Below are 47,181 nucleotides of genomic sequence, written 5' to 3'. Positions count from 1 at the left end.
TCCCGAACTCAGAAGTGAAACGATGCATCGCCGATGGTAGTGTGGGGTTTCCCCATGTGAGAGTAGGTCATCGTCAAGATTAAATTCCGAAACCCCTATCTGCGTATGCAGGTAGGGGTTTTGTTTTGCCCGCAGGAAAGTTCGTACAGCACTACCGGACAGCTCTCGGCTGTCACCGTCTCCCGACAATGCTAAGGTTCGGCCCTAGCATTTGTATTTTCCAAGGAAGCCTTTATGCCGGACGCGACGTCCCTCAGTGCTGGTTTTATGGTGGTTCACGGCAACCGCCTGGACGAGTTGCGCAGCCTGGTGGTTAGCTGGATGCGGCGTTACCCGCTGGCTCCTCTGGAGAATGAAATCGCTCTGGTGCAGAGCAACGGCATTGCACAATGGCTCAAACTGGCACTGGCCGAAGACGCTGAAGAGGATGACATGGGGGGTTGCGGAATCGCCGCGGCCATCGACGTACAGTTGCCTGGTAGCTTCATGTGGCAGCTCTATCGCATGGTCCTGGGACGTGACGAGATCCCGGCCAAGTCGTTGCTCGACAAAGCCCCGCTGACCTGGCGCCTGATGCGCCTGCTTCCGCAGCTGATCAATCAGCCGCACTTCGAGCCCTTGCAACGCTTCCTTACCAATGACAGCGACCTGCGCAAACGCTATCAGCTCGCTGAACGGTTGGCGGATCTGTTCGACCAGTATCAGGTGTATCGGGCCGACTGGCTCGAAGATTGGGCAGACGGTCGTCACCAGTTACGCAACGCAAGAGGTGAAGCCAAAACGTTGCCGCCAGCGAATTGCTGGCAGGCAGAGTTGTGGCGTGCGCTGTTACTGGATGTCGGTGAAGAGGGTATGGCGCAAAGCCGCGCTGGTGTCCATCAACGTTTTATCGAACGTATCAACAGCCTCGAATTAGCACCCCGCGGATTGCCCTCCCGTGTGATCGTGTTCGGGATTTCCTCTCTGCCTGCTCAAGCCCTGGAAGCGCTGGCCGGGCTGGCTCGATTCAGCCAGGTGCTGCTGTGCGTGCATAACCCGTGTCGTCACCACTGGGCGGACATCGTCGCCGATAAAGACTTGTTGAGGCATCAATACAAACGACAGGCCCGCAAAAGCGGTATGCCAGTTGTACTCGACCCGCAGACCCTTCATCAGCACGCTCATCCATTGCTCGCAGCATGGGGCAAGCAGGGGCGCGACTACATCAACCTGCTCGACAGCTACGACGATCCGAACAGCTATCGCTCGGCGTTTCGCGACGGTCGAATCGACTTGTTCAGCGAGAGCGTGCCACTGAACATGCTCAATCAATTGCAGGATGACATCCTTGAGTTACGGCCACTGAACGAGACTCGCGAACGTTGGCCAGCCGTAGATCCGCAGAAGGATCAATCGATCCGTTTTCACGTCGCCCACAGTGCCCAGCGTGAAGTCGAGATCCTTCACGATCAGTTACTTGCGCGCTTCAGCGCCGATCCACAATTGCGTCCCCGCGATGTGATTGTGATGGTCCCGGACATCGACAGCTATGCACCGCATATACGGGCGGTGTTTGGTCAACTCGAACGTCTCGATCCGCGCTTCATCCCCTTCACCCTGGCTGACCAGGGGCAGCGGGGACGTGATCCATTGCTGATCGCCGTGGAGCATCTGCTCAAGCTACCCGACAGTCGTTTCCCCGTCAGTGAAATCCTCGATTTGCTGGACGTTCCGGCCCTACGTGCCCGCTTTGGTGTCGAGGAGCGTGACCTGCCGACCCTGCACCGCTGGATCGAAGGCGCCGGCATTCGCTGGGGGATGAATGCGGAACAACGTGCGGGCCTCGGGTTGCCCCAGGCGCTGGAACAAAACAGTTGGCGTTTTGGCCTGCGACGCATGTTGCTTGGTTATGCAGTTGGCAGTGCCGGCGCTTGTGGTGGAATCGAGCCTTACGACGAGATCGGTGGGCTGGGTGCTGCGCTCATTGGCCCGTTGGTTGCGCTGCTGGATGCTTTGGAGGTCGCACATCGCGAGCTCACGCAGCCGGCATCGCCCCAACAATGGAGTGTGCGCTTGCAGGCATTGGTGTCGCTGTTCTTCCAGGCCAGCAACGAACATGACGACTTCCTGCTGACTCAACTGGAAGATTTGCGGGAAACCTGGCTTGAGAATTGTGAGTCGGTAGGTCTGCAAGACGAACTACCGCTGACCGTCGTCCGTGAAGCCTGGCTTGCGGGTCTCGATCAGGGGCGTTTGTCCCAACGCTTTCTCGCCGGTGCGGTGAACTTCTGCACCTTGATGCCGATGCGGGCGATTCCCTTCAAGCTGGTGTGCCTGCTGGGAATGAACGATGGCGATTACCCGCGTGCGCAACCGCCGCTGGACTTCGACCTCATGGGCAGTGATTACCGCCCCGGCGATCGCTCACGACGTGAAGACGATCGCTACTTGTTACTGGAAGCCCTGTTGTCGGCACGAGACCAGCTATACATCAGCTGGGTCGGCCGTAGCATACGCGACAACAGTGAGCGCCCTGCGTCGGTGTTGATCGGTCAGCTCCGTGACCATCTGGCCAGTGGCTGGCGATTGAACGAAACCGACGAAGACTTGCTTGAGGCCATCACTCAGGAACATCCGCTGCAACCTTTCAGCGCCCGTTACTTCCATGAAGGCGATCACCTGTTCAGCTACGCCCATGAATGGCAGGTGCTTCACCAGGCAAGACAACAAGCGACGGATAGCCAGATCCTGGCCCCCCACGTACAGGAGGAACCGCTGAGTCTCGGTCAACTCCAGGATTTCCTGCGCAACCCGGTACGGCATTTTTTCAGCCAGCGGTTGAAGGTGTTTTTCGAGGCAGCCGAAGTGCCATTGGCGGACGAAGAACCCTTTGTACTCGATGCCCTTCAACGCTATAGCCTCAGCGACAGTTTGCTCGGAGCAGCGCTGGCTGATGCGCAAAACACTGACCAGGCGCTCGAGGCGCAAGCACGGCGCCTGCAAAACAGTGGTCTCTTACCCATGGCCGGATTTGGCGAATGCCTGCAGCGAGAGCTCATCGAGCCGTTGCCAGATCTGCTGAAGCGCTATCAGCAGCTTTTGACTCTGTGGCCAACGCCATTGGCCAGTGCGCTACCGGTGAGCCTGGAGGTGCATGGATTGCGGCTTGAAGGCTGGCTCAGTGGCCTGCATCAACGTGCGGATGGTGGTTTGCTGTCCATCACCACGATCCCCAACAGCATCGGTTCAATCAAATCGCGCAAATGGCATCGTCTGACGCGGCCCTGGGTCAATCATCTGGTCGCTTGTGCCAGCGATATGGCGATGACCACCGCGTTGGTGGCCAGTGACGACAGCCTGGTACTCGCGCCAATGGAGGCGGATTGCGCCCGACGAACTCTGGGTGATCTGCTGCTGGCCTGGCAATCGGGTATGCGCCAGCCCTTGCCGATCGCGGTCAAGACTGCCTTCGCCTGGCTGGGTCAAACCGACCCGGTCAAGGCCGAAGCGGCTGCCCGCAAAGCTTATGAAGGCGATGGATTGACCACTGAGGGTGAGCGACGGGAAAGCGGGGCGCTGGCTCGCCAATTTGCCGATTACGACGCGTTGATCGCCGACGAGACATTTGTCGATTGGTGCAATGCGCTGTACCGACCATTGATTGAAGCGCCCTGGCGTTCGATGTCCAGCGAGGAGCCGCGCCCATGACCAGCAAAACACCTTTGGCGCTGGCATTCCCGTTACGCGGCAGTCAGCTCATTGAAGCCAGCGCCGGGACCGGCAAGACCTTCACCATTTCTGCTCTGTACCTGCGCCTGGTTCTCGGCCATGGCACAGAGGACAGCGGCTTCGGGCGCGAGCTATTACCTCCGCAAATTCTTGTCGTGACCTTTACCGATGCCGCCACCAAGGAACTGCGCGAGCGCATTCGCACCCGTCTGGCCGAGGCCGCCCGATTTTTCCGTGAGGAAACACCGGCACCTGACGGCCTGATCGCCGAACTGCGTCAACAGTATTTGCCCGAGCAATGGTCCGGCTGTGCCAATCGCCTGGACATTGCCGCTCAATGGATGGACGAAGCCGCCGTTTCGACAATCCACAGTTGGTGCCAGCGCATGTTGCGCGAACACGCCTTCGACAGCGGCAGCCTGTTTACCCAGACGTTGGAAACCGATCACAGCGATTTGCTTGGTGAAGTCCTGCGCGACTACTGGCGACTGTTTTGTTATCCGATGCAAGGCGATGCGCTGAACTGGGTGCGAAACAATTGGGGCGGACCGGCGGCATTGTTGCCTCGGGTCCGCGGATTGTTTGCCAGCGAGCGGGATAACGTTGAAGGCAAAGAGCCTGCAGTGTTGATCACGGAGTGTTTGCATGAACGGCGTGCTGTGCTGCAGGAGCTCAAGATGCCCTGGCGGCAGTGGGCGGATGAATTGCTCGCCATCTGTCATGAAGGTGTCGCCAGCAAAAATGTCGACGGTCGCAAGATGCAGGCGCGTTACTTCGAACCGTGGTTCGAGAAGATCAAAGCCTGGGCCGAGGACGAATCTCTCGAGCAACTGGACATCGGTACCGGCTTCACACGCCTGACCCCCGACGGTATGGCTGAAGCCTGGAAGAAGGGCGATGTCCCCAACCACCCGGGCCTTGACGCAATGCCCGGTCTGAAAGCCTGCCTCGACGGATTGCCGACACCCGATGCTGCCGTTCTGCAACATGCCGCCCATTGGGTGGGCGCGCGCTTCGAGGAAGAAAAACGTCGTCGAGCAGAAATGGGCTTCGATGACATGTTGTTGCGCCTCGATGCAGCCCTGCAAACCGAAGGTGGCGAGCGTCTGGCAAGCTTGATCCGCGAGCAATTTCCGGTGGCGCTGATCGACGAGTTCCAGGACACCGACCCGGTGCAGTACAGGATCTTCGAGAGCATCTATCGCATCGAGGGCAATAATCCTGAAAGCGGCTTGTTCCTGATCGGCGACCCGAAGCAGGCGATCTATGCCTTCCGCGGTGCCGACATTTATACCTACCTCCGTGCCCGCCAGGCGACTGCTGGCCGCTTGCATACCCTGGGCACCAACTTCCGTTCGAGTCACGGCATGGTCAGTGCCGTGAACCATGTCTTCCAGCGCGCCGAGACTCGTGAGGCCGGACGCGGTGCCTTCCTGTTCCGTGAACGCAATGGCGATAACCCGGTACCGTTTTTGCCCGTCGAATCCCAGGGCCGCAAAGAGGTTCTGCGTATCGACGATCAAGTCGTGCCGGCGCTGAACATCTGGCATTTGCCTGCCGAGCAGCCGTTGTCCGGTGCGGTGTATCGGCAGCAACTGGCCGCCGCGTGTGCCAGTGAAATCACTGCACTGCTCAACGCTGGGCAACGAGGCCGAGCGGGGTTCGTGCAGGACGGCAAGGATTTCAAAGGCCTGCTGCCAGCGGATATCGCGATCCTGGTCCGCGATGGCAAGGAAGCGCAGGCCGTGCGGGCGGAACTCTCTGCCCGTGGAGTGCGCAGTGTTTATCTGTCGGACAAGGATTCAGTGTTCGCCGCCCAGGAAGCCCATGACGTGCTGACCTGGCTCAAGGCCTGCGCTGAGCCCGATGTCGAGCGACCGCTGCGGGCCGCTTTGGCCTGCGTCACACTGAACCTGTCGTTGGCGGAGCTGGAGCGGCTCAATCAGGACGAACTGGCCTGGGAAGCGCGGGTCATGCAGTTCCGCCATTATCGCGAGATCTGGCGCAAGCAAGGCGTGTTACCCATGTTGCGTTGCTTGCTGCATGACTTCCAACTGCCCCAGGCATTGATTGCACGCAGCGATGGCGAGCGAGTATTGACCAACCTGTTGCATCTCTGCGAGTTACTGCAACAGGCATCCGCCGAGCTGGATGGCGAGCAGGCCCTGATCCGTCATTTGTCCGAGCATCTGGCCCTGTCCGGTCAGGCCGGGGAAGAGCAGATCCTGCGTCTGGAGAGCGATGAACAACTGGTCAAGGTCGTGACCATCCACAAGTCCAAGGGGCTTGAGTATCCGTTAGTGTTCCTGCCGTTCATTTGCTCGGCGAAACCGGTGGATGGCAGCCGGTTGCCGCTGCATTACCACGATGCCTTGGGCAAGTCCCAGGTGAGCTTGAACCCGACCGCCGAGTTGATTGCCCTGGCCGACAACGAACGACTGGCAGAAGATCTGCGTCTGCTCTATGTGGCCCTGACCCGGGCGCAACACGCCTGCTGGCTGGGCGTGACGGACCTCAAACGCGGTAATAACAACAGCTCGGTGCTGCACCTGTCGGCACTCGGTTATTTGCTGGGAGGCGGTGCAGTATTGGCCGAGTCAGCGGGTTTAAAGCGTTGGCTTGAAGACTTGCAGCAGGACTGCACTGCACTGGGTTACGGCGAAATGCCGGAAGCCACTGTCGAGCACTATCATCCAGCGCAAAACGAAGCGGCGTTGCGCGCACCGTTGATTCCCAAGCGCAAGGCCAGCGAAAACTGGTGGATCGCTTCTTACAGCGCATTGCGCCTGAGCGATATTCTGAGCGTCGGCAGTGATGAGGCACCGGAAAGTCCGCAGGCACAGAAACTCTTTGACGATGAGCGTCTCGATCCGCAAGCCCCCCTGGAGATGGCTACGGGTGGTGCCGATATCCATCGATTCCCCCGTGGCCCGAACCCGGGCACCTTTCTCCATGGTTTGCTCGAGTGGGCGGGTGACGAAGGTTTTACCGTCACGCCTCAAGACGTGGAGGATGCCATCGCCCGTCGCTGCAATCGTCGTGGCTGGGAAGGCTGGATAACCACGTTGAGCGACTGGTTGCAGCATCTGCTCAAATCACCGTTGCCTGTGGGGGCCGGGCAGACCCCGGTGATTTTCGAGCGGCTGACCCAATACCAGGTCGAAATGGAGTTCTGGTTCGCCAGCCATAAGGTCGATGTGCTCAAGCTCGATGCACTGGTGCGTCAACATACGCACAACGGGGTGGCCCGGGTGGCCGCCGAGCCGGTGCTGCTCAACGGCATGTTCAAGGGCTTCATCGATCTGACGTTCGAACACGATGGCCGCTATTACGTCGCTGACTACAAATCCAACTGGCTGGGCACTGATGACTCGGCCTACACCGAGCAGGCCATGGAACAGTCGATCCTCGACAACCGTTATGACTTGCAATACGTCTTGTACCTCCTGGCCCTGCATCGCCAACTCAAGGCCCGGCTGGCGGATTACGACTACGACCGGCATGTCGGTGGTGCGCTGTACCTGTTCCTGCGCGGCACGCGCGCTTCCAGTCACGGCGTTTACTTTGCCCGTCCGCCAAGAGCACTGATCGAGCGACTGGACCGACTGTTTCAGGGCAAGGCGGAGCCGAAGGCCGAACCCGCGTGGGAACAGGGAGAATTGCTATGAACCGCACCTTTGCTGACTTGCTGCCCACCTCGTTGGCAGCAGAGAGCCTGGCGGCCCTCACCCCATTAAGCCGCGCCGACGATCTGCTGCTGTTGCTGACGCGCTGGGTCGAGCGTGGCTGGTTGCGTGCGCTGGACAAGGCCTTCGTTGCGTTCCTTCATGAGCTGGCACCGGACGATGATCCATTGGTGCTACTGGCAGCGGCGTTGACCAGTCACCAGTTAGGCCATGGGCATGTCTGCCTGGATCTGTTCGAAACCTTGAAGGAACCGGACTTCGCCCTGTCGCTGCCACCGGAAGGCGATCTGCACAGCGGTGCAATGCTGCTGCCGTCACAGTTGCTCGAGAGCCTGGACGGCGCCCATTGGTGCAAGGTGCTAGCCTCGGGCAGCCTGGTTGCATTGGCGGCAGACGGCCGTGAGTCCGTGCAGCAGCGACCACTGGTGTTGTCGGGCAAACGCCTGTACTTGCGCCGCTACTGGGCGTACGAGCGGCGAATCGATAACTCGCTGCGTCAGCGTCTGGCTGAATACGAAGCCACGCCAAGCGACTTGCCTCAACGCCTTACCGGCTTGTTCGGTGCGGCCAAGCCAGATGAGGTCATTGATTGGCAGAAACTCGCCTGTGCCCTGGCAACCCGCGGCGCTTTCAGCATCGTCACCGGTGGCCCCGGAACCGGCAAGACTACGACGGTCGTGCGCTTGCTGGCCTTGCTCCAGGCACCCGCGGTGGAGGCCGGCAAGCCGCTGCGCATTCGTCTGGCTGCACCGACCGGCAAAGCCGCGGCGCGATTGACCGAATCCATCAGTCAGCAAGTCCGAACGCTGAAAGTGACTGAAGACATTCGCAACAAGATCCCGTCGGAAGTCACCACCGTTCACCGCTTGCTCGGCAGCCGTCCCGGAACGCGACATTTCCGGCACCATGCGGGCAATCGCTTGCCGCTGGACGTGTTGGTGGTGGACGAAGCTTCGATGATCGACCTGGAAATGATGGCCAACCTGCTGGATGCGTTGCCTCCCCACGCTCGCCTGGTGTTGCTGGGAGACAAGGACCAGCTGGCATCGGTGGAGGCCGGTGCGGTGCTAGGCGATTTGTGCCGCGATGCCGAGGCCGGCTGGTACAGCCCGCAAACACGCCAGTGGCTGGAATCGGTCAGTGGCGAAAACCTGGCGCAGAGCGGGTTACAGGAAGACACCCAGGGCACTCATCCATTGGCCCAGCAAGTGGTGATGCTGCGCCACTCGCGACGGTTCGGCGAAGGCAGTGGAATCGGCCAGTTGGCCCGATGGGTCAATCAGCAGCAACCCGAAGAGGCGCGCAAGTTGCTGGCGGCTCGAAGCCACGACGACGTGTTTTTCCTGCCTCTCAAGAATGAACAGGATCGCGCACTGGAGCGCCTGCTGCTTGAAGGCCATGGCGAGGGGCCGCAGGGTTATCGGCATTACTTGAGCCTGCTGCGAAACCAGCGGCCTGGGCTCGACACGCCACTGGACGATTCGCGCTGGATGGATTGGGCACGACAAGTCTTGCAAGCCTTCGACGCCTTCCAATTGTTGTGCGCGGTCCGCAAAGGGCCGTGGGGTGTGGAGGGGCTGAATCAGCGAGTGACCGAGGCGTTGCTCAAGGCCCGGCTGATCGACAGCGATCAGCAGTGGTATGAAGGACGACCCGTGCTGATGACACGAAATGATTACGGCCTGGGGTTGATGAACGGCGATATCGGCATCGCGCTCAAGCTTCCCGAGCGTGATGGGCCTGAAGCGGGCAAGCAGGTGCTTCGAGTGGCATTCCCGCGTAATGACGGGCAGGGTGGGGTGCGTTTCGTTTTGCCGAGCAGGCTCAATGATGTCGAAACCGTTTATGCGATGACGGTGCATAAATCCCAGGGCTCGGAGTTTGCTCATACCGCATTGATCCTGCCGGATGCCTTGAACCCTGTGCTCACCAAGGAACTGATCTACACCGGGATTACCCGGGCCAAGAACTGGTTCACATTGATCGAGCCGCGCGCCGGCGTATTCGAAGAAGCGGTGAGGCGCAAGGTCAAGCGCTTGAGCGGGTTGATGCTGGAACTGAAAGAGGGCGTTGATACACCGGATTGAAAGAGCCGGTTCCAGGCGACGGGATCTGTCCGAAGTACCATGGTGCACGGTCTCGCTGGTGCTCCAACGCTATGCTATCGTGCGGCATCATTTGGCTATGATCGAAGAGAATCCCTGCATGAAGGTGGCTGTCTGGACGACAGAGCGTGTCGTTGGTTGCAAACAAGCACTGCTCGCCAGCCTTCTCTGTTTGTTGTCTGGCGTCGTCTGCGCTCAATCGCAAGCCCCGGTGAGCATGGCCGACCAACGTGCCGGGTCGGTCACTCAAGTGGTTCTCGGGATTCTCAGTTATGCCCGTTGGCCGGTTGAGCCGGCGCAACTTCGCCTGTGTGTGGTCGGCCCCACTGAATACACCGACGACCTTGTCAAAGGCACGACCCAAGAGACGGGGCGGCCCGTGACGGTGCAACGACTGTTGGCCGACAACCCGTCCATCGCTGGTGAGTGTGATGCGGTGTACATCGGCAAGCTGACCGGCGAAGAACGCAATCGGCTGTTTGCCTCGCTGACCGGGCGGCCTGTGTTGAGCATCAGCGAAAGCGACGATCCATGCACCGTAGGCAGTCTTTTTTGCCTGCGGGTCAGCGATGATCAGGTTTCATTCGAGGTCAACCTCGACTCCGTCGCCCGTAGCGGTGTGCGCATTCATCCAAGCGTGCTGCAACTGTCCCGTCGCAAACCGGCGGCGTCATGAATTTATTCAAACCGGGTAATCGCCCGACCTTGCGCTCGGTCATTGGCCGCGGTCATTTGATCGTCGCACTGGTGGGCGTGGCCATGGCCAGTGTTTCACTGACGCTGCTGGGCGTTCTGGCCTTGCGGGTTTATGCCGATCACAACTTGCATTTGATTGCCCGCTCGATCAATTACACCGTGGAAGCCGCCGTGGTGTTCAACGACAAGGCCGCTGCCACCGAGGCGCTGGCGTTGATCGCTTCCACCGAAGAAGTCGCCGATGCCAAGGTTCTGGATGTACGGGGCCAATTATTGGCACGTTGGCAGCGACCGGAAACCGGGTTGTTGACCGAACTTGAAATGCAGATGGCCAAGGCTTTTCTGGAAAAGCCCATCAGCATGCCAATCCTTCATCAGGGGCGGGAGATTGGCAGCATTTCGCTCACCGGACACGGTGGCAGCCTGATGCGCTTTTTGCTCAGTGGCCTGGTGGGCATTGTGCTGTGCACGGCGATCAGCGCCTGGGTGGCGCTCTACCTGGCTCGCCGGCAGTTGCGCGCAATCACAGGACCTTTGCGCAGCCTGGCCTCGGTGGCTCACGCCGCCCGCAGCGAGCGAGCCTTCGACCAACGTGTGCCTGCCGCTTCCATTGCCGAACTCGACAACCTGGGCAATGACTTCAATGCCCTGCTCGATGAACTCGAAGCCTGGCAGACCCACCTGCAAAACGAAAACGAAACCCTCGCCCATCAGGCCAGCCATGACAGCCTGACGGGGTTGCCGAATCGGGCATTGTTCGAAAATCGCCTGCTGCGTGCGTTGCGCAACGCCAACAAACAGAATGAGCGAGTGGCCGTGCTGTTCCTCGACAGCGACCGGTTCAAGGAAATCAACGATAGCTTCGGGCATGCAGCCGGTGATGCAGTGTTGGTGGCTGTGGCCAATCGGGTTCGAGCCCAATTGCGTGAAGAGGATCTGGTGGCTCGGTTGGGCGGTGATGAGTTTGCCGTACTGCTGACACCGCTGCACAAAACCGAAGATGCCGAACGCATCGCCGACAAAATCATCGCCAGCATGGAAGAGCCCATTGAGTTGCCAGGCACTAACGAGGTGCTGACCTCTCTCAGTATCGGCATCGCCGTGTACCCCGATCATGGGGCCACGCCGGGTACGCTGCTCGATGCTGCCGATGGGGCCATGTATCAAGCCAAGCGCCTGTCCCGAGGCGCGCAACACACGGCAGGGTCGGAGCACCCTGTCGCCGATGTTCAGCTCAGGAGCTAATGTCCGTGTCCTCACTCATCCAGCGTTCCCTGCGATTTGTCACGATCACCCTGATGATGGCTGTGTTGGCCCTGTCCGGTTGCCAGTCGGTGCCGCAAAAAGGCCTGACTCCAGCGCAAATCGCCGTGCTGAAGCAGCAAGGTTTCGAGTTGACCGATGAGGGCTGGGCATTTGGTCTGTCCGGGAAAGTACTGTTTGGCAGTGACGTGGATAGCTTGAATGTGCAAAGCACCGAAATTGTCGAGCGCATCGGCAAGTCGTTGCTGGGCGTCGGGATCGAGCGAGTGAGGGTCGATGGCCACACCGATGCATCGGGTAAAGGGTCCTACAACGAACAACTTTCCCTGCGCCGGGCAAAAAGCGTCGGCAGCGTTCTGGCCGCTGCCGGGATGAAACAAGAAAATATCCAATTGCGGGGGCTTGGTAGCAACGAGCCCGTGGCCTCCAACGACACGGCTTCCGGGCGCACCGAAAACCGCCGGGTCTCGATCGTCGTGAGCGCCGACTGATCCGGAATGTCAGTTCGTATTAACCATTTCAAGTTTCGGGCGTACGCGCCATTGCAGATACGCGGAAGGCGACCATTTTCCAGATGAAAAAAATAATAAAATTTCTTCGAAACCATTTCTGGAAAAAATGGCTTCGCAAGCACAAATGCAAGATGGCAGGTGGTGTGTCGTCCCTTGGCGCAAAAACCACACTGATACTCGAAGAGCATGTAGCGCTCGGCAATGTAGTCATCAATGCCAAACAGCTGAGTATTGGCGCACACACGTACATTCGAAGTGATTGTGTGCTATCGGCTGTTTCTTCAATAGGACGATTCTGTTCCATCGGCAGCAACTGCTACATCGGCCAGGATAAGAACACCCATCCTTCGGATTGGGTGAGTTCGCATCCCTTTCAGTTTACAAAGACATCGTTAACCTTCGAGCCGGAAATCGTTGATGTAACCATTGGCGATGATGTGTGGATCGGGCATGACGCGATGATCATGGAAGGGGTCACGGTGGGCACGGGAGCCATTATCGCCACGCGTGCCGTGGTACTTCACGATGTTCCGCCCTATGCCATCGTCGCTGGGTTTCCGGCGAAAGTGATCAAGTACCGTCACCCTCCGGAACTCGCCTCGCAGTTGTTGAGCAGTAAGTGGTGGGAATGTAATGTCGATTTTCTTCTGACCCTGCGCCTGGACGAACCCGAGACTGCATTGCCTCAACTGATGGATGCTCGTCACGATAATCTTGCGAACTACCAGCAACTGGAAGTAAGCCGCAAAGGTTGTCGTGTACTGCCTGGCTGACCTCGCCAGACGCCCCCACAGCTTCAGTCCGTAAACCGCAACTCCCGCGTCTGCCCCAGCAGCAACGGGCCATTGAGCTCCGTCACCTCCCTGATGTAATCCCACAACAGGGTGATCCGCTTGAGCTTGCGCAGGTCTTCGCGGCAGTACATCCAGAACTGCCGCGTGATGTTGATTTCTTCCGGCAACACCGGCAGCAAACGCGGATCCTGGGCGGCGAGGAAGCAGGGCAGGATCGCCAGGGATCGCCCTTGCTGCGCCGCCACGAACTGGGCAATCACGCTGGTACTGCGCAAATTGGCGCTGGCGCTGGGCAAAACGTTGGCCAGGTACAGCAGCTCCGAGCTGAACGCCAGATCATCGACATAACTGATGAATGAATGCTTACCCAGATCGGCCGGGCGGCGGATGGCCGGGTGTTTGTCCAGGTATTCCTGGGTCGCGTACAGCTGCAAGCGGTAATCGCAGAGTTTGCAGCAGACGTACGGTCCGTGCTCCGGGCGTTCCAGGGCGATGACGATGTCCGCCTCGCGCTTGGACAGGCTGATGAAGTGCGGCAGGGGCAGGATGTCCACCGAGATCGCCGGGTAGGCGTCGACGAAGTGGCTCAACTGCGGGGTGATGAAGAAGCTGCCGAACCCTTCGGTACAGCCCATGCGCACATGACCGGACAGCGCCACACCGGACCCCGAGACCTGCTCGCAGGCCATGTGCAGCGTACTTTCGATCGATTCGGCGTAACCCAGCAGTCGCTGGCCTTCGGCGGTCAGAACAAAACCGCTGGTCCGGGATTTCTCGAACAACAACGTGCCCAATGACGCTTCCAGCGAGCTGATGCGTCGCGACACGGTGGTGTAGTCGACCGCCAGGCGCTTGGCAGCGGTGCTGGCCTTGCGGGTCCGGGCGACTTCGAGGAAAAACTTGAGGTCATCCCAGTTCAACGAGCCTAACGATGTGATGTTTTTTTGCATGTTGGACCGGCTTTTATGTGCGTTCTTATCAGAAGTTTGCACATCTATACTCCAAAAACAGCCCGACAACCAATTCGCGGCATACGCCTCCACAAGGCGACTCTCTCGCCTTGGCTCCCCTGATAGCTCTCTTCAACAAGAATAACGTCCAGGAGACCCACATGAACGCATCGCTTACGCCTAACGAAACGACCGTACAAAAGGTCAAGCTATTGATTGACGGTGAGTGGGTCGAATCCAAGACCACCGAATGGCACGACATCATCAACCCGGCGACCCAGCAAGTGCTGGCCAAAGTGCCATTCGCCACCGCTGAAGAAGTGGATGCAGCGATCAGTGCGGCCCATCGCGCCTTCCAGACCTGGAAGCTGACCCCGATCGGCGCGCGGATGCGCATCATGCTCAAGCTCCAGGCGCTGATTCGCGAACACTCCAAACGTATCGCCGCGGTCCTGAGCGCAGAGCAGGGCAAAACCATTGCCGACGCGGAAGGCGACATTTTCCGTGGTCTGGAAGTGGTCGAACACGCTTGCTCCATCGGCAGCCTGCAAATGGGCGAGTTCGCTGAAAACGTCGCCGGTGGTGTCGACACTTACACCCTGCGTCAGCCGATCGGTGTGTGCGCCGGCATCACCCCGTTCAACTTCCCGGCGATGATCCCGCTGTGGATGTTCCCGATGGCCATCGCTTGCGGCAATACCTTCGTACTCAAACCGTCCGAACAAGACCCGATGTCGACCATGCTGTTGGTGGAACTCGCCATCGAAGCCGGCATTCCGGCCGGTGTGCTCAACGTCGTGCATGGCGGCAAGGACGTGGTGGACGGGCTCTGCACCCACAAAGACATCAAGGCTGTTTCCTTCGTCGGCTCGACCGCGGTCGGTACTCACGTCTACGACCTGGCCGGCAAGCACGGCAAGCGCGTGCAATCGATGATGGGCGCCAAGAACCACGCCGTGGTGCTGCCGGATGCCAATCGCGAACAGGCGCTGAATGCGCTGGTGGGTGCCGGTTTCGGCGCGGCCGGGCAGCGCTGCATGGCCACGTCTGTGGTGGTGTTGGTGGGCGCGGCCAAGCAGTGGCTGCCGGACCTGAAGGCGCTGGCGCAGAAACTCAAGGTCAATGCCGGCAGCGAGCCGGGTACCGATGTGGGGCCGGTGATCTCGAAAAAAGCCAAGGCGCGGATTCTCGATCTGATCGAAAGCGGCATCAAGGAAGGCGCCAAGCTGGAACTGGATGGTCGCGAAATCTCGGTACCTGGTTACGAGAAGGGCAACTTTGTCGGCCCGACTCTGTTCTCCGGCGTGACCACCGACATGCAGATCTACACCCAGGAAATCTTCGGTCCGGTGCTGGTGGTGCTGGAAGTCGCCACCCTCGACGAGGCCATTGCCCTGGTCAACGCCAACCCGTTCGGCAACGGCACGGGCCTGTTCACCCAGAGCGGTGCAGCGGCGCGCAAGTTCCAGACCGAGATCGACGTTGGCCAGGTCGGCATCAACATTCCGATTCCAGTACCGGTTCCGTTCTTCAGCTTCACCGGTTCCCGTGGTTCCAAACTCGGCGACCTCGGCCCGTATGGCAAGCAAGTGGTGCAGTTCTACACTCAGACCAAGACCGTCACCAGCCGCTGGTTTGACGATGACAGCGTCAACGACGGTGTGAACACCACCATCAACTTGCGTTAAGGAGCCGGACATGAAAATCGCTTTTATCGGTCTCGGCAACATGGGGGCGCCGATGGCGCGCAACCTGATCAAGGCTGGCCATTCATTGCGTCTGGTCGATCTGAACAAAGCCGTGTTGGCAGAGCTGGAACAACTGGGTGGCAGCATCAGTGCGTCGGCCCGGGAAGCGGCACAGGGTGCGGAACTGGTGATCACCATGCTGCCGGCTGCCGTGCATGTGCGCAGTGTCTGGCTCGGTGAGGATGGTGTACTCGCCGGTATCGGCAAGGGTGTGCCGGCGGTGGATTGCAGCACCATCGACCCGCAGACCGCCCGTGACGTGGCCGCTGCTGCGGCCAAGCAGGGTGTGGCCATGGCCGATGCGCCGGTTTCCGGTGGCACCGCTGGTGCGGCGGCCGGGACGCTGACCTTCATGGTCGGCGGGACGGCGGATTTGTTCGCCACCCTGCAACCGGTGCTGGCGCAGATGGGGCGCAACATCGTCCACTGCGGTGAAGTCGGCACCGGGCAGATCGCGAAGATCTGCAACAACCTGTTGCTGGGGATTTCCATGGTCGGCGTCAGCGAGGCCATGGCCCTGGGCGACGCATTGGGTATCGACACCAAAGTGCTGGCCGGCATCATCAACAGCTCCACCGGGCGTTGCTGGAGTTCGGAGATGTACAACCCATGGCCTGGCATCGTCGAAACGGCGCCAGCCTCGCGTGGCTATACCGGCGGCTTCGGTGCGGAATTGATGCTCAAGGATCTGGGGCTGGCCACGGAAGCGGCGCGTCAGGCGCACCAGCCGGTGGTGCTGGGTGCGGTGGCCCAGCAGTTGTATCAGGCGATGAGTTTGCGTGGGGAAGGGGGTAACGACTTCTCGGCGATCATCAACAGCTATCGCAAACCGCAGTAACGGGCGGCTGCGACAAGTTGGGTTTGAGTTAGAAATCTGTGGGAGCGAGCCTGCTCGCGAAAGCGGTCTGTCAGCCACATTGATGTTGGGTGTGCCGGCGCCTTCGCGAGCAGGCTCGCTCCCACAGGGTGCGGTATGTGCGCATCGACATTTACCGGGACATCACGTCGGGTGATCTCCCGGCTTTTTATGCCTGAAAGATCACGGTCGGGTTCGATCAGGCATCCGCACGCTGGCAAATGTCGACTCGTTTCGCGCCTGGTCGAGCACTGTCACTGGCCTGGGCAAAGGCTGTTGAGCAACCACAAGCGTTGCCGGCTTGCGACTCATTTCCAAGCCGGCACGCTCATCGCTCGGTGGAACGCCGAAGTATTCGCGATAGCATTTGGAAAAATGCGGCGTGGACACGAAACCGCAGACCGTCGCCAGTTCAATGAGCGACATCGACGTTTGCTTGAGCAGTTGCCGAGCCCGGATCAGACGCAATCTGAGGTAGTAACGTGATGGCGTGCAGTTCAGGTATTTCTGGAATAGCCGCTCCAACTGTCGACGTGACAGATCCACATAATCGGCCAGGTTATCCAGGTCGATCGGTTCCTCGAGGTTGGCCTCCATCAACGCGACGATTTCTTGCAGCTTGGGCTGATGCGTGCCCAACACGTGCTTGAGCGGTATGCGTTGATGGTCCCGCTCGTTGCGTATGCGCTCGTAGACAAACATCTCCGAAATGGCCGCCGACAACGCTCGGCCATGATCGCGACCGATCAGATGCAGCATCATGTCCATGGGTGCCGTCCCACCGGAGCTGGTGAACCGGTTGCGGTCGAGGGTAAACAGGCTCGCGCTCATGCTGACCCGCGGAAAAGCTTCCTGCATGGCCGCCAGAAATTCCCAATGCACACTGCACTCGTATCCGTCGAGCAGGCCGGCTTTGGCCAGTGCCCAACTACCGGTGCATATACCCCCCAGGCGCCGGGATTGGCGCGCCAGGGCTTTGAGCCAGGTGATGTGCTCGCGGGTGACCACGCTCTGGATGCCTACGCCACCGCAGACGATCACAGTGTCTGCCACCCAGGGCTCGTCCCAGGAAGCATCCGGGGTGATCGGCACGCCGTCACTCGCCCAGACGGGGTGACCACCGGGGCTGAATGTATGCCAGCGATATAGCTCCTGCCCCGACAACTGATTGGCCATGCGCAATGGCTCCACGGCGCAGGACAGGGAAATCAGGGTGAATTGATCCAGGAGCAGAAAACCGACGCATCGGGTCGGTTTGCCGTCCAGCAGGGGGGACCTTGATGACATCGTGGTCGTGTCCTCACGAAGAGCGATGACGGCCAGAGGCACGGTAGCGTCGAGCGCCGTGACCCTGGTGTGCGCAACCGGTTTCTCTCTTGCGTTATCCCACGGATGTCGCCCTTGCAGGCTGTGCAGGGTGACGCGACGTGACCAGGCCGATAAAGGAAATCGCCAGTGCCAGGCCAATGGTCGTCGACACTTCGGTACGGTGTTGCGGGGAGATCATCATCACGGCCAGCGCAGCGCAAATGAACGCGATCACCAGCCACGTCAGCCATGGAAACAACCACATGCGAAAGGCCAGTTCGACGTTCTGTCGACGCAGCATCCGGCGCATGCGCAACTGCGATACCGCGATGGCCAGGTACACCAGCAAGGCAATCGCGCCGGAGCTGGCCAGCAGGAATTCAAACAACCCGGCGGGCATGAAGTAGCTCCAGACGGTAATCGCCGCCCCCAACACCGTACTGGCGATGACCGCCGCCCGTGGCACGCCTTCGGAGGAGGTCGCCTTCAGCGCTTTCGGCGCATCGCCACGACGCCCCAGTGAGTACAGCATGCGCGAGGCGATATAGATCGAAGAGTTCATGCAGCTGGCCACCGCGATCAGCACGACCACGTCCACCATGAACTTGGCGTGGGGGATGTTCATGATTTCCAGCGCTCGCTGGTAGGAACCGACCGAGGCCAGCAGCGGATCGTTCCAGGGCACCACGGAGATGACCACGAAAATCGACAACAGATAAAACACGCCGATGCGCCAGATCACCGAACGCGTGGCCTTGGCAATGTTCTGCGACGGGTTGTCGGATTCGGCGGCGGCGATGGTCACCGCCTCGGTACCGATGAAGCTGAACATGATGGTGATGAAGGCGCCCACGACCGCCGACAGGCCATTGGGCGCGAACCCGCCGTGTTCGGCCATCAGGCCGCTCAAGCCACTGACTTCCCGATCGGGAATCCAGCCCATCAGCACCGCGAAACCCACGCTGATGAAACCAATGATTGCCACGACCTTGGCCATGGCGAACCAGAATTCGAATTCGCCGTACTTGGAGACACTGAACAGGTTGGTGATCACCAACGCAATGATCGATAGCAGGGCGAACAGCCATGCATCGAGCTGGGGAAACCACTGGTTCAGCACATGGCCTGCGGCCAGCGCTTCGATAGGGATCACCAGCACCCAGAACCACCAATAGAGCCAACCGATAGTGAATCCCGCCCAGCGGCCGATGGCCTGGTCGGCATAGGTGGAGAACGAACCTGTGTCGGGATTGGCCACCGCCATTTCACCGAGCATGCGCATGACCAGAACGACCAGCAGGCCCGAGAACAGATAGGCCAGCAATACGGCGGGGCCAGCGGCCGCAATGGCATGCCCCGAACCTACGAACAAACCGGCGCCGATAATCCCGGCGATAGACAACATGGTGACGTGACGAGGCTTGAAGCCCTGCGCCAATTGGCCACTGGAATCCTTGGAGGTCGGGCTAATCATTATTTTTTTTCTCTGGTGAACGACATTTGAGCGTGCTGATGGGGGGCAGTGATTGTCACGGTTGCCGGATGCCCTTTCTGAACGCTGCGCCCTCCAGACGCTGCCGTTTTGGTCAAACCCATCATCGCGATGTGGTTATATCGGTGAAAAGCAGCGCCACCTTACCCGGCTTGTCCGACAATCCAGTTTCCTGATTGCGCCACCTCGGTGTCTGAAATCGACACGGGCAAGCTTTGCGTTCGTTATGAATACCAACGGGTCACAGAGTGGCAAAAAGCAATCACCGTGTTTTTTCGAGCGTTCTGTCGATGCAGCGGCGAAGCGTATAGAACGGGTGTTTCGAGCGTGGAGGGAGTGTTCGGGAGGGGATGTAAGTGCGTTTAGGGAGGGCGTATTACGCAACGAGTCGTTACTTGGGTAACGACTCGTTGCGGGTGTCGCTTTTGTAACCGAGTGTCGTTTTGCGCAAGGATCAGGCAAACACAAAGTACTTGCGCACGGTTTCCACCACTTCCCAGGTGCCTTTCATCCCTGGTTCGATGACGAAAATATCGCCGGCACGCAGATGGATCGGTTCCTTGCCCTCAGGGGTGATGATGCAGTACCCCTCGCGGAAATCGCAGTATTCCCACTTCACGTATTCCACGTACCACTTGCCCGGCGTGCAGATCCAGGTGCCCATGATCTTGCTGCCGTCTTCGCTGGTGTAGGCGTTGAGGTTGACGGTGTGCGGGTCGCCTTCGAGTTTCTCCCATTTGCAGGCGTCGAGTACGGGCAGCGGGTGGGTGTCGCGAAGTACGGTAATCGGTGCGTTAGCGGTCATGATGACTCCGGGCGTTGGAGAGAACTGAAGGCGCATCCTGACGGGCTTGGCGCAGTCCGAGTTGTCTGTGCTCGACATTGAGGTATCCAGAAGCGCTCGGTGATCTGTGTACCCCATGAAAAACGCCCCGGCAAATGCCGGGGCGTTTTATTGGGCGGGGTTACTGAGCCACTGGCAGGTTTCGATGTCTGGCCATGCGCAACCGGTAGCAACCGTAGATCACCAACACCCACACCGGCATCGCGTACACCGAGGCGCGTACTGGCGGAATCATCCAGATGACGCAGATGATCACGGCCATGAACGCCAGGCACAGGTAGTTGGTGTACGGCGACCAGAAGGCCTTGAAGCCTGGCACGATGCCGCGTTGACCCATGGCCTTGCGGAACCTCAGGTGCGTCAGGCTGATCAGCGCCCAGTTGATCATCAGGGACGCGACTACCAGGGCGAACAGCAGCTCTAACGCTTCCTGCGGCGCGACGTAGTTGACCAGCACGGCCAGCATGGTGATCAGCGCCGATACGCCCAGTGCCAGCAACGGCACGCCCTGCTTGTTCAGTTTCATCAATACCTTGGGTGCATCGCCTTGCTCGGCCAGGCCGTAGAGCATGCGGCTGTTGCAGTAGACGCCGCTGTTGTAGACCGACAGCGCCGCGGTGAGCACCACGAAGTTGAGGATTTGTGCGGCCGTGTCGCTGCCGATCAGGGCGAAAATCTGCACGAACGGGCTGCCGCTGTAGGCATCGCCCGACGCGCCCAGTGTCTGCAGCAGTTGGTCCCATGGATACAGCGACAGCAGCACGGTCAGCGCGCCGACGTAAAAGATCAGCACCCGGTAAACCACTTGGTTGATGGCTTTGGGAATGACCTTGCGCGGCTCGCTGGCTTCAGCGGCGGTGATGCCGACCAGCTCCAGGCCACCGAAGGAGAACATGATGAACGCCATCGCCATCAGCAGACCGCTGTAGCCATTGGGGAAGAATCCGCCGTGGTCCCACAGGTTGCTCACCGAGGCTTGCGGGCCGCCGGTGCCGCTGATCAGCAGGTAGCAACCCAGGACGATCATGCCGATGATGGCCACGACTTTGATGATCGCGAACCAGAACTCCATTTCACCGAAGACTTTGACGTTCAGCGTATTGATCAGGTTGACCAGCACGAAGAACACCGCGGCGCTGACCCAGGTCGGCACCTCCGGCCACCAGAACTGTACGTACTTGCCGACGGCGGTCAGCTCGGCCATGCCCACCAGCACATAGAGCACCCAGTAGTTCCAGCCGGACAGGAAACCGGCGAAACCGCCCCAGTAGTTGTGGGCAAAGTGACTGAAGGAGCCGGCCACCGGCTCTTCGACAATCATTTCACCGAGCTGGCGCATGATCAGGAACGCGATAAACCCGGCAATCGCGTAGCCGAGGATCATCGACGGTCCAGCGGACTTGAGCACCCCGGCCGAGCCCAGGAACAGTCCTGTACCAATGGCTCCACCCAAGGCGATCAGCTGAATATGACGATTTTTCAGCCCCCGCTTGAGCGTCCCCTGTTGCAAGATTTCATCCGCCATCTGGTTCCCTTCTGGTTGTTGTGGCCAGGCCTGATTTCAAAGGGCGAATATTACTCCGGGTCACCTCTTCGTTATACAGCCATGCGTAGGGCCAAACGGTGATTTTCAAGGATTTTCACGGCGATTTGCGCTACGCAACACTTCGAACAAGGCTCTGGCATAGCCGGGCAAATGCTCGAATGAGCGTGCGCACAGCAGCAGTTTTCGCTGCGCCCATGGCTCCTTCAGCGCGAAGCTTTTCAGCCGTTGAGCCACGGTCCGGCGCTGGAGGGCCGCCAGCGGCACAATCCCCAGTCCGGCACCGTGCGCGACCATGCGCATCACCGCGTCGAAGCCTTCGGCGCGGATGCGGATTTGCATGCGCATCCCTGTGTGCAAAGCCTGCTCCTCCAGATACACCGCCAAGGCGCTGTTGGCGGTCAGACCGACGTAGTGGTGCCGCAACGTGTCGCTGAAACTCGGTGGTTCGCTACCCGCCAAGGGATGCCCGGGCGGCATGATCAGCACCAGCGGATCGTCACGAAAGGGCAGGGTGTCGAGGGTGTGGGTGTCCACCGCATCGGAGACGATTCCCAGGTCTGCAGCGCCTTGGCGCAGGGCGTGGGTGATGCGTGTACTGGGCAGTTCCTGCAAGTCGATGTCGAGGTTGGGGTGATCACGCAGGAAGTCGGCGAGCAACTCCGGCAGGTATTCGGTGATCGCCGTGGTGTTGCACAGCAATCGCACCTGGCCTTTGACGCCGTTGGCGTATTCGGCCAGGTCCTGCTGCATGCGCTCGGCGTGTTGCAGCAGGGTGCGGGCGTGTTGTGCCAGGGCTTTTCCCGCAGGTGTGGGGGTCACCCCGCGGCGGCCGCGCTCCAGAAAATCAATGCTAGACGAGGCCTCCATCGCGCGGATGCGTGCGCTGGCGGCTGCCAGGGACAAATGACTACGGGCGGCGCCGGCGGTGATGTTGCCGGTGTCGAGGATGTTCAGGTAGAGGCGCAGGTCGGTGAGGTCAAAGTGCATTGGCAGCCCTTGGAGATGTCTTGTGTGGGCGATATTCGCGAGCAGGCTCGCTCCCACAGGGGAACGCATTTCAAATGTGGGAGCGAGCAGGCTCGCGAAGGTGTCAGTAGCCTCCACCCACACTTCAGCCTCTTGCTGGGGAAGAGGCACCCTCAGTATATGGCAGATTTCCAACCGGCCAATCCGGGCTCACGATAGCCCCATGAATACACTCGCCTCGTTCTACCAAAATCTCGGCCTTGCCCTTTCACTGCTGGTCATCGCCACCTTCTTGCTGGCCGGCATGATCAAGGGGGTGATCGGCTTGGGGTTGCCGACCATCGCCATGGGCTTGCTCGGTCTGGCTATGGCGCCGTCGCAGGCTGCCGCATTGCTGATCATCCCGGCGACGCTGACCAACGTCTGGCAACTGGCATTTGGTGGGCATCTGCTCGGGTTGATCAAACGGCTGTGGCCGATGTTGCTGGCGATCTTCATCGGCACGGGGGCGGGCACGCTGTGGATCGGCATGGCCGGCGGGCATTGGGTGGTGCGAGGTCTGGGCGCGGCCTTGTTGCTCTATGCGTTGAGTGGGTTGTTCCTGCCTGCCCTGCGCGTCGGCGGACGCAGCGAACCTTGGCTCGGTCCGTTGTGCGGGGGGCTGACGGGCGTGATCACCTCGGCCACCGGCGTGTTCGTGATTCCGGCCGTGCCGTATCTGCAAGCGCTGGGTTTGAGCAAGGATGAGCTGGTGCAGGCGCTGGGCCTGTCATTCACCGTCTCGACCCTGGCCCTGGCTGGCGGACTGTTATGGCGCGGCGCCCTCGGCGGTGGCGAGTTGAGTGCATCGCTGCTGGCGCTGATCCCGGCGGTGCTCGGCATGTGGCTGGGGCAGTGGCTGCGCCAGCGGATCAGCGCCCTGTTGTTCAAACGTGTGTTCTTCGTTGGCCTGGGATTACTCGGCGGCCATTTGCTGATCAGCAGCTAGCAGCTAGCAGCTAGCAGCTAGCGGCTATTGGATGGGGGGCTGATCATTTCGATGGCGCGGATCTCGAAATCCCGTTCCAGGTACTCATCGCGCTGATCAAGAAACTGCTTCATGTGTGGCAGGTTCGAGTGCACATCCAGGTGGGCCTGGGACTGCCAGATCTCGTAGAAGATAAACAGGCTCGGGTCCTGTTTGTCGCGCAGCATGTGGTACTCGATGCAGCCGGGTTCGGCACGGCTCGCTTCCACATGGCGGCTGAAAAAAGCTTCGAAAGCATCGGATTTTTCCGGACGGGTCTTGGCGTGCAGGATGAAACCTTGCATTTCACTCATGAAATTGTCTCCTCGGGACAGAACTGGCGCCAAGTCTAAGGCAACAATCGACTGGCGATTCGTGCGTCTAGGTCAAATGAATTTTGCGAAAGGCGCGCTTATTCCGCGCGAAGCCCGTCGCTATTCTGCCGCCATCAATTTCTGACCTTCCCGAGACCCACCCATGAAAAAAGTTCTGTTGCTCAATGGCGGCAAAAAATTCGCTCACTCCGACGGTCGCTACAACGCCACCCTGCACGAAGCGGCATTGAGCGTGCTGGATCGTGGCGGCATGGATATCAAAACCACCTTCATCGACGAGGGCTACGACGTCGCTGAAGAAGTCGCCAAATTCCTCTGGGCCGACGTGATCATTTACCAGATGCCAGGCTGGTGGATGGGCGCGCCGTGGACCGTCAAGAAGTACATCGACGAAGTGTTCACCGAGGGTCACGGCAGTCTCTACGCCAGCGATGGCCGCACCCGTTCCGATGCGTCGCAGAAGTACGGCAGCGGCGGCCTGATTCAGGGCAAGCAGTACATGTTGTCGCTGACCTGGAACGCACCGCAGCAAGCCTTCGATGACCCGGCCGACTTCTTCGAAGCCAAGGGCGTGGACGCGGTGTACTTCCCGTTCCATAAGGCCAACGAGTTCCTTGGCATGACGGGCTTGCCGACATTCCTCTGTGTGGATGTGATGAAGAGCCCGAACATCGAAGGCGATGTGGTGCGTTATGAGCAGCATTTGACTGAGGTGTTTGGCCTTAAGGTGTAACGCTCGGCTACTATCGATTATCTGGGTCTGGCGCCGTTTCTGTGGCGAGGGAGCTTGCTCCCGCTCGGCTGCGCATGCGGTTTGCCTGATGCACCAGTTGGCTGATATTGGGACCGCTTCGCGGTCCAGCGGGAGCGAGCTCCCTCGCCACAATAAGCATGCATTCGATAAAGGGACACACGTGAAAGCCAGATCCGATGAGTTGCAGATCTTCGTCTGCGTGATTGAGTGCGGATCGATTTCCGCGGCGGCCGAGCAGGTCGGTCAAACGCCGTCGGCGGTCAGCCGGACACTGTCGCGGCTGGAGGCCAAGCTCGATACGACGTTGATCAACCGCACCACTCGGCGCATGGATCTCACCGAGGAGGGCAAGTATTTCTTCGAGCACGCCAAGCTGATTCTCGATCAGATGGACGAGCTCGAAGAGCGCTTGTCCTCCCGTCAGCAAACGCCGTCCGGGCGCTTGCGCATCAACGCTGCCTCACCGTTCATGCTGCACGCCATCGTGCCCTACATCGATGAGTTTCGGCGGCTCTATCCCGATATCCAGCTCGAACTCAACAGCAATGACCTGATCATCGATCTACTTGAGCAAAGCACCGACATCGCCATCCGTATCGGCACGCTCGCCGATTCGACCCTGCACGCCCGTTCCCTGGGTTGCAGTCCGATACACATCGTCGCCAGCCCGGCCTACCTGGAAAAACACGGTACGCCGACCGCCGTGGCCGATCTGGCCGAGCATACGCTGCTGGGCTTCACCCAGAACGAAGGGCTCAACCAATGGCCGTTGCGCTACGTGCATGGCGATCGCTGGCCGATACAGGCGTCGCTCAGCGCCTCCAGCGGCGAGACCATCCGCCACCTGGCGCTGGAAGGCCAGGGCATCGCCAGCCTGTCGCACTACATGACCATCGAGGACATTCGTGCCGGGCGCTTGAAAATATTGCTGTCCGAGTTCAACAGCGGTTATCGCCAGCCCATCAACGCGGTGTACTACCGTAACTCGCAGTTGGCCCTGCGGATCCAGTGTTTCCTGGATTTCATCCAGGGCAAGTTGGCGCTTTATGCGAGCTCGGACTTCAAGGACTGATTCGTGATCCCAGGGCAAGAGTGAATTGGGTCGGCGGGCATTTTTCACCGGGGATCTCTCCCTGATACTCGTTGCATCACTTACTCACGCAGGGAGTTACTCCATGAACGTATTCGTTACCGGCGCTGCCGGTTTTATCGGCGGCTCCATCGCCACGGGCCTGATCAAGGCCGGTCACAGCGTCACCGGCCTGGTGCGCAACACCGAGCAAGCGGATGAGCTGAAAGCACTGGGCATCACGCCAGTGATCGGCACGCTGGACGACAGCGCACTACTCACCCAGCAGGCCGGTGCCGCCGACGCCGTGATCAATGCCGCCAGCAGCGACCATCGTGGTGCGGTAGAGGCCCTGCTCAATGCCATGCGCGGCTCCAACAAAGTATTCCTGCACACCAGCGGTTCGAGCATCGTCGGCGATGCCTCGGGCGGTAAATCCAGTGATGTCATCTACTACGAAGACAACCTGCCGGAGCCGACCGTCGACAAGGCCGCGCGCGTGGCCATCGACAACCTGATCCTCGACGCAGCGAAGGACGGCGTGAACTCGGCGGTCATCTGCAACACCCTGATCTACGGCCACAGCCTGGGTGTGAACCGCGACAGCGTGCAATTGCCGCGCTTGCTGAAACAGGCGCGCAAGAGTGGCGTGGTGCGTCATGTTGGCACCGGCCGGAACATCTGGTCCAACGTGCATATCGAGGACGTGGTGTCGCTGTATCTGCTGGCGCTGACCAGGAACATCCCGGGCACGTTTTACTTCGTCGAAAGCGGCGAAGCGTCGTTCATCGACATGACCACGGCCATGACGCAGGCGCTGAACCTGGGTGAGCCGCAAGACTGGCCGCTGAAAGAGGCCGAAGCCGAGTGGGGCTATGAAATGGCCAACTATGGTTTGGGTTCCAACAGCCGGGTGCGCGGCAAGCATGCGCGGGAATTGTTGGGGTGGGTGCCGAAGCGGACTTCGGTGGTGGAGTGGATTCTTAAAGAAATGGTGTGAGTTCGCTTTAGACCGAGTTGTTGCCTTCGCGAGCAGGCTCGCTCCCACAGTTGACCGCGTTGCTCGGACGTCCGCGGTCTAATGTGGGAGCGAGCCTGCTCGCGAAGGCATTTCTGATGGCGCATAAGCTGGCCGGGCTGCCCTCGATTCCGTAACATCCGCACATTCTTTCTCGCTACTCCCTGCGGTCCTCCATGAAACCAAAAAACCTGCGTGCCGATGCCCTGGCCGGTCTCACTACGTCCTTTGCCCTGCTGCCCGAGTGCATCGCCTTCGCGCTGGTGGCCCATCTCAATCCGCTGATGGGGCTGTATGGCGCGTTCATCATTTGCACTCTCACCGCGCTGTTCGGTGGTCGCCCGGGCATGGTGTCCGGGGCCGCCGGGTCGATGGCCGTCGTGATCGTCGCATTGGTGGTGCAGCACGGTGTGCAGTATTTGCTGGCCACTGTGTTGCTGGGCGGGTTGATCATGTCGGCGTTCGGCTTGCTCAAGCTCGGCAAGCTGGTGCGCATGGTCCCGCACCCGGTGATGCTCGGCTTCGTCAACGGTCTGGCGATCGTCATTGCCCTGGCGCAACTGGAGCATTTCAAGAGCGGCGAAACCTGGCTGAGCGGTACGCCGCTGTACATGATGGTCGGGTTGGTGCTGCTGACGATGGCCATCGTCTATCTGATGCCGCGGCTGACCCGCGCCGTGCCACCGGCACTGGTGGCGATCCTGAGTGTGGGGCTGGCGGTGTATCTACTGGGCCTGCCAACCCGCACCCTGGGTGACATGGCGCACATTGCCGGTGGGTTGCCGACGTTTGCCTTGCCGAATATTGCGTGGAACCTTGAAACCCTGCGCATCATCGCGCCCTACGCGATCCTGATGGCCATGGTCGGCCTGCTGGAAACCCTGTTGACCCTGAACCTCACCGACGAAATCACCGAGAGCCGCGGCTACCCGGATCGCGAGTGCGTAGCGCTCGGGGCCGCGAACATGGTGTCCGGCGTATTCGGCGGCATGGGGGGCTGCGCGATGATCGGCCAGACCATGATCAACCTCAGCTCTGGCGGACGTGGGCGCGTCTCCGGCGTGGTGGCCGGGGTGTCGATTCTGCTGTTCATCCTGTTTCTGTCGCCGCTGATCGAGCGTATTCCGTTGGCGGCGCTGGTCGGGGTGATGTTCGTGGTGTCGCAGCAGACTTTTGCCTGGGCCTCGCTGCGGGTGGTCAACAAGGTGCCGCTCAATGATGTGCTGGTGATCATCGCGGTGACGGTGATCACGGTGTTCACCGACCTGGCCACTGCGGTGCTTTGCGGGATCATCATTGCGGCGTTGAATTTCGCCTGGCAACAGGCCCGTGAACTCTACGCAGACAGTCACCTTGAGGCCGACGGCAGCAAGCTCTATCTCCTGCATGGCACGCTGTTCTTCGCCTCGACGACACCGTTCCTCAATCAGTTCGATCCCGCCAACGACCCGTCGGTAGTGACCATCGACTGTCGTCATTTGAGCTTCGTCGACTACTCCGCCATTGCCGCGCTCAAGACCCTGCGCGAGCGCTACGACAGAGCCGGCAAACACTTGCGGGTACTGCATTTGTCCGAGCGCTGCAAAAAGCTGCTCAAGCGTGCAAGCGTGAATCACGACTGACTGGACGATCGTTTCCGGCGATGAAAATTCGCCGGTCCGATTTTCATTAATCGCGACATCGCATATCCGTCAGCGACATCCCTTACCTCTCTACGAAAATTACTTTCACCTCGTTTGATAATCGCGCCTCGAAATGTTTTAAGAGTTTCACAAAACTTTCGACGTGACCCTCTCGAGGAGTACCGCATGACCCTGTCCTTCGGCTATTGGCTGCTGGTGTATGCCGCCATCGCCATCATTGCCCTGATCGTTCTGATCGCCCGTTACCGGCTCAACCCCTTCATTGTCATCACCCTGATTTCCATCGGTCTGGCGTTGGTCGCGGGGATGCCGCCGTCCGGAGTGGTCGGGGCTTATGAGGCCGGGGTCGGCAAGACCCTGGGGCATATCGCGCTGGTGGTGGCGCTGGGCACGATGCTCGGCAAGATGATGGCCGAGTCCGGCGGTGCCGAGCAGGTGGCGCGGACGTTGATCGACCGTTTCGGTGAAAAGAACGCGCATTGGGCGATGGTTTGCATTGCCTTCCTGGTGGGCCTGCCGCTGTTTTTCGAGGTCGGTTTCGTGTTGCTGGTGCCGATTGCCTTCACGGTGGCGCGGCGGGTCGGCGTGTCGATCCTGATGGTCGGCTTGCCGATGGTTGCCGGGCTTTCGGTGGTGCATGCGCTGGTGCCGCCACATCCGGCGGCAATGTTGGCAGTGCAGGTGTATCAGGCGTCGGTGGGGCAGACCTTGCTCTATGCGATTGCGATCGGCATTCCCACGGCGATCATCGCCGGTCCCATCTATGCCAAATACATCGTGCCGCGCATTCAGCTGCCGGCGGAAAACCCGCTGGAACGGCAGTTCCTCGAACGTGAACCGCGCGACAGCCTGCCGGGCTTCGGCATCACCATGGCGACCATTCTGTTGCCGGTGGTGCTGATGCTGATCGGCGGCTGGGCCAATCTGATTTCCACGCCGGGCACCGGTTTCAACCAGTTCCTGTTGTTCATCGGTAACTCGGTGATCGCACTGCTGCTGGCGACTTTGCTGAGCTTCTGGACCCTCGGTCTGGCCCAGGGCTTCAACCGCGAGTCGATCCTCAAGTTCACCAACGAGTGCCTGGCGCCGACTGCCAGCATCACCTTGCTGGTAGGCGCCGGTGGTGGCCTGAACCGGATTCTGGTGGACGCCGGCGTCACCGACCAGATCGTCAGCCTGGCTCACGAATTCCACCTGTCGCCGCTGTTGATGGGCTGGCTGTTCGCCGCGTTGATGCGCATCGCCACCGGCTCGGCCACCGTAGCCATGACCACCGCGTCCGGCGTGGTCGCGCCAGTGGCGATTGGCCTGGGTTATCCGCACCCGGAATTGCTGGTGCTGGCGACCGGCGCCGGCTCGGTGATTTTTTCCCACGTCAACGACGGCGGCTTCTGGTTGATCAAGGAATACTTCAACATGACGGTCACCCAGACCTTCAAGACCTGGACCGTGCTGGAGACCATCATTTCGGTGGTTGCCTTCGGCCTGACCATCGGCCTTTCTTACCTGATTTAACCGGAGCCGCCCGCCATGGACATCCTTTACCAGATTCGCGCCCGCCAGGATTCTTTCAGCGCCGGTGAAGGACGCATCGCCCGCCTGATGCTCGACGACGTAGGGTTTGCCGCGTCCGCCAGCCTCGATGAGCTGGCGCAGCGGGCGGAAGTGAGTACGGCGACGCTGTCGCGTTTCGCCCGCACGGTCGGCTGCCGCGACTTGCGTGACCTGCGCCTGCAACTGGCCCAGGCCAGCGGTGTCGGCAGCCGCTTTCTCGACCCGGCGGGCACGCCTGAGCAATCAGCGTTCTACGGGCAGATCGTGGGTGATATCGAGTCGACCCTGCGCCAGCATCTGGCGGCCTTCGACGAGTCGCGCTTCAGCGATGCAGTAAAACTGCTGGGCAAGGCGCGGATGATCCACGCCTTTGGCATGGGGGGCTGCTCGACCTTGTGCAGTGATGAGTTGCAGGTGCGCCTGGTGCGACTCGGCTACCCGATCGCGGTGTGCCACGACGCGGTGATGATGCGCATCACGGCCTCCAGTCTCAGCGCCGAACACGTGGTTATCGTCTGTTCGCTGACCGGCATCACTCCGGAGCTGATTGAAACGGTGGAGCTGGCCCGCAGCTACGGCGCACGGATTCTGGCCATTACCCGCAGCGACTCTCCGTTGGCGCAATTGGCCGACATCGTGCTGCCGCTGCAAAGCGCCGAAACCTCCTTCATCTACAAACCGACGGCGGCACGTTACGGCATGTTGCTCGCCATCGATGTGCTTGCCACCGAGCTGGCACTGGCCAATCCTCAAGACAATCAAGAGCGTCTGCGGCGGATCAAACTCGCCCTGGACGATTACCGCGGCGGCGACGATCACTTGCCGCTGGGAGACTGACATGATGTACGACACGCTGATCCGCAACGCCTTGATCATTGATGGCAGCAACAGCCCCGGTTATCCGGGTGACGTGGCGATTCTCAACGGTCGCATCGAGCGCATCGGCGACTTGCACGACGCCCGCGCCGCTGAAGAAATCGACGCGCAGGGTCACGTGCTGGCGCCGGGTTTCATCGACGTGCACACCCATGATGACACGGTGGTGATCCGCCAGCCGCAGATGCTGCCCAAGCTCAGTCAGGGCGTGACCACGGTGATCGTCGGCAACTGCGGGATCAGCGCCTCACCGGTGAGTTTGCGCGGCGATCCACCGGACCCGATGAACCTGCTCGGCACCTGCGCTGCCTTTGTTTACCCTAAATTCAGCGATTACCGCGCCGCGGTCGAAGCGGCGAATACCACACTGAACGTGGCCGCTCTGGTGGGCCATACCGCGTTGCGCAGCAACCACCTCGATGACCTGTTTCGCACGGCGACCCCCGATGAAACAGCGGCGATGCGCGAGCAACTGCGCGAGAGCCTGGAGGCTGGTGCGCTGGGCTTGTCCACCGGACTTGCCTATGCCAGCGCGTTCTCGGCATCCACCGACGAAGTCATGCAACTGACCGAAGAGCTGACGGCCTTCGGCGCGGTCTACACCACCCATTTGCGCAGCGAATTCGAACCGGTGCTGGAGGCCATGGACGAGGCGTTCCAGATCGGTCGCCATGCGAAATCCCCGGTGATCATTTCCCACCTCAAATGTGCCGGCGCCGGTAACTGGGGACGCAGTCCGCAACTGCTGGCATCCTTGGAACAGGCGGCGAAAACCCATCCGGTGGGCTGCGACTGCTATCCGTATGCCGCGAGCTCGTCGACCCTGGACCTCAAGCAAGTCACCGATGCCCATCGCATCACCATCACCTGGTCCACGCCGCACCCGGAAATGGGCGGCCGCGACTTGATGGACATCGCCGCCGAGTGGAACCTGTCGTTGCTCGACGCGGCCCGCCAGCTGCAACCGGCCGGCGCGGTGTATTACGGGATGGACGAGGCCGATGTGCGACGAATCCTCGCGCATCCACTGTCGATGGTCGGTTCCGATGGCTTGCCGGAAGACCCGTTTCCACATCCACGGCTGTGGGGCGCCTTCCCACGAGTACTCGGACATTTCAGCCGAGACGTGGGCCTGTTTGCGCTGCACACCGCCGTGCACAAAATGACCGGGCTGTCGGCGTCGCGATTCGGTTTGAAGGAACGCGGCGAGATTCGTGAAGGGCATTGGGCGGATCTGGTGTTGTTCAACCCGGCGACCATTCGCGATGTTGCGGACTTCAATGATCCGCAACGGGCGGCCGAAGGCATCGAAGGGGTGTGGGTCAATGGTGTGCTGAGCTACCGCGACGGTCAGGCGAACGGGCGCAGGGAAGGGCGGTTTCTGGCGCGGGAGGGGGATTTGCGTGACGGGTTTCAATGACGTTTTGGGTTGTGCGTCACAGTGATGGCATATTGAGATTAAAGAATGCTGCCAGCAAGCCGAATTGCTGACGTACAGCCCGGCTACACTGTGGGCTATTTCTGTCTGGGAGCAACTCGATGAGCTTCGGCAAAACCACCCCGATCCTGCGGATCTTCGATGAAATCAAGGCTGTTGAATTCTACGTCGACTTCCTTGGATTCAAGATCGACTGGCAGCACCGTTTCGAAGCCAACTTCCCGTTGTACCTGCAAGTGTCTCGGGGCGAGTGCGTGTTGCACCTGTCCGAACACCACGGCGATGCGACACCGGGCTCGGCCTTGCGCATCGAGACCGATGAACTGGAAGCCTTCCAACAGCAACTGCTGGCCAAGGACTATCCATTCTCCCGCCCGCATATCCAGGCGATGCCATGGGGCAGCCAGGACATGACCATCAGCGATCCGTTTGGTAACCGGTTGGTGTTTACCAATGCGATCAGTGTCTGAATTTCTTTGGTGACAGATACATCGCCATCGCGGGCAAGCCCGCTCCCACAGGATGTTCACTGAACCTGTGGGAGCGGGCTTGCCCGCGATTGGATTGGTGATATACCGCTGGCTGAATGTCAGACCCGGAAGTGGCTGACCATCATCTGCAACTGATTCCCCAACCGCGCCAGTTCAACACTGGACTTGGCCGTCTCGTCGCTGGCCGCGGCGGTCTGTTCCGACACGTCGCGCACGTTGATGATGCTGCGGCTGATCTCTTCGGCCACCGCGCTTTGCTGCTCGGCGGCAGCGGCGATTTGCTGGTTCATCGACTGGATGTTGGACACCGTGCGGGTGATGCTTTCCAGTGACTCGCCGGCTTTGCGGGTCAGGGCCACGCTGCTGTCGGTGAGTACGCGGCTGTTGTTCATCACCGCCGACACTTGTTGCGTGCCGTTTTGCAGGCCGGCGACCAGGCCTTCGATTTCTTCGGTGGATTTCTGCGTGCGCTGGGCCAGGCCGCGCACCTCATCGGCCACCACGGCAAAACCACGACCGGCCTCACCGGCACGGGCCGCTTCGATGGCGGCGTTCAGTGCCAGCAGGTTGGTCTGTTCGGCCACGGCCTTGATCACGTCCATGACGCTGCCGATCTTGTCGCTTTCCTGTTGCAGCACGCTCATGGCTTCGGTGGAGCGCACCACCTCGCTGGCCAGGCGCTCAATCTGCGCGATGGCTTCGTTGACCACTTTGTCGCCTTCACGGGCCTCGCCGTCGGCAGCAGCGGCGGCTTGTGAGGCCTGTTCGGCATTGCGAGCAACTTCCTGAACGGTCGCCGTCATTTCGTGCATGGCCGTGGCGACCTGATCGGTCTCGACCTTCTGGCTGTTCACGCCGGCGCTGGTTTGCTCGGTCACCGCCGACAGTTCTTCGGCGGCGCTGGCGATCTGGGTCACACCGTCACGGATACCGCTGATCAAGTCACGCAGGGTCACGCCCATGCGCGCGATGCCTTGCTGCAACACGCCGAGTTCATCGCGGCGGGTGACTTTGACGTCCTGGGACAGGTCGCCGCTGGCGATGCGATTGACCACGGCCAGTGTATCGCGCAGAGGGCCAGTGATCTGGCGGGTGATGAGCACGGCGGCAATGATGCCCACCAACAATGCCAGCAGCGTGCTGACCAGTTGCAGGGTGCGGGCCTTGGCGCTTTCGGCATCGCGGCGGTCGAGCTGGATCTGATACAGCTGCTCGCTCAGGGAGACGATGGCGGCGCCCTGGTCGGTCATTTCCTTGCGCGACTGCACCACATCGTTGCTCGCGGCTTTATAAGCCTGCAGGGCGCTGCGGTAGTTGCCCAGTGCGGTTTCCAACTGCGGCAGGGCATCCGGTTGCACGTCGGCGAAATGCACGTTGAGCTGCTTCACGCTGGCGATGGCGGTGTCCAGTTGGGCTACGGCCTTCTGTTCGGTTTCGGCGTTGGTGGTGGCGGTGTAGCCGCGCACTTCGTAGCGAGCCAGCAGGAAGGCTTCCTTGGCGGCGGTGATGGCCTGGAACTGTTCGAAGCGTTGATCGCTCGGCGGCAGTTGTTGCACGCGGCTGTTCAAGGCGTTGATCAGCGTGTTGGCGGTTTCCGCGTTGGCGGTCATGACGTCCCGTGCACTGTTGCCGGCGCGATAGGCCCCCCGCATTTTGTTCAGCGACGTCTTGTAGGCGTCGATGACGGCACCTTGCTCCTTGAGCAGCTTGAGGTTTTCCGGGCTCTTGAATTTCACCAGCAGGGCCTGCTGCTGAGCGGAAAAGGCTTCAAGGCTGGTCTGCACATTCTGAGCGGTGGTTTCATCGCCGTTGGTCAGCATGTATTGCAGGCGCACCACGCGCAGCTTGGTCAGGCCGGCGTTGAGCTGGGTGATGTCGCTCATCCAGTTGCTGCGGTCAATCAAACTGCCGAGGCTGGTCCAGCCGGTCAGGGCGAGGACGCAGGTCAGGGCCAGGACCAGGCCAAACCCCAGGCCCAGTTTCAGGTTCACGCTGATATTGCCGAACCAGCTATTCATCAAAATTCCTCCAGGAACGTGGTGCTTCTCGATCATCGGTTGGCTGGAAGATTGTTGTTTTTAGGTGCCAGCAGGGTGTGTAGAAGGTTTGTATCGGCCGCAACCGCGAGAGCTGAAAGGATTTTGTCTGGCAGATTCTGTAACAAGGTTTTTGCGTCTTTTACGTAGCCTTTAAGCTTTTTTTCACAAGCGTTTCACTGCCTGCCCACGCCCGAGCCTCTACCCTCGACGCATCAAATGGGGTTGGCGATGTCCGTGCTGCAGATGGCTGAAGAGTCGGTGATGGTGGATGAGACCCAGCCCGGTGTTTTGAATCGTTTTGCCTGATAGACAGCATTCGCGAGCAGGCTCGCTCCCACAGAAGAGCGCAATCCCTTGTGGGAGCGAGCCTGCTCGCGAAGAACGATAACGCGGTGATCAGACTTGCTCTTGCGGATCAACGTTATCCAGCGCACGGTTAACCGCCAGCTCTGCCAGCATGATGATCTGTGCAATGACCAGCGCCGTATTGCGCTGTGGGCCGTTCAGGTAGGTAGCGAAGTCGTTGAGCATGACGTTGGCTGAGGCTAATGACTCGCAGGCGTGGGCGAGGAGGTTTTCGGTTTTTATGTCGGGGAGGACGGTGAAAAATGTGGTTGGGCGGTAGGGTCTTTCGATTTCGAAGGGGGGATCGGGGATTAACTTATCCAAGGCAATGCTCCTATGCGGTGGAAGCCATCTCTTGCCGTTTCTCACACGGCAAAAGGTGGCAGCTATGTGCGAGGTGAGAAAACCGGTCATAGGCACCCGGCCAGACATAAAGTCTGCCCGCACACAGCCGCCATAACGCATTTACGGACAGCGGAAAAGCTGGCGGCAATTATGCGGATACTGGCATTGGATGACTATGAGTTGCCGGGATCTCACACCCGGTCACTGAATTTTTCAGCGACCACCAGAGACTATTTCCCCGACTTCCGACGGACAACCTGAAACACCTGTGGGATCTTTCCTCTCATTTTAATCGCCTTTAGGACGCGCTAACCCAGTTGCCGCGACCATTGCCGGTCCGGATCCTCCCAGACCCTGCTGACCAGTGCTGTCAGCACATGATCCTGCCAGCGCCCGGCAATGTTCAGATAGTCCCTGGCATACCCTTCACGCTCGAATCCCAGCCGTTCCAGCAACCGCGCACTGCGTTCATTGCCGGGAATGTAGTTGGCCATGATCCGGTGCAGGTTCATGGTTTCGAACATATAGCCGATGCCCGCTTCGAGTGCTTCGCGCATCAACCCCTGACCCTGTCGGGACTCGCAAATGTGGTAACCCAGATAGCACGCCTGAAACGCCCCGCGAACGATGCCGCTGAAATTGCACGCACCGATCATTTGCCCGTTGTCGCGATCCAGCACGGCGAAATGCACTGCATACCCTTCATCGAAGGCCATGGCCTGTTGCGCCAGGCGCGAACGGATTCTTTCCGGGCTGTAGTAATTGTCCGCTCTAACGGGTGACCAGGGGGCGAGGTGCGCGTGGTTACGTCGATAGAAATCGCTTTCCAGCGCCGCCTGGCTGGGGTTCAGGATCGCCAGTGTCACGCGTTTGCAGGGCAGGGAGAGGATCGTCATCTGGCGCTCCAGTGGGGGAATGACGACCAATCTACAGGCAAAAAAAAGCCCGCGGGAGGGCGGGCAAACCGTAGTTTCTTGAATGAGCGAGGGAAATGTACAGGGTGTGGCATTAAGGCGGGGTGAAGAAAAGTTCATGTGCTGGTCAATGGGGGGAATCCATTGCGAGGTACACGCGCGAATCGAAACTCAGCCAGCGCCAGAAGTTGTACTTGCAATGGGTCATCACACTTCGCGTTTTTTCTGTAGGACTTTCCCTTCGCGTCTCCTACCTGGTTCCTACGCAGTTTGGCGGTTGAGGCTGGAGGTCATCACCACCTAAAGTCGCAGGCCTATCTCGGTCACTGCGGTAAGCATTCAATGATGGGCAACAAATGGGTAATGAGCTTGTTTAAACTGCTTTCGCTATCGCAGACGATAGTGTCCGTAAGTGGAGTGCTGGCGACTGCCTTCATCCTCGGCATTGGCATCGATTCGGACTTAGCTCCCCTTTGGGCGACGGTCTTGACCGTTGTATTGATCATCCTGAGTACTTGCATCCATGAAGGCGGCCACTATCTGGGGGCGAAGTGGAGTCACATGACTGTACTGGCAGTGCGTGTTGCCGCGGTAGAACTGCTCCCGCTACGGCGTGGTTGGCGTATGCGATGGTCGCCTCAGCCGAAACGATCAAAATTGGGTGGCTATATCATGGCCGCGGCTGACCCTTGCCTGCCTATGAGTCGGCAATTCATCGTCATGATTGTAATGGGGCCGCTGGCAAACCTGGTCGTCGGGTGCCTTTGCATCGGTGTTGGCTTTTCGTCACAGGAAACGATGCGTATGTTCATGTTGGCGCTCGGTGTCAGCAACATTGCAATGGGGGTTTCCAATCTGATTCCTACTTACTTGGGTGGCAGCAGTGACGGTGCTGGACTGATCGCATGGTGTCTGGTCAAGGAGGAGCAGATTCCGATGCTTGCGAATGCGCGGTTGTTGGCACTTTCTGTTGCCGGGACACCCAGTGAAGAGTTACCAGATGACGACATCGCGTTGCTCACGTCTGAGCCGATGCCTGCACCATTGCTTGCTATCTGGTACCGCTTGAATGCTCTGCAAATTCAGGGAGATTGGCATGCTGCCACACAGCAGCGCCATGATTTGCAAACCCTGCTGGAGGCGTCGTCGCACAATCTGGGGTCACTGGCACTGTTGATCTCGATCTTGCAAATTGAGTTGGGTTTCTCCAAGGCCATGCTTTTAAGGCGCACGGGAGAGCTGCGAGACGATTTGTTGAGTGATGAAGTCGACTGGTGTTGTCCTTCACTTCGGCCCCGCTGTCTCGCATTTCGGGAATTCGTTGCAGGGAATGCTGTGGCGGCCGAAAAACACCTTGAACGGTCATTGAGTCAGGCGCGCAATTCTCCGAATCTTTCCTTGAGCAAAAGTGAGACTAGATTGGCGTCCCATATTCGAGAGCTCGGTAAGGGCGAGCTTGATCGCTGATGAGTAGGACGGTAATACAGTTCGCTTTTCGATTGACTCAACAGTAAGTTACATTAATTGAAACCTTCTGTTGAGTGTTTGGTCATGCATAGGTCCTCAAAGTCTAATCAACCGATGGGAAGACTCCTCCGGAAACTGACTCATTTGGCCAGCGACGAACGCTATCTGTTTACACCAGACGATCTCAGGGCATTGGTGCCAGATCTGTCCGAGGGGGCCTATAAAACCTTATTGAGCCGAATAGCTTCCGAAGGATATCTGACGCGAGTGTGTCGAGGTCTTTATCTGTTTGAAGGGATGCAAGCCTCCAGCGGATTGGTGCTCTTTCATGCCGCCGCCAGATTACGTGCGATGCAGTTCAACTACATCAGTCTTGAAACGGCATTGAGTGATTGCGGCGTTATTTCGCAGATCCCTATCAACTGGATCACGCTGATGTCATCCGGACGTAGCAACACCATCTCATGCGGTCGCTGGGGCACGATCGAATTCATACACACTCGCCAGAAAGCCCAGGATTTGGTCGGACAGCTCCACTATGACGCACGTTGTCGACTGTGGCGTGCAGCACCACAACAGGCATTGCGAGACATGAGGATCGCAAAACGAAACATGGATTTGATCGATTGGAGCGTTGTCGATGAGCTTGTTTGATGAGCTGGTGAATGAGGCGCTGAAAAACAGGCAAGATCTGGCGCCATTGCGAGTCGTTGTGGAAAAGGAGCTATTGCACCATGACATCATGCTGGCGCTGAGTTCGGCTGGCATGCTCGCCCGGCTGACCTTTATTGGCGGTACCTGCTTGCGTGCCTGCTATGGTTCCAACCGTTTGAGTGAGGACCTGGATTTTACCGGTGGCGCGGATTTCAATCGCGACAACCTGACTGAACTTGCCCATGTGTTGGTCAGCACACTGAAAATCAAATACGGGCTTGAGGTCGAGGTCAGCGAACCTGTTCGTGAAACAGGAAATGTCGACACTTGGAAGCTGAAGGTGCAAACCCGGCCAGGTCGTAGAGATCTTCCACCTCAGCGTATCAATATCGATGTGTGTGCAATTCCAAGCTACCAGCCTCAGCCAATGCTTCTACTCAACCCTTATGGGGTAGAAATGGGTACAAGCGGCCTGATCCTCCAGGCTGAAACCCGAGAGGAAATCTACGTGGACAAAATCGTGGCTTTTGCGTTGCGCCCTAACAGAATCAAGAATCGTGATCTCTGGGATATGGTTTGGTTGCGTCAACAAGGGACCACGCCGAAACTTGAACTGATTACAAAAAAACTGGGTGATCACCACAGCGACCAGAGTGAGTTCTTGAGCCTGTTCAAGGAGCGTTCCATGTTGCTGGACGCTGATCCGAAAATCGTTGTCGACTTTCGAAAGGAAATGAGCCGATTCCTCCCGCGTGAGTTAGTGACACAGACCGTAAATGATCCGGATTTCTGGACGTTTTTAGTGGCTCATATACGAGAGTTGTTCGTGCTTACCGAGAACTCATTGAAAGGCGTTCAGCGTGTGCCAGGTGCAGATTTCAAGATGTAACGTGAAAAGATAGGGGAACTGCCCAACTCACGCTTCTACATTGAACACTGCCTCTGCACTTATCTTGAGTTATCCAACCGAATTCTGATCAAAGCCGGTTTGATGTCACCACCTCCCCAAAATGATGCTCCCAAAGCCGCACCCCCAATCCCCCCGACCGATCCAGTGACGACCCCACCGTCAAATCGGTGATCAGCGTCGGCTGCAACCCCGCATCGAACAGCGCAAACCCGGCCGCAAGGCAGCAGGTTTCGGTTTGCAGGCCGCACACCAGGACGCGATCCACGTTCAGGCTTTTCAGGTACTCGATCGTTTCAGGCGTTGGCGCGTAGCCGTGCTTGATGAAGATACGGTCGGCTTCAATCAGGCTGTCGTCATCCGCGGCGGGGTGCCAGCCGAGTTGTTTCTGGAACGGCGTTTTCACTTCGTCGTGGCGTTCGACGGTGGCGACGCTGGGCAGTGTGCCAACGAGCGAACGAATGCCGTCGATGAGCCATTGCGGCGGGGCGAAGCTGGGTTGTACGTCGATGATGAGTAAGGCTTGGCGCATGTGAAACTCCGGTTGGATCCGATTAATGCCGTCAAAAAAATGGCTTTATTTTGACGCGCTACGCCGTTCGGCGACGAAATAGACAACCTATTGACAGTGCTCGTCCGATCTCCCATTATCGGCCGCGTTTTGATGGCCTACCGCCATAAAACTGCCGGTTGTGACCGGGTGGTTTTACACTTTTTACATTCGTATACGATTAAACCAGCACCACCGTTAGCGGACATCCAACACTAGTATCCGCTTGAATCTTCAGGAAGAAATTTCATGTTCGTTGAGCGAGTACTGGTCACTGGCGGGGCGGGATTTATCGGGTCGCATCTTGTAGAAGCGTTGCTGGCCAAGGGATACAAGGTTCGCGTACTGGATAACCTGTCCACAGGCAAAGTCAGTAATTTGCCGATGGATAATGCCAATCTGAACCTGGTCATCGGTGATGTCGCCGACAGTGCCGCCGTTATGCAGGCGATGCGCGATTGCAGTGCCGTCATCCATTTGGCGGCCGTGGCCTCGGTGCAAGCGTCGGTGGATGATCCAGTGGGCACCCATCAAAGCAACTTCGTTGGCACTCTCAACGTCTGTGAAAGCATGTTGAAAGCCGGGATCAAGCGCGTGGTGTTCGCCTCCAGTGCTGCCATCTACGGCAACAATGGCGAAGGTTCGGCCATCGACGAAGACACGCCCAAGGCACCGCTGACACCGTATGCCAGCGACAAACTGGCCAGTGAGCATTATCTGGATTTCTACCGCCGCGAGCACGGCCTGGAACCAGTGGTCCTGCGCTTCTTCAATATCTTTGGTCCGCGCCAGGATCCGTCGTCGCCGTACTCCGGTGTGATCAGCATTTTCACCGAGCGGGCGCTGAACAAGCAGCCGGTGTCGATTTTCGGCGATGGCGAGCAGACCCGTGACTTCGTCTATGTCCAGGACCTGGTAAGCATTCTGCTGCAAGCCGTGACGGCGAAAGAGCCGCGTCCCGGTGCCGTGAACATCGGCCTCAGCCGCTCCACCAGTCTCAACGATTTGATCGCTGAACTGGGAAGTGCCACCGGCGACCCGTTGACGGTGAATTATCAGGCGCCACGTCAGGGCGACATACGCCACTCGCGCGCCGACAACGCCCGCCTGCTCGAGCGCTTCAATCTCCCCGAACCGACTTCCATCGGCAAGGGGCTGGCGCAACTCATCCGCAGTCTGTAACCCGGTCGGTTTATCGTTCCGGGTTCAGTGGCACTGGTTCAGTCAATTCAAGAGTGAGTTATGGAAATCGTTTTTCGCAGGACGCGTGTCCGCTCGGTCGCCAGGCGACTGTTAGCCGCTCTGGCATTGTGCGTGAGCGGGCCCGCCGTGCAGGCCGCCGCATTGGTGCCACCTTCCAGCGTGACCTTCTGGTATGCCGACGAGCCGCCCATTTCCGAGCTGGCCCAGTTCGACTGGTCAGTGGTCGAGCCGGGGCATTTGACGGCGGGCGATGTCAAAGCCCTGCGCAAGCTGGGCAGCCAGCCGTTCGCTTATCTGTCGGTTGGCGAGTTCAGCGGCAACAAGGCGGCCATCGACAAGGCGGGCCTGGGCAAAGCCGTCAGCCCGGTGCGCAACAGCGCCTGGGACAGCCAGGTCATGGACCTCGCCTCGCCAGCCTGGCGTGAGCATTTGCTCGGCCGCGCCAAGGCGTTCGAGGCTGAAGGTTACGCCGGGTTGTTCCTCGACACCCTAGATAGCTTCCAGCTGATGCCGGAAGGCGAGCGGGAAAAGCAACGCCTGGCCCTCGCCAGTTTCTTGCGCGAATTGCACAAGAGCCAGCCGAACCTGAAGCTGTTTTTCAACCGTGGTTTCGAAGTGCTGCCTGAACTCGATGGCGTGGCCGCCGCGGTTGCCGTGGAATCCATCCACGCCGGGTGGGATGCGTCCGCCAAGCGTTATCGTCCGGTGCCGGAAGCGGATCGCCAGTGGCTGGAAACCCAGCTGCAACCCCTGCGCGCCAAAGGTATCCCGCTGGTGGCAATCGATTACTTGCCGCCCGAGCGTCGCGACGAAGCGCGCAAGCTGGCCAAGCGTCTGCGCGAAGAAGGATTCATTCCGTACATCGGCACGCCCGATCTGGATTCGATGGGCATCAGCAACATCGAAGTCCAGCCGCGTCGAATCGCGCTGGTCTATGACCCGCGTGAAGGCGACCTGATCCGCAACGCCGGGCACACGCTGCTCGGTGGTCTGCTCGAATACCTTGGCTATCGCGTCGATTACCTGGCCGCTGACGATACGTTGCCGGAGCACCGCTTCAGTGGTTTGTACGCCGGCATCGTCACCTGGATGACCAGCGGCCCGCCGCAGGACGCGCCGGCGTTCAATCGCTGGCTGGGCAAGCGTCTGGACGAACAGGTGCCGCTGGTATTTTTCGCCGGCCTGCCGGTCGAAGACAAAGTGTTACTCAAGCGCCTGGGGCTCGATCGCGGAGCGCCGCCTGCCACGCAGCCGTTGACGATCACCTATCAGGACAAGGCGCTGCTCGGGGCGTTCGAAGCACCGGTGCAACCCCGATCCCGTGACCTGACCGCGGTTTCCGTTTTACCCGACGGCCCTAAACCTGCGCTGTTGTTGACTGGCGAAGGTGGCCAAACGTTTGCCCCGGTGGCTGTCGCCAGTTGGGGCGGCCTGGCCCTGGCGCCTTATATCCTCGAAACCAACAATGAACGCAGCCGCTGGATTCTCGATCCGTTCGCTTTCCTCCAGGCCAGCCTGCGCCTGCCGGTGCAACCGCGTCCGGACACCACCACCGAAAATGGTCGGCGCATTGCCACGGTGCACATCGATGGCGATGGTTTCCCGTCCCGCGCCGAAGTGCGCGGCACACCCTACGCGGGCAAACAGGTACTCGACGATTTCATTCGGCCCAACCCGTTCCTGACTTCGGTGTCGATCGTCGAGGGTGAGATTTCCCCGCGCGGGATGTTTCCGTTTCTGGCCCGCGAACTGGAACCCATTGCCCGCGAATTGTTCGCCAACCCGAAAGTCGAAGTCGCCACGCACACCTTCAGTCACCCGTTTTTCATGCAGCCGGAAGTGGCGCAAAAGCGTGAAGGTTTCAACCCGGAATATGGCCTGAAAATGGCCATTCCGAATTACGACAAACTGGATTTCCGTCGCGAGGTGTTTGGCTCGCGCGACTACATCAACCAGCAACTGACCACCCCGGAAAAACCGGTGAAGCTGATCTTCTGGCCGGGCGATGCCTTGCCGTCGTCGGCCACAATCAAGCTGGCCTACGACGCGGGCCTGAAAAACGTCAACGGCGCCGAAACCATGCTGACCAAGGCCAACCCGTCGCTGACCGGCCTGAACCCGTTGATGCGGCCTACCGCCGGCGGTTTGCAGTACTACGCGCCGATTATCAACGAGAACCTCTACACCAACCTGTGGAAAGGCCCGTACTACGGTTTTCGTGATGTGATCGAGACCTTCGAACTGACCGACAGCCCGCGCCGCTTGCGTGGCCTGCACCTCTATTACCACTTCTATTCGAGCACCAAGCAGGCCTCGATCAAGGCGATGAACGAGATCTACGGCTACATGCGTGAGCAGCAACCGATGTCGTTGTGGATGAGCGATTACCTCGATCGCTTGCACGGTCTGTATCAGGCCAGCCTGGCGAAGACAGCCGACGGCAACTGGCAGATTCGCGGCATGGATGCGTTGCGCACCGTGCGCCTGGACCCGCAAATGGGCTGGCCGGATCTGCTGCGTTCCCAAGGTATCGCCGGCGTGCGTGAATTGCCCCAGGGGCGCTATGTGCACTTGAGCAGTGACCAGGCGTTGCTGGTGTTGCGCACGGATCGTGACCCACGCCCAGCCCTGGAAGAAGCCAATTTGCCGTTGCTGGAGTGGCGCTATCTGGATGACAAACGCGTGAGCTTTTCCTTTGCCGGTCAGATCGACCTGAGCTTCTCGGTGCGCTCGGCGAGCGCTTGCCGGGTCGAAGTGGATGGGCAGCGTTTTGCCGGCAAGGCGTCCGGCGGTCTGTGGACTTTTCAATTACCTATCAAGCAGGTGAGTCATGGTCAGCTCCTCTGCAACTAACCCTTCAGTCACTAAAAGCACTCGCCTGCTCAATCCATGGGCATTGGCGGTGGTCGCGGTTGCCGTGGGAGGTCTGCTGTGGGCGACCTTCCAGCGTGAAGAAGTGTTCCAGCCGGATGGGCGCGAGCCGGATGCGGTTTCCGCCAACTACGCCGAGTTGCTGCTGACCGCCCACCCGGAAGACGATCACCTGCGCCTGCAACTCATCGATCTGTTGATCCGCCTGGGTGAATACCCCAAGGCACGCCAGCACCTGGAAAACTGGCCCGAGCCGAACCTGCAATTGCAGGCGTATTACCGTCTGGAGCTGGATGCGCTGGAAGCGGCCAAGGGCAGCGATCTGATTACGCAACAGGCCTTGGTCGAGCGTCTGAAAAGCTTCGATCATCGTATGTTGCCGCTGCCGCAACTGCAGAACCTGGCCAGGCTCGCGCTGACCTTGCAGGCGCCGGCCTTTGCCGCCAACGTCTATGAAGAAATCGCCGCCCGCGATCCGCAGCAGCGCAGCGATGCGCTCGAGTCCGCCGCCAAGTGGTACCTGGCGGGCGAGCAGCCGGCGCGCGCCGCGCAGATCTATCTGGAACTGAAAAAGGACACCGAACAGGCCGCCGAGCGCCGTGAATACGCGCAGCTGGCCTATAACAGCCTGTTGGCCTCCGGGCAGGGTGACCAGGCTGCGCAAGTGCTCGCCGATGAAATCGATCAATTGATCAATCCGCAAACCGACACGGCCTGGGTGCAGCAGGGCGTCGATGTGGCGATCGCGAGCAAGCGCTTCGATCTGGCGCAGCGCTTCCTGCAACAGTGGCGCGTCTTGCAGCCGGACGACCCGCAAATCCTGCAGAAGGATTTCAGCATGCGCCTGGCCCTGGGCGACTTGCCGGGTGCCTGGGAAAGCGGTCAGCAATTGCTGGCTGAATATCCCGAAGATCTGCCCTTGCTGGAGCAGATGGCGCAGCTGGGTGAATGGCGCGGTGAAACCGAAGCGGCGCTCGGTTACTGGATTCGTCTGCTGAAGTTGCATGAAACCGCGCAGACCCGCGAGCACGCCTGGCGGCTGGCCAGCCAGCAGTTCGACTTCGATCGCTCGATTCCATTGCTCGCCGAGATCATGGAGCAACGCGCACTGACCGATGTCGAGCTCGATGCATTGATCTACGGCCACGAATCCCGAGGCACGCCGGAACAGGCCGAAGCCTGGCTGCACACGTATTTGCGCAAGTACCCCCAGCATCGCCTGGCCTGGACGCGCCTGCTGCAAAACCTGGAAAACACCGGGCAGTACGCGGCGAAGGCCAAGGTCTACAAGGACTATTCGAAACGTTTTGCCCTGACCACTACCGAGCGGGTCGATTGGGTCGACACCTACCTCAAGTTGTTCGATAACCCGTCGGCATGGCAGGTGTTGCAGGTCGATAACCGCAAGATCGTCGATCCGAACTACTGGCGCTCCAGGGCTGCACTGGCCTGGGACCTGGAGCTGGACGATGAATTGCAGGTGTCACTGGAGAAAATGCTGGTGCTCAAGGGCTCGCTCAACAGCGGCGACGAGAGTCAGTTGATCACGCTTTATCGCACCAATAACCCGCAGCGCGCCCTGCAGTTGATGATCGGCAGCTGGCAACGCAGCCATGATCAACAACGTCTGGTCGAAGCCTTGCAGCAAGCCCAGGAATTGCAGGACTGGCCCCAGGTGCAAGCACTGCTCAAGGACGCCGAGCAGTACCCGGATGCCTACGGCCAGGCTCAAGTGCTGGCGGTGCGTGGTGCCCTGGCGGTGCAGGACGGCCGGATCGACGAAGCGCAGCGCCTGTATCAGGAAGGCCTGACGCGCTTCCACGATGACAACCTGTTCCGCGAACGCCTGATGTGGCTCTACGTCGATCAGGGCAACACCGCCGAGCTCAAGCCGTTGCTGACGAAATGGAAGGCCCGGGCGCGTGAAGACCGGATCCTCTGGCTGCCGTTTGCCAGTGCCAGCCAGATGCTCGGGCGCGACAGCGAGGCGCTGGCCTGGTATCGCATGTACCTCAAGACCAGTCCGAATGATTGGCTGGTGCAAGCGGCCTATGCCGATGCCCTGGACAGCGCCGGTTATCAGGATGCGGCCCAGCGCCTGCGCCTGAAGTTGTTGCGCAGCCCTGAAGGCGAAAACCTGCAACCGTCGTCCCAGCGCTACGGTATCTGGTTGCGTCTGATGGCCAGCAGCTACTCGCCGAAGAAAGCGCAGCAGGAAGTGTTGAAGTGGAAGGACGGCTCGCCAGCGATGCTGCAGCTGTGGTTCGAACGTTTGCTGGCGCGTCTGGACGCGACCAACCAGGAGTCGCAGAAAGACCAGTGGCTGGAGTGGGCTCGCGGTCAGGGCTTGAAAGTCGAGCGTTATGAGCAGATTCAACAGGCCTTGCGCAGTCGTAACAAGGCTCAGGTCGAAACGCTGCTGGCCAGTAGCGACCTGAACCCGGCCCAGCGTGCACAAGCCCTCAGTCGCTTGGGGCGCCTGAACGAAGCCCTGGATACCAGCCTGACCGCGCTCGGCGACGATCAGCCGGAAGCGGTGCGCGAGCAATTGCGCCGTCAGGCGGTGGAGATCCACGAGCGCACGCCGCAAGGGGCGCAGTTGTCGTGGCATGAGCAAGACTTCGGCGGCCTTGAGTTCAACGCGCCGCGCCTGGAGATTGCACACAACCTGGGCGATCAGTGGTACGCCGACCTCCAATTGGAGCAGGGCGACTACCACGGCGATGACATCGAGTCCTCGAAAATCGGCGAAGAGCGTAACGCGGCCCTGACCTTGCAACGCGCTGTCGAGAACGGCAGCTACAAACTGTTCGCCGACACCAGTCAGCGCAAGGACGACGATCGCAATGGCTTGGGACTGTCCAGGACCTGGCAGTTGGGCGTGAGCGATGAACTGGAAACCGGCGTCGACTGGCATCGCAAGAACGAAGACAGCGGCTTGATGCGCGCTTTCGGTCAGCAGGATCGTGTGTATCTGGGGGGGCGCCATAGCCTGACCGCCCGTGACCAGCTCAGTTGGGAAGTGGCTCAGCGGTCGTTTTCCACCCGTGCCGGTGACGACCTGGGCGATGGCCATGCGCTGAAAATGGAGTACAACCACACGCTGGAATTCGCCGGTCCCAACTGGACCGTGCGTAGCGGTGTGGATTACCAGAAGAACCGGGTCAAGGACAAGACGCTGGATTATCTGTCCAGCAACTTTGGTGGCCCGGTCATCAGGGCGGCGCC

Annotated in this window: 35 protein-coding genes and 1 pseudogene (1 of these 36 cut by a window edge); 24 read left to right on the top strand and 12 right to left on the bottom strand. The window is 59.7% G+C overall.

Features of this window, described 5'->3' with window-relative positions; genetic code table 11:
• Positions 1-234 precede the first annotated feature (234 nt).
• From recC to CKW21_RS11410, 7 genes are all read left to right on the top strand, one after another.
• Positions 235-3,687, top strand: coding sequence for an exodeoxyribonuclease V subunit gamma (recC, locus tag CKW21_RS11440; protein WP_095194062.1), 3,453 nt, complete (start codon positions 235-237; stop codon positions 3,685-3,687).
• Positions 3,684-7,376, top strand: coding sequence for an exodeoxyribonuclease V subunit beta (recB, locus tag CKW21_RS11435; protein WP_095194061.1), 3,693 nt, complete (start codon positions 3,684-3,686; stop codon positions 7,374-7,376). The genes recC and recB overlap by 4 nt, the downstream gene beginning before the upstream one ends.
• Positions 7,373-9,481, top strand: a complete 2,109-nt coding sequence (recD, locus tag CKW21_RS11430; RefSeq protein ID WP_095194060.1) for an exodeoxyribonuclease V subunit alpha — start codon at positions 7,373-7,375, stop codon at positions 9,479-9,481. Before recB ends, recD begins: the two co-directional genes overlap by 4 nt.
• Positions 9,482-9,599: 118 nt before the next feature.
• Positions 9,600-10,175 carry a YfiR family protein gene (locus tag CKW21_RS11425; RefSeq protein ID WP_095194059.1) on the top strand — a complete coding sequence of 192 codons (576 nt, stop codon included), beginning with the start codon at positions 9,600-9,602 and terminating at the stop codon, positions 10,173-10,175.
• Positions 10,172-11,440: a diguanylate cyclase domain-containing protein gene (locus CKW21_RS11420; RefSeq protein ID WP_095194058.1), complete on the top strand. Its 1,269-nt coding sequence runs from the start codon at positions 10,172-10,174 to the stop codon at positions 11,438-11,440. The genes CKW21_RS11425 and CKW21_RS11420 overlap by 4 nt, the downstream gene beginning before the upstream one ends.
• Positions 11,440-11,949: an OmpA family protein gene (locus CKW21_RS11415; RefSeq protein ID WP_095194057.1), complete on the top strand. Its 510-nt coding sequence runs from the start codon at positions 11,440-11,442 to the stop codon at positions 11,947-11,949. Before CKW21_RS11420 ends, CKW21_RS11415 begins: the two co-directional genes overlap by 1 nt.
• A gap of 83 nt (positions 11,950-12,032) precedes the next feature.
• Entirely contained in the window at positions 12,033-12,743 is a 711-nt protein-coding gene (locus CKW21_RS11410) for a CatB-related O-acetyltransferase (protein WP_095194056.1), read from the top strand.
• Positions 12,744-12,766: 23 nt separating this feature from the next.
• Here the strand turns inward: CKW21_RS11410 and CKW21_RS11405 are convergent, their stop codons facing one another.
• The gene (locus CKW21_RS11405; RefSeq protein WP_095194055.1) at positions 12,767-13,714 is read right to left on the bottom strand and encodes a LysR family transcriptional regulator; all 948 of its coding nucleotides are present in this window, start codon (positions 13,712-13,714) and stop codon (positions 12,767-12,769) included.
• A gap of 161 nt (positions 13,715-13,875) precedes the next feature.
• Here CKW21_RS11405 and CKW21_RS11400 point away from each other — a divergent pair, with 161 nt between their 5' ends.
• Both CKW21_RS11400 and mmsB read left to right on the top strand, forming a co-directional pair.
• The gene (locus CKW21_RS11400) at positions 13,876-15,402 is read left to right on the top strand and encodes a CoA-acylating methylmalonate-semialdehyde dehydrogenase (RefSeq protein ID WP_095194054.1); all 1,527 of its coding nucleotides are present in this window, start codon (positions 13,876-13,878) and stop codon (positions 15,400-15,402) included.
• A gap of 10 nt (positions 15,403-15,412) precedes the next feature.
• Positions 15,413-16,300 (top strand): 3-hydroxyisobutyrate dehydrogenase, encoded by an 888-nt coding sequence (gene mmsB / locus CKW21_RS11395; RefSeq protein ID WP_095194053.1) that lies wholly within the window; start codon positions 15,413-15,415, stop codon positions 16,298-16,300.
• 201 nt (positions 16,301-16,501) lie between these two features.
• Here mmsB and CKW21_RS11390 read toward each other — a convergent pair whose 3' ends face one another.
• The 5 genes from CKW21_RS11390 to CKW21_RS11370 all read right to left on the bottom strand — a co-directional run bounded on the left by CKW21_RS11390 (position 16,502) and on the right by CKW21_RS11370 (position 22,495).
• Positions 16,502-17,605 carry a GlxA family transcriptional regulator gene (locus tag CKW21_RS11390; protein WP_095194052.1) on the bottom strand — a complete coding sequence of 368 codons (1,104 nt, stop codon included), beginning with the start codon at positions 17,603-17,605 and terminating at the stop codon, positions 16,502-16,504.
• Positions 17,606-17,699: 94 nt separating this feature from the next.
• Positions 17,700-19,100 carry a GABA permease gene (gabP, locus tag CKW21_RS11385; protein WP_095194051.1) on the bottom strand — a complete coding sequence of 467 codons (1,401 nt, stop codon included), beginning with the start codon at positions 19,098-19,100 and terminating at the stop codon, positions 17,700-17,702.
• A 472-nt stretch (positions 19,101-19,572) separates the two neighbouring features.
• Complete coding sequence (locus CKW21_RS11380) at positions 19,573-19,923, bottom strand: cupin domain-containing protein (protein ID WP_077048014.1); 351 nt, start codon at positions 19,921-19,923, stop codon at positions 19,573-19,575.
• Between the two features lie 160 nt (positions 19,924-20,083).
• Positions 20,084-21,487: an amino acid permease gene (locus CKW21_RS11375; RefSeq protein WP_095194050.1), complete on the bottom strand. Its 1,404-nt coding sequence runs from the start codon at positions 21,485-21,487 to the stop codon at positions 20,084-20,086.
• Between the two features lie 105 nt (positions 21,488-21,592).
• Positions 21,593-22,495 (bottom strand): LysR substrate-binding domain-containing protein, encoded by a 903-nt coding sequence (locus tag CKW21_RS11370; RefSeq protein WP_095194049.1) that lies wholly within the window; start codon positions 22,493-22,495, stop codon positions 21,593-21,595.
• A 202-nt stretch (positions 22,496-22,697) separates the two neighbouring features.
• On the opposite strand from CKW21_RS11370, the gene CKW21_RS11365 reads away from it, so the two are divergent.
• Positions 22,698-23,462 carry a sulfite exporter TauE/SafE family protein gene (locus CKW21_RS11365; protein WP_095194048.1) on the top strand — a complete coding sequence of 255 codons (765 nt, stop codon included), beginning with the start codon at positions 22,698-22,700 and terminating at the stop codon, positions 23,460-23,462.
• A 17-nt stretch (positions 23,463-23,479) separates the two neighbouring features.
• Here CKW21_RS11365 and CKW21_RS11360 read toward each other — a convergent pair whose 3' ends face one another.
• Complete coding sequence (locus CKW21_RS11360) at positions 23,480-23,794, bottom strand: putative quinol monooxygenase (protein WP_095194047.1); 315 nt, start codon at positions 23,792-23,794, stop codon at positions 23,480-23,482.
• A 163-nt stretch (positions 23,795-23,957) separates the two neighbouring features.
• Between CKW21_RS11360 and CKW21_RS11355 the strand changes: the two genes are divergently transcribed.
• The 8 genes from CKW21_RS11355 to CKW21_RS11320 all read left to right on the top strand — a co-directional run bounded on the left by CKW21_RS11355 (position 23,958) and on the right by CKW21_RS11320 (position 32,637).
• Positions 23,958-24,548 (top strand): NAD(P)H-dependent oxidoreductase, encoded by a 591-nt coding sequence (locus CKW21_RS11355; protein WP_095194046.1) that lies wholly within the window; start codon positions 23,958-23,960, stop codon positions 24,546-24,548.
• Positions 24,549-24,729: 181 nt separating this feature from the next.
• A complete protein-coding gene (locus CKW21_RS11350) occupies positions 24,730-25,641 on the top strand; it encodes a LysR family transcriptional regulator (RefSeq protein WP_095194045.1) in 912 nt (303 codons plus the stop codon).
• 103 nt (positions 25,642-25,744) lie between these two features.
• A complete protein-coding gene (locus tag CKW21_RS11345) occupies positions 25,745-26,638 on the top strand; it encodes an NAD-dependent epimerase/dehydratase family protein (protein WP_095194044.1) in 894 nt (297 codons plus the stop codon).
• Between the two features lie 194 nt (positions 26,639-26,832).
• Entirely contained in the window at positions 26,833-28,278 is a 1,446-nt protein-coding gene (locus tag CKW21_RS11340; protein WP_095194043.1) for a SulP family inorganic anion transporter, read from the top strand.
• A gap of 186 nt (positions 28,279-28,464) precedes the next feature.
• Positions 28,465-29,814, top strand: a complete 1,350-nt coding sequence (locus tag CKW21_RS11335) for a gluconate:H+ symporter (protein ID WP_095194042.1) — start codon at positions 28,465-28,467, stop codon at positions 29,812-29,814.
• A 15-nt stretch (positions 29,815-29,829) separates the two neighbouring features.
• A complete protein-coding gene (locus CKW21_RS11330; RefSeq protein ID WP_095194041.1) occupies positions 29,830-30,690 on the top strand; it encodes a MurR/RpiR family transcriptional regulator in 861 nt (286 codons plus the stop codon).
• 1 nt (position 30,691) lies between these two features.
• Entirely contained in the window at positions 30,692-32,149 is a 1,458-nt protein-coding gene (locus CKW21_RS11325) for an amidohydrolase family protein (RefSeq protein ID WP_095194040.1), read from the top strand.
• 119 nt (positions 32,150-32,268) lie between these two features.
• Positions 32,269-32,637 (top strand): glyoxalase superfamily protein, encoded by a 369-nt coding sequence (locus CKW21_RS11320; RefSeq protein WP_095194039.1) that lies wholly within the window; start codon positions 32,269-32,271, stop codon positions 32,635-32,637.
• A gap of 119 nt (positions 32,638-32,756) precedes the next feature.
• Here CKW21_RS11320 and CKW21_RS32295 read toward each other — a convergent pair whose 3' ends face one another.
• The 4 genes and pseudogenes from CKW21_RS32295 to rimJ form a co-directional block, all read right to left on the bottom strand.
• Positions 32,757-33,461, bottom strand: coding sequence for a methyl-accepting chemotaxis protein (locus tag CKW21_RS32295; protein ID WP_371917517.1), 705 nt, complete (start codon positions 33,459-33,461; stop codon positions 32,757-32,759).
• 201 nt (positions 33,462-33,662) lie between these two features.
• A pseudogene (locus tag CKW21_RS32290) lies at positions 33,663-34,541 on the bottom strand (methyl-accepting chemotaxis protein); the annotation flags it as partial.
• A gap of 552 nt (positions 34,542-35,093) precedes the next feature.
• On the bottom strand, positions 35,094-35,366 hold the full coding sequence (locus CKW21_RS11310) for a DUF6124 family protein (protein ID WP_095194037.1): 273 nt from the start codon (positions 35,364-35,366) through the stop codon (positions 35,094-35,096).
• A 329-nt stretch (positions 35,367-35,695) separates the two neighbouring features.
• Positions 35,696-36,283, bottom strand: a complete 588-nt coding sequence (gene rimJ / locus CKW21_RS11305; protein WP_095194036.1) for a ribosomal protein S5-alanine N-acetyltransferase — start codon at positions 36,281-36,283, stop codon at positions 35,696-35,698.
• 360 nt (positions 36,284-36,643) lie between these two features.
• Between rimJ and CKW21_RS11300 the strand changes: the two genes are divergently transcribed.
• From CKW21_RS11300 to CKW21_RS11290, 3 genes are all read left to right on the top strand, one after another.
• Positions 36,644-37,768, top strand: a complete 1,125-nt coding sequence (locus CKW21_RS11300) for a M50 family metallopeptidase (protein WP_095194035.1) — start codon at positions 36,644-36,646, stop codon at positions 37,766-37,768.
• An 84-nt stretch (positions 37,769-37,852) separates the two neighbouring features.
• Positions 37,853-38,422, top strand: a complete 570-nt coding sequence (abiEi, locus tag CKW21_RS11295; RefSeq protein ID WP_095194034.1) for a type IV toxin-antitoxin system AbiEi family antitoxin — start codon at positions 37,853-37,855, stop codon at positions 38,420-38,422.
• The gene (locus CKW21_RS11290; RefSeq protein WP_095194033.1) at positions 38,409-39,311 is read left to right on the top strand and encodes a nucleotidyl transferase AbiEii/AbiGii toxin family protein; all 903 of its coding nucleotides are present in this window, start codon (positions 38,409-38,411) and stop codon (positions 39,309-39,311) included. The genes abiEi and CKW21_RS11290 overlap by 14 nt, the downstream gene beginning before the upstream one ends.
• A gap of 88 nt (positions 39,312-39,399) precedes the next feature.
• On the opposite strand, the gene CKW21_RS11285 is transcribed toward CKW21_RS11290, so the two are convergent.
• Positions 39,400-39,861, bottom strand: a complete 462-nt coding sequence (locus CKW21_RS11285; RefSeq protein WP_095194032.1) for a cysteine hydrolase family protein — start codon at positions 39,859-39,861, stop codon at positions 39,400-39,402.
• Positions 39,862-40,128: 267 nt separating this feature from the next.
• Here CKW21_RS11285 and CKW21_RS11280 point away from each other — a divergent pair, with 267 nt between their 5' ends.
• The 3 genes in view from CKW21_RS11280 to CKW21_RS11270 are tightly spaced (at most 60 nt apart) and all read left to right on the top strand, a layout consistent with a single transcriptional unit that may run on beyond the window.
• A complete protein-coding gene (locus tag CKW21_RS11280) occupies positions 40,129-41,061 on the top strand; it encodes an NAD-dependent epimerase/dehydratase family protein (protein WP_095194031.1) in 933 nt (310 codons plus the stop codon).
• Positions 41,062-41,121: 60 nt separating this feature from the next.
• Entirely contained in the window at positions 41,122-43,935 is a 2,814-nt protein-coding gene (locus CKW21_RS11275) for a bifunctional glycoside hydrolase 114/ polysaccharide deacetylase family protein (protein ID WP_095194030.1), read from the top strand.
• Positions 43,913-47,181: the 5' portion of a tetratricopeptide repeat protein gene (locus tag CKW21_RS11270; protein ID WP_095194029.1), read on the top strand. The gene runs 370 nt beyond the window's last position; the window shows 3,269 of its 3,639 coding nt (coding positions 1-3,269); it begins with the start codon at positions 43,913-43,915; the stop codon falls past the right edge of the window. Before CKW21_RS11275 ends, CKW21_RS11270 begins: the two co-directional genes overlap by 23 nt.

It is taken from the genome of Pseudomonas sp. Irchel 3A7 (assembly GCF_900187565.1).
GTDB lineage: Bacteria > Pseudomonadota > Gammaproteobacteria > Pseudomonadales > Pseudomonadaceae > Aquipseudomonas.
This window is presented reverse-complemented; position numbering and strand designations above follow the sequence as displayed.

Excerpts from the sequence above, each read along its gene's own strand:
- recC (WP_095194062.1), top strand. The coding sequence starts at position 235 with ATGCCGGACGCGACGTCCCTCAGTGCTGGTTTTATGGTGGTTCACGGC.
- recB (WP_095194061.1), top strand. The coding sequence starts at position 3,684 with ATGACCAGCAAAACACCTTTGGCGCTGGCATTCCCGTTACGCGGCAGT.
- recD (WP_095194060.1), top strand. The coding sequence starts at position 7,373 with ATGAACCGCACCTTTGCTGACTTGCTGCCCACCTCGTTGGCAGCAGAG.
- CKW21_RS11425 (WP_095194059.1), top strand. The coding sequence starts at position 9,600 with ATGAAGGTGGCTGTCTGGACGACAGAGCGTGTCGTTGGTTGCAAACAA.
- CKW21_RS11420 (WP_095194058.1), top strand. The coding sequence starts at position 10,172 with ATGAATTTATTCAAACCGGGTAATCGCCCGACCTTGCGCTCGGTCATT.
- CKW21_RS11415 (WP_095194057.1), top strand. The coding sequence starts at position 11,440 with ATGTCCGTGTCCTCACTCATCCAGCGTTCCCTGCGATTTGTCACGATC.
- CKW21_RS11410 (WP_095194056.1), top strand. The coding sequence starts at position 12,033 with ATGAAAAAAATAATAAAATTTCTTCGAAACCATTTCTGGAAAAAATGG.
- CKW21_RS11405 (WP_095194055.1), bottom strand. The coding sequence starts at position 13,714 with ATGCAAAAAAACATCACATCGTTAGGCTCGTTGAACTGGGATGACCTC.
- CKW21_RS11400 (WP_095194054.1), top strand. The coding sequence starts at position 13,876 with ATGAACGCATCGCTTACGCCTAACGAAACGACCGTACAAAAGGTCAAG.
- mmsB (WP_095194053.1), top strand. The coding sequence starts at position 15,413 with ATGAAAATCGCTTTTATCGGTCTCGGCAACATGGGGGCGCCGATGGCG.
- CKW21_RS11390 (WP_095194052.1), bottom strand. The coding sequence starts at position 17,605 with ATGTCATCAAGGTCCCCCCTGCTGGACGGCAAACCGACCCGATGCGTC.
- gabP (WP_095194051.1), bottom strand. The coding sequence starts at position 19,100 with ATGATTAGCCCGACCTCCAAGGATTCCAGTGGCCAATTGGCGCAGGGC.
- CKW21_RS11380 (WP_077048014.1), bottom strand. The coding sequence starts at position 19,923 with ATGACCGCTAACGCACCGATTACCGTACTTCGCGACACCCACCCGCTG.
- CKW21_RS11375 (WP_095194050.1), bottom strand. The coding sequence starts at position 21,487 with ATGGCGGATGAAATCTTGCAACAGGGGACGCTCAAGCGGGGGCTGAAA.
- CKW21_RS11370 (WP_095194049.1), bottom strand. The coding sequence starts at position 22,495 with ATGCACTTTGACCTCACCGACCTGCGCCTCTACCTGAACATCCTCGAC.
- CKW21_RS11365 (WP_095194048.1), top strand. The coding sequence starts at position 22,698 with ATGAATACACTCGCCTCGTTCTACCAAAATCTCGGCCTTGCCCTTTCA.
- CKW21_RS11360 (WP_095194047.1), bottom strand. The coding sequence starts at position 23,794 with ATGAGTGAAATGCAAGGTTTCATCCTGCACGCCAAGACCCGTCCGGAA.
- CKW21_RS11355 (WP_095194046.1), top strand. The coding sequence starts at position 23,958 with ATGAAAAAAGTTCTGTTGCTCAATGGCGGCAAAAAATTCGCTCACTCC.
- CKW21_RS11345 (WP_095194044.1), top strand. The coding sequence starts at position 25,745 with ATGAACGTATTCGTTACCGGCGCTGCCGGTTTTATCGGCGGCTCCATC.
- CKW21_RS11340 (WP_095194043.1), top strand. The coding sequence starts at position 26,833 with ATGAAACCAAAAAACCTGCGTGCCGATGCCCTGGCCGGTCTCACTACG.
- CKW21_RS11335 (WP_095194042.1), top strand. The coding sequence starts at position 28,465 with ATGACCCTGTCCTTCGGCTATTGGCTGCTGGTGTATGCCGCCATCGCC.
- CKW21_RS11330 (WP_095194041.1), top strand. The coding sequence starts at position 29,830 with ATGGACATCCTTTACCAGATTCGCGCCCGCCAGGATTCTTTCAGCGCC.
- CKW21_RS11325 (WP_095194040.1), top strand. The coding sequence starts at position 30,692 with ATGATGTACGACACGCTGATCCGCAACGCCTTGATCATTGATGGCAGC.
- CKW21_RS11320 (WP_095194039.1), top strand. The coding sequence starts at position 32,269 with ATGAGCTTCGGCAAAACCACCCCGATCCTGCGGATCTTCGATGAAATC.
- CKW21_RS32295 (WP_371917517.1), bottom strand. The coding sequence starts at position 33,461 with ATGACGGCGACCGTTCAGGAAGTTGCTCGCAATGCCGAACAGGCCTCA.
- rimJ (WP_095194036.1), bottom strand. The coding sequence starts at position 36,283 with ATGACGATCCTCTCCCTGCCCTGCAAACGCGTGACACTGGCGATCCTG.
- CKW21_RS11300 (WP_095194035.1), top strand. The coding sequence starts at position 36,644 with ATGATGGGCAACAAATGGGTAATGAGCTTGTTTAAACTGCTTTCGCTA.
- abiEi (WP_095194034.1), top strand. The coding sequence starts at position 37,853 with ATGCATAGGTCCTCAAAGTCTAATCAACCGATGGGAAGACTCCTCCGG.
- CKW21_RS11290 (WP_095194033.1), top strand. The coding sequence starts at position 38,409 with ATGAGCTTGTTTGATGAGCTGGTGAATGAGGCGCTGAAAAACAGGCAA.
- CKW21_RS11285 (WP_095194032.1), bottom strand. The coding sequence starts at position 39,861 with ATGCGCCAAGCCTTACTCATCATCGACGTACAACCCAGCTTCGCCCCG.
- CKW21_RS11280 (WP_095194031.1), top strand. The coding sequence starts at position 40,129 with ATGTTCGTTGAGCGAGTACTGGTCACTGGCGGGGCGGGATTTATCGGG.
- CKW21_RS11275 (WP_095194030.1), top strand. The coding sequence starts at position 41,122 with ATGGAAATCGTTTTTCGCAGGACGCGTGTCCGCTCGGTCGCCAGGCGA.